The organism is Microbacterium sp. NPDC057658 (genome assembly GCF_042799975.1).
Lineage (GTDB): Bacteria > Actinomycetota > Actinomycetes > Actinomycetales > Microbacteriaceae > Microbacterium.
In genome coordinates, this window is the sequence record NZ_JBHVHT010000001.1 from 845,803 (window position 1) to 901,993 (window position 56,191).

The following is a 56,191-nucleotide window of genomic DNA, read 5'->3' on the forward strand; positions in this document are numbered from 1 at the left end:
GACGAGCGTCGCGGGGATGTCGTCGCCGACCACCTGATGGTAGGTCCCGCCGAGCGACTCGACGAGGGAGCGCTGCGCGGCGAGGGCGCCGGGGGTCTCGTCGCGCAGCCCGTCCTGGGCGGTCACGTGCACGGCGAGCAGCTCCCCGCCGGCGGACCGGGCGGCGATGCGGGCCCCGCGGCGCAGCAGCGTCTCGCCCTCCGGGCCGCCGGTGAGGGCGACGACCACGCGTTCGCGTGCCTGCCACGCTCCGGCGATGCCCTGTTCGGCGCGGTAGCTGCGGAGCGCGCTGTCGACCTCGTCGGCGAGCCACAGCAGGGCGAGCTCCCGCAGGGCGGTGAGGTTGCCGAGGCGGAAGTAGTGCGAGAGCGCGGCATCGATGCGCTCCGCGGGGTAGACGAGGCCCGCGGCGAGGCGGTCGCGGAGCGTCTGCGGCGCCAAGTCGACGACCTCGATCTCGTCGGCGGCGCGGACGACCGCGTCCGGGATGGTCTCGCGCTGGGCGATGCCGGTGATCTTCTCCACGACCGCGTTCAGCGACTCGATGTGCTGCACGTTCACGGTGGTGACGACGTCGATCCCCGCGTCCAGCAGCTCCTCGACGTCCTGCCAGCGCTTGGGGTTGCGCGAGCCGGGGGTGTTCGTGTGCGCGAACTCGTCCACGAGCGCGATCTCGGGGCCGAGGGCGAGCACCGCGTCGAGGTCGAGCTCGGAGAGGACGACCCCGCGGTGGGCGTCTTCCCGGCGCGGCACTTCGGGCAGTCCGGAGGTCAGGGCGGCCGTGGCCGCACGGCCATGGGTCTCGACGATCGCGATGACCACGTCGCGGCCCTCGTCGCGGAGCCTCCGGCCCTCGGCGAGCATCTCGAAGGTCTTCCCGACCCCCGGCGCGGCGCCGAGGAGGACGCGCAGTCGTCCGCGGCGGTTCCGGTCCGTCGCGGGGCGCGGCGGCCGCTCTGCGCTCATGCACCCTCCCGGTCGTCGAGTGCGAGATTCAGCTCCGCGACGTTGATGCGCTCCTCGCCGAGGAACCCCAGGTCCCGCCCTTGAATCCTAGACTCCACCAGTGCCCGGACCTCGTCCTCCGGCAGGTCGCGGGCGGCCGCCACCCGCGGCACCTGCAGCAGGGCGTACGCGACGCTGATGTGCGGGTCGAGACCGGAGCCGGACGCGGTCACGGCATCCGCGGGCACCGCGGACGGATCGACCCCCTCCCTCGCGGCGATCTCGGCCTTCCGTTCGGCGATGGCGGCGACGAGGTCGGGATTCTCCGGCCCGAGGTTGCTGCCGCTCGACGCTGCTCCGTCGAATCCGTCGCCCGCAGCCGAGGGGCGGGACTGGAAGTACTCGGGCAGGGCCTCGCCGTCGGCATCCGTGAAGGACTGGCCGATGAGCGCGCTGCCCCGGTCGCCGGGGAGCATCGAGCCGTTCGCCTGCGCGGGGAGGAGGAGCTGGCCGATGCCGGTGACGAGCAGCATGTACCCGACGCCGAGGACGAGGGTGAGGACGAGCATCGCGCGGACGGCGACACCGGCGGTGCGCACCGTGGTGCGGGTGGTGGACGACATGGCGTTCCTTTCGAGCCCGGTCAGAAGCCGGGGAGGAGGCTGACGAGGAGGTCGATGAGCTTGATGCCCACGAACGGGGCGATGACGCCGCCGAGGCCGTAGACCAGCAGGTTCCGCTGCAGGATCTGCGAGGCGCTCGCCGGCCGGTAGGTCACGCCGCGCAGCGCGAGCGGGATGAGGAACACGATCACGATGGCGTTGAAGATGATCGCGCTCGTGACCGCCGAGGCCGGCGAGTGCAGCTGCATGATGTTCAGCGCCGCGAGTCCGGGGAACACGCCCATGAACATCGCCGGGATGATGGCGAAGTACTTCGCGATGTCGTTCGCGAGCGAGAACGTCGTCAGCGCGCCGCGGGTGATGAGCAGCTGCTTCCCGATGCGGACGATGTCGATGAGCTTGGTCGGGTCGGAGTCGAGGTCGACCATGTTGCCGGCCTCCTTGGCGGCGGAGGTGCCCGTGTTCATCGCGACGCCGACGTCGGCCTGGGCGAGCGCGGGGGCGTCGTTCGTGCCGTCCCCGGTCATCGCGACGAGGCGCCCGCCCTCCTGCTCGCGGCGGATGAGGTCGAGCTTGTCCTCCGGGGTGGCCTCGGCGAGGTAGTCGTCGACGCTGGCCTCGGCCGCGATGGCCTTCGCGGTGAGGGGGTTGTCTCCGGTGATCATGACCGTGCGGATGCCCATGCTGCGCAGCTCGTCGAACCGCTCTCGGAGGCCGTCCTTGACGATGTCCTTGAGATGCACGACCCCGAGGATCCGATGGGTCCCTGAGCTTGTCGAAGGGCCCTGCACCGCGACGACGAGGGGCGTGCCGCCGCCCGAGGCGACGTCGTCGGTGAGGGTCGTGAGCTCGTCATCGGGGGTCTGCCCCAGCCAGGCCGCCACGGCCGAGGCGGCGCCCTTGCGGATCTGCGTGCCGTCGGCGAGGTCGAGACCGCTCATGCGCGTCTGCGCCGTGAACGGGACGACGACGGCGTCCGCCGGGGCCTCGACCCGGATCCCGCGGGCGGCGGCGAGTTCGACGATCGATGCGCCCTCCGGCGTCGGATCGGCGAGGGAGGACAGGGCGGCGGTATGCAGCAGCTCCGCGGCGTCCACTCCGGTGAGCGGCAGCACGGCGTGGGCGCGGCGGTTGCCGTGGGTGATGGTGCCGGTCTTGTCGAGGAGCAGCGTGGTGACGTCGCCCGCGGCCTCCACCGCCCGCCCCGACATCGCCAGGACGTTGCGCTGCACGAGTCGGTCCATGCCCGCGATGCCGATGGCGGAGAGGAGGGCGCCGATCGTGGTCGGGATGAGGCAGACGAGCAGGGCGATGAGGACCGGGATGCTCACCGGCGACGCCGCGTACGAGGCGATCGGATTCAGTGCGAGGACGACGACGACGAACACGATCGACAGGCTCGCGAGGAGGATGTTCAGGGCGATCTCGTTCGGGGTGCGCTGCCGGCTCGCCCCCTCGACGAGCGCGATCATGCGGTCGACGAACGTCTCGCCGGGCTTTGACGTGATACGCACGACGATCTGATCCGACAGCACCCGGGTGCCGCCGGTGACGGCACTGCGGTCGCCGCCGGACTCGCGGACCACGGGGGCGCTCTCGCCGGTGATGGCCGACTCGTCCACGGTGGCGATGCCCGCGACGATGTCGCCGTCGCCCGGGATCAGCTCGCCCGCGGAGACGATCACGAGGTCGTCGCGCTGCAGCTCCGCCGACGACACCGTCTCCGTCGGCGCTTCGACAAGCTCAGCGACCCACTCCGCGCCCCCCTGGGTCCCTGAGCCCGTCGAAGGGCCAACCACCCGTCGCGCCATCGTCTGGGTGCGGGTGTTCCGCAGGCTCGCGGCCTGGGCCTTGCCCCGTCCCTCGGCGACCGACTCCGCGACGTTCGCGAAGAACACGGTCAGCCAGAGCCAGATCGCGATGCCCCACGTGAACGCCGCCGGGACGGGGGTGCCGCCGGAGGAGGCGGGTCCGCCGAGGAAGGGCTCCGCGATCGCGAGGACGGTCGTGAACGCGGCGCCGACCCAGACGAGGAGCATCACGGGGTTGCGCACGAGCGTCGCGGGGTTGAGCTTCCGGAGCGCGCCGGGGAGCGCCTGAGCGAGCTGGGCTCCGCCGAACGAGCGTGGGGGACGGGCGGGGGCCGCGGGGGCGTCCTGCTGTTCGGGAGGGGTGGTCAGGAGGGTCATGGTCAGAGTCCTTCGGCGAGCGGTCCCAGTGCGAGCACGGGGAAGTAGGTGAGGGCCGTCACGACGACGGTCACGGTGAGGAGCAGGCCGACGAACTGCGGCCGGTGGGTGGGGAGCGTGCCGGTCGTGGCCGGCACCCGCTCCTGCGCGGCGAACGATCCCGCGAGGGCCAGCACGAGCACGATCGGGAGGAAGCGCCCGAGCAGCATCGCGACGCCCAGGGCGGTGTTGAACCACGGGGTGTTCGCGGTGAGGCCGGCGAACGCGGAGCCGTTGTTGTTCGCGGCGGAGGTGAACGCGTAGAGCACCTCGCTCATGCCGTGCATGCCGGGGTTGAGGATGCTCGTGGACTCCACGTCCTCGCGGATGCCGGGGATCGCGAAGCTCAGGGCCGTGCCGCCGAGGACGAGCACCGGGACCACCAGGATGTAGAGGCTCGCGAGAGTCATCTCCCGCGGGCCGATGCGCTTCCCGAGCCACTCCGGGGTCCGTCCGACGAGCAGCCCGCCGACGAAGACCGCGACGATCGCGAGCACGAGCATCCCGTAGAGACCGGAGCCGACGCCGCCCGGAGCGACCTCGCCGAGCATCATGTTCAGCATCGGCATCATGCCGCCGAGCGCGGTGTACGAGTCGTGCATCGAGTTCACGGCCCCGGTCGAGGTGAGGGTGCTCGCGCTGCCGAAGAGGGTCGAGCCGAGGATGCCGAAGCGCTGCTCCTTGCCCTCCATCGCAGCCCCGGCGAGTTCGGGCGCGGCGCCACGTCCCGCCAGCTCCAGGGCCGAGAGTGCGGCGAGCGAGGCGAGGAACAGGGTGCCCATGACCGCGACGATCGCGTACCCCTGCCGGTGGTCGCCGACCAGTCGGCCGAACGTGCGGGGGAGGGCGAACGGGATCACCAGGATCAGCAGCACCTCGAGGAGGTTCGTCCATCCGGTCGGGTTCTCGAAGGGGTGGGCGGAGTTGGCGTTGAAGAAGCCGCCGCCGTTGGTGCCGAGCAGCTTGATGGCCTCCTGCGACGCGACCGGACCGCCGGGGATCGTCTGCGTGCCGCCGGAGACCGTGGCGACGTCGGTGAAGCCGTTCACGTTCTGGATCACGCCGCCCGCGAGCAGGGCCACCGCGCCGATCAGGGCGATCGGGAGCAGCAGCCGCCCCAGACCGCGGGTGAGGTCGACCCAGAAGTTGCCGATCGTCGCGGAGTCACGGCGCGCGAGACCGCGGATCAGGGCGATGGCGATGGTGAGGCCGACGGCGGCGGAGACGAAGTTCTGCACCGTGAGGCCCGCGAGCTGCACCGTGTAGCCCATGGTCTGCTCGGGCGAGTACGACTGCCAGTTGGTGTTCGCGACGAAGGACGCGGCGGTGTTGAACGCGAGTCCCTCCGGCACGGCGGGCAGGCCGAGCGACGCGGGGAGGAAGGCCTGGAGCCGCTGCAGCCCGTAGACGAGCAGGAGTCCGACGAGGGAGAAGAGCAGGACGCTGCGGGCGTAGGCGCGCCAGGTCTGCTCGGAGCGGGGGTCGACGCCGATCACCCGGTAGAGCCCGCGCTCGATGCGCAGGTCGCGTCCGGAGGTGTAGACGTGCGCGATGTAGTCGCCGAGGGGGCGGTAGAGGAGCACGAGCACGACCACGACGGCCGTGATCTGGAGGACGCCGTACAGGACCGTCGCGTCCATCAGAAGCGCTCCGGGGCGACGAGCGCCACGACCAGGTAGACGACCGCGGCGACGGCGAGGACCGCGGCGAGGATCTCGAAGACGATCATGCGCGGTCCACCGCCTTGGCGATGAGGGACACGAGGGCGAACAGCGCCAGGGTCAGCGCGAGGTAGATGATGTCGAGCACGTCCTCGATCCAACTGCGCCGCCCGGCCGCATCCGCCGATCCTCACGTTTCCCCTACGCCCCGTTCCCCGGATGCATGCGGGTTGCTCACGGACGGCCTTCGAATCGCGCACCTGGTCCCCAACCCGCCGCCGATGCAGCCAGGTGCGCGATTCGAAAAGGGGGCGCCGGCCCTATGCTCACGAGGTGGGAATCAGAAGGATGCGGATCGGCGTCGGGACGGGGATCGTCGCCGGGCTCGTGATGGTCGCGCTCGTGTGCGTGCTCACCGGGTTCCTTCGGCCCACGGACGCCGGTGCGCTCGGGGAGCGGATCGCGCCGGTGCTGGGGTTCGTCGTCGCGATCACGATCGTCGCCGAGCTCGCCCGCGACGCGGCGGTGTTCGACGTCGTCTCGCAGCGCCTCGCGCGGTGGGGTCGTGGCCGCGTGGTCGTGCTGTGGGGGCTGGTGGTCGTGCTCGCCGTGGTGAGCACCGTGTTCCTCTCGCTCGACACGACCGCCGTGATCGTCACCCCTGTCGTGGTCGTGCTGGCGCAGAGCATCGGCGTCTCCCCGCTGCCGTTCGCCCTGGCCACCGTCTGGCTCGCCAACACCGGGTCGCTCGCGCTGCCGGTCTCGAACCTCACCAACCTGCTCGCCGCGCCCGCGATGGGGGAAGGCCCCGGGGCGTTCATCGCCCTGAGCTGGGCGCCCACGCTCGTGGGGATCCTGGTGCCCGTCGCGATCCTCACGGTCCTGCATCGGCGCACGGTCTTCGGTACGTACGAGACGCCCGAGCCCCGTCGACCCGCCGATCCGACGCTGTTCTGGAGCGCCACCGGCATCCTCGTCGTGCTGATGCCGGTGCTCGCGCTGACCCCCGACGTGTGGATCCCCGCCACGGTCGCGGCTCTCGCGTTGATCGCGCTGTTCGCCGTCCGTCGTCGCCACGCCCTGCGATTGTCCCTCGTCCCGTGGCAGGCGCTCGCGCTCGCCGCGTCGCTGTTCGTCCTGGTCGAGTCCGCGCACGCGCAGGGGCTGCTCGACTTCCTGACCTCACCGACCGCGAACGGCGACTCTCTCGGCGACCTGTTCCGGCTCGCCTCGCTCGGGGCTGTGAGTGCGAACGCGATCAACAACCTTCCCGCCTACCTCGTGCTCGAACCCGCGGCCGGGGACCCGGTCGCCCTGATGGCGCTGCTGATCGGTGTGAACCTCGGTCCGCTCATCACGCCGTGGGCCTCGCTGGCGACGCTCCTCTGGCACCATCGCGTGACGGCGCTCGGGGTCGAGATCCATTGGGGCCGCTTCGCGCTCTGGGGGGCCGTCGCCGCGGTGCCCACCGTCGCCCTCGCCACCCTCGTCCTCTGACCCCGTTTCGAATCGCTCACTGTGCTGCACATCCGGCCGAGATGGAGCACAGTGCGCGATTCGAACGGGGGTCAGACGCGACGTATCTCGGCGGCCAGCGCGGGGTGGACCGCGTCGAACCGGGCGGCGATGCGCTCCCGCACCTCGGGGGCCTTGTTCTGGCTGAGCTTGGCACGCGCATCGAACCGGGTGACCCGGAGCCGCAGGCCCACCGTGCCCTTCGCGGCTCGTCGGGTGCCCGCCTCGTCCTCCGCGAGGCTCCGCCCGTGCGGCTGCCCACTCTCGAAGTGGTCGGTGAGCCGGGTGAGCATGGCGTAGTTCTCCTCCGCGGTGAGGATCTCGGGTGTGCCGGAGAGGTGCGCGGTGACATGGTTCCAGGTCGGCACGAGGTCCCCCGGCGCATAGAGGCTCGAGGACACGTAGTCGTGCGGCCCCTGGATGATCACCAGGATCTCGTGTCGACCGAGTTCGTGGAGCTCGTCGTCCGGACGCCCGAAGTGGCTCACCAGCACGATGTCGTCCTCGTCCTCCTCGAGCAGCACCGGGTAGTGCGAGGCGACGAGGCCGGCGGAGGCCGGTGAGACGAACGTCGCCCACGGGTGGGCGCGGATGAGGCGCTTCACCTCGTCGGGGTCGGTCATGAGGTAGCGGGGGGTGTGACGCATGGCGCCTCCTGTCGGGTGGGGGTGGGGGTGGGAGAAGAGCTGCGGGTGCGGACGGCGAGTCCGGCGCACACGACGACGGCGAGCCCGCCGAGCACCGTGGCCACACCGACGTCCTCATGGAAGAGGAAGGCGGCCCAGGTGATGCCCATGACGGGCTGGACGAGCTGGATCTGACTCACCTGCGCCATCGGGCCGATGGCGAGGCCGCGGTACCAGGCGAAGAATCCGAGGAACATGCTGACCGCGGCCAGGTAGGCGAATGCGAGCCACGCGGTCGGGCTGGCGATGGGCGGGGCGGCGACCCCGGCGGCCACGGCCACCGCGAGCATGACGGGAGCTGCGAGCACCAGGGCCCAGGAGATCGTCTGCCAGGCGCCGAGCTCGCGCGCGAGCAGGCCGCCCTCCGCGTAGCCGACGGCCGCCGCGATCACGGCGCCGAACAGCTGGAGGTCGGCGGGGCGGAGGGCGCCGGGCGTGCCGTTCTGCACCGTCGCGAAGACGAGGGCCGCCGCGGACCCGAGAAGCGCGAACACCCAGAACGAGGGGGACGGGCGCTCGCGGGTGCGGATCACGACGGCCACGGCGGTCGCGGCGGGGAGGAGGCCGATCACGACCGCGCCGTGGCTCGCCGGTGTCGTGGTCATGGCGAACGAGGTCAGCAGCGGGAAGCCGGCGACCACACCGAGCGCGACGACCGCCAGACGGGCCCACTGGACCGGGCTCGGCGGCTGCTGACGGGTGGTGAGGAGGACGACCGCGGCGAGCACGGCGGCGACGACCGCGCGGGCGGAGCCGATGAACAGCGGCGAGAATCCGCCGCCGAGCGCGATCCGCGTGAACGGGAGTGTGAACGAGAAGGCGACAACGCCCAGCAGCCCCCAACCGGGACCGGCGGTGCGGGATAGCAGTGTTCCGTTCGGACGGATAACGCTACTGTGTTCTTTCATGAGTCAGGATAGCACCGCGCGGATCGTGGCCGGCCTGCGGGCGTGGATCGCCACCGCCGCTCCCGGCGCCCGCCTCCCCTCCAACCGCGCGCTGACGGCGGAGTACGCCGCGAGCCCCGTGACCGTGCAGAAGGCTGTGCAGCAGCTCGTCCGCCTCGGGCTCGTGGACGCGCGACCCGGCGTCGGCACGTTCGTCCGCGCCGCGCGCACGGTCCTGCCGGCGGACTACGGCTGGCAGTCCGGAGCGCTGGGGGCAGCCGCCGTACGCTTGGACGGCCTCTCCTCGGCGCAGCGCCCGACCTCGCCGGACGCGATCGGGCTGCACTCCGGGTATCCGGCTCCGGATCTCCTCCCCGAGCGGCTCGTGCGCCAGGCCCTCGTTCGCGCCTCCCGGACCGCGTCCGCCCTCACCCGCTCGCCCGCGGCCGGCGAGCCCGGGCTGCAGGAGTGGTTCGCGGCGGAGCTGGCCGCGGCGGCCCCGGCGGGGATCACGGTTCCGACCGCCCGCGACGCCGTCGTCATCTCCGGGAGCCAGAGCGGACTGAGCTCGATCTTCCGGGCGGTCGTCGGCGTCGGCCGGCCGCTGCTCATCGAGTCGCCGACCTACTGGGGCGCCCTGCTCGCGGCGGAGCAGGCGGGGGTCGTGCTCGTTCCCGTCCCCTCCGGGCCGCAGGGTCCGGATCCGGACGCCGTCGACAGGGCGCTCGCCGAGACCGGAGCCCGGGCGTTCTACGCGCAGCCCACGTTCGCGAACCCCACCGGCGCGCAGTGGCCGGCGGCGACCGGGGAGGCCGTGCTCGACGCGGTCCGTCGCCACGGCGCCTTCCTCATCGAGGACGACTGGGCGCACGACCTCGGCATCGACGCCAACCCGCGCCCCGTGGCCGCCTCCGACCACGACGGCCACGTGGTGTACCTGCGCTCGCTGACGAAGAGCGTGTCGCCGTCCCTGCGGGTGGCGGCGGTGATCGCGCGCGGTCCCGCCCGGGATCGCATCCTCGCCGATCGCGCGGCCGAGTCGATGTACGTCAGCGGCCTCCTGCAGGCCGCCGCTCTCGACGTGGTGACGCAGCCGGCCTGGCGCTCACACCTCCGCGGCTTCCGGGAGCAGCTGCGCTCGCGGCGCGACCTGCTGCTGTCGTGCCTGACCGCCCAGGCGCCGACCGCGCTGGTGGAGGCCGTGCCGGTCGGCGGGCTGAACCTCTGGCTGCGGCTGCCGGACGGCACCGACGCCGCCGCGGTCGTCCGGGAGTGCGCGGCGCGCGGCCTCGTCATCGCGCCGGGGAGCGAGTGGTTCCCCGCGGAACCCTCCGGTTCCTACGTGCGGCTCAACTACGCGAGCGCCGACCCGTCCCGCTTCCCCGAGGCCGCGACGATCCTCGGCGCGGTCCTCGCCGGAACCTGACCGCCGCCGTCAGGACTCGGACGGCGGCCCGGCGGGGCGGTGCGCCCGGCGCCCCGCCACCACGACGGGCCGCCCCGCCCGCTCCTGACCGGGCAGCGGGCGCGAGCGCCGGCCGTAGATGAGCTCGGACGAATCGAGCAGCCACGGCACCAGGGTGATCGACACGCCGTGCACGAGCATGAGCTGGTTCGCGAGGCGGCGGGCGCGCCGGTTGTGCAGGAAGTTCTCCCACCAGTGCCCCACGATGTACTGCGGCAGGTAGACCGTGACGACGGAGGAGCCGTGCTTCTCGCGGTACTGCCGGATGAACTGCGTCACGGGCTGGGCGAACGAGCGGTACGGCGACTCGACGATCACGAGCGGCACCGGCACGAGGTGGTCGGTCCACTCCTGCTGCAGGCGGGCGGCGTCGTCCTGCGACACGGCCACGTGCACGGCGAGGGTCTTGTCGTGCTTGGCGGCGATCGCGTAGTCGATGGCCTTCATCACCGGCTTCTGCAGGTGGTTCACGAGGACGATCGCGACGTCGCCGGAGGCGCCGAAGCGGGTGGTGTCGTCGATGGCGATCTCGTGCTCGACGTCCCGGTAATACCGCTTGACGCCGATCATGAGGAACGCGAGCACCGGGATGGCGAAGAACACGAGGTAGGCGCCGTGCGTGAACTTCGTGATCGTCACGATGACCAGCACGAGCACCGTGAGCGTCGCCCCGGCGGAGTTGATGAGCAGCCCCACGCGTGCGGAACGCCGGTCTGCGGCGCCGTCTCCGTTCGGCGGGACGGGTGCCCGGAGCAGCCGTCGCCAGTGCCGCACCATGCCGATCTGGCCCAGGGAGAACGAGACGAAGACGCCGATGATGTAGAGCTGGATCAGCGTCGTCAACCGGGCCTGGAACACCACGAGCACGGCGATCGCGGCGATCCCGAGGAGGATCATGCCGTTGGAGAACACGAGCCGGTCGCCGCGGGTGTTCAGCGACTTCGGGGCGTAGCCGTCGCGGGCGAGCACGGCGCCGAGCAGGGGGAAGCCGTTGAAGGCGGTGTTCGCCGCGAGGAGCAGCACGCAGGCCGTGGCCGCCTGCACGATGAAGAACGGGATGCTGCCGCCGCCGAACGTCGCCGCGGCGATCTGCGCCATGAGGCTCGGCTGCGGGGTCGTGCAGTCGAACCCGATGAGGTCGCAGGGGTTCTCGGCGTAGTGCACGCCGGCGATGAGGGCGAGGGCGGTGAGTCCGGAGAACAGGCAGATCGCGATGGTCCCCATGAGCACGAGGGTCGACTGGGCGTTGCGCACCTTCGGGGCCCGGAACGCGGGGACGCCGTTCGACACGGCCTCGACCCCGGTCAGCGCGGAGCAGCCGCTGGAGAACGCCCGGAGGATGAGCAGCAGCACGGCCGCCTGGCTGAGGCTCTCGGCCTGCACGGCGAACTCCGCGCTGGACGCGATCGGGGCGTCGCCGAGTGCCGTCCGGACGAGCCCCGTGACGATCATGATGCCGACCGAGCCGATGAACACGTACGTGGGGATCGCGAACACGAGCGACGCCTCGCGCACGCCGCGGAGGTTCACGATGATGATGAGCACGACGAAGCCGACCGCGAGCTCCACGCGGAGCGGGTCGAGCGCCGGCACCGCCGAGATGATGTTGTCCACCCCCGACGCGACCGACACGGCCACCGTGAGCACGTAGTCGACGAGGAGGGCCGCAGCCACGATCACTCCGGGGACCTCGCCGAGGTTCTTCGACGCGACCTCGTAGTCGCCGCCGCCGGAGGGGTACGCCTTGATGAGCTGCCGGTAGCTGAGCACCACCACGAGCAGCAGCACGACGACGGCCGCGGCGACGAGCGGGGTGAACGACAGGAACGTGAGGCCGCCGATGAGCAGGATCATCACGAGCTCCTGCGGGGCGTAGGCCACCGAGCTCAGCGCGTCCGAGGCGAAGATCGGCAGCGCCATGCGCTTGGGGAGGAGCTGCTCGTCGACCTGGGCGCTCGTCAGCGGGTCGCCGAGCAGGATGCGCTTGGCGCGCGGCGGCGCGTCCGGGGTCGGCCTCGTTTGTTCTGACACGTCCGGCGACACTACGCCGACCGGGGACGCCCTCACGCGATCCTCACGGAATCCCTACGGCCCGGTGGCGCTCCCTCACGGAATCCTCACGGCCTGCCGGTATCCTTGCGTCAGTGGGGGATCAGGTCGTTCTGGGGGTCATCGCCGTGGCGATCGGCCTGGCCGCGGGCGTCGTCCTCTTCGTGCCTTTCGTCGCGATCAGCTACCGCCGCCGCGGACGCCTCTCGCTCGGCCGCACGCTGCTCTGGCTCGCGGCGCTCGTCTACTTCTGGGCCATCTGGACGTACACGCTGCTGCCGCTGCCCGATCCGGACGCCATCCGCTGCGTGGGGGCGATCACCGACCCGATGTCCGTCGTGCGCGACGTGCAGAAGGCGTTCGCGGCGCCGGGCAACCCGCTCCGCCAGCCCGCCCTTCTCCAGCTCGTGTTCAACGTGCTGCTGTTCGTCCCGCTCGGGGTGTTCCTCCGCGTGCTGGGCGGCCGCGGCCTCCCGACCGCGCTCCTCGCCGGCTTCGGGCTCTCGCTGCTCGTGGAGACCACGCAGCTCACCGGCGTCTGGGGTCTGTACCCGTGCGCCTACCGCTTCTTCGACGTCGGCGACCTGATGACGAACACGACCGGAGCCGTGCTCGGCTCGGTGCTCGCTCTCGTGGTGCCCCGGTCGCTGCGCGGCCTGCAGGCGCGGGCGGATGCCGACGAGCCGCGCCCGGTCACCCGGGGTCGCCGCGCGCTGGCGATGCTGTGCGACGGACTCGCGAACGGGTTCGTCGTGCTCGCCGGGGGCGTCGCGGTGCAGCTCTGGCTCGAGTACGTCGTGCAGGACCGTCAGGCCGTTCTCGACGGCACCCTCGCCGGCACGGTGAGCACGGCGGTCGCCTGTGCGCTGTGGCTCGTGGTCATCCTCGTCACCGGCCGCTCGGTGGGAGACCTCGCCGTGCAGCTGCGCTACACCGGGTCGCCCCTGCCGGCCGCGCTCGCCCGGATGCTGCGCTGGGCGGGCGGCATCGGCGGACTCACGGCTCTCGGGATGCTCGGCGGGGTGTTCGACGCGCTCTCCTCGGTGCTGATCCTCGTCGCGGTCGTGCTGCTGTTCACCACCCGTCAGGGGCGCGGCCTCCCCGGTCTTCTCTCCGGCCAGCACCTCGAGGACGCCCGCGTCGCGCTCTCGAATCCACAGGGGTTTCCGATCACGGATCGATAACGTCGTCCTCATGAGCGTGATCCCCGTCGACGAGCACCTGATCTCCGAGGCGAAGGAGCTCCGCGACCAGCTGCAGCGCTTCCTCCGCGAGTACGAGTTCGGGATGCGCGAGGTGGAGACGAAGATCTCGATCCTCCGCGACGAGTTCACCCACGATCACGCGTACAACCCCATCGAGCACGTGAAGAGCCGGCTGAAGTCGCCGGACAGCATCGTCGAGAAGATCGCCAGGAAGGGCATCGACGACCCCGACTTCGACCGCATCCGTGCCGAGATCACCGACATCGCCGGAGTGCGGGTGACGTGCAGCTTCGTCGCGGACGTCTACCGGCTGTTCGATCTGCTGACCGCGCAGGACGACGTGACCGTCCGCACGGTGAAGGACTACATCGCGAACCCGAAGCCGAACGGGTACAAGAGCCTGCACGCCATCATCGAGGTCCCCGTCTTCCTCTCGACGGGCGCGCTGTCCGTGCCGGTCGAGGTGCAGTTCCGCACCATCGCGATGGACTTCTGGGCGAGCCTGGAGCACAAGATCTACTACAAGTTCTCCAACCAGGTGCCCGCGCACCTCGTCGACAGTCTCAGCGACGCCGCCGACGCCGCCGCCGAACTCGACACCCGCATGGAGCGGCTGCACCGCGAGGCCCATGGCGTGCCGCAGCGGCAGCTCGCGCCGCCCCCTCCGCCCGCGCCGGGGATCGTCGAGGTCTGAGCAGCCCGACCCGCGTCAGGCGAGGAACTCGCGGGCGGCGGCGGACATCGCCGTGACCCCGACCTCGATCGTCGGATGGATCTCCGGCGCGAAGAACGGCGAGTGGTTCGTGGGGATGTCCTTCTCCACGGTGCCCGCGGCGACGGCCTCGGCGAACCGGGCGGGGTCGACGCCGCCCCAGAACCAGAACACGAGCGGCACCTCGGCGTCGCGGGCGAACCAGGAGACGTCCTCGCTGCCGGTGAACATGCCGGGGTCGACGACGGCCGACTCCCCGAGCGCCCGACGCAGCGCCGCCGAGACCCGCGCCGTCGCCTCCTCGTCGTTGATCGTGGCGGGCAGGGTGTGCTGCGTGTGGATCTCGGGTTCGCGCTCCGCGCCGGAGGCCATCGCCTCGGCGCGCACGATCCGCTCGACACTGGCCAGCACCTTCTCCCGCACGCCCTCGTTCGGGTAGCGGAGGCTGAGCTCGAGCTTCGCCTCGGCCGGGATGATGTTGTTCTTGAGTCCGGCGTGGATCGAGCCGACCGTCACCACGGCCACGCCCTGCGGGTCGATCTCGCGCGAGGCGATCGTCTGCAGGCGCATCACGGTCGCGGCCGCCATCACGACCGGATCGATCGTGGCGTGCGGGCGGGAGCCGTGGCCGCCGCGGCCGTGCAGGGTGACGGTGAGACCGTCCGACGCGGCCATCTGGGTGCCGCTGCGCACGCCGATGATTCCGGCGGGCAGCGGGGTGACGTGCTGACCGAGCACCACGTCGGGCTTCGGGTAGCGGTCGAGCAGGCCGTCGTCGAGCATCGCCCTGGCGCCGGCGCCGTACTCCTCGGCGGGCTGGATGAGCACGACGAGGGTGCCCGACCACTCCGCGCGCGTGGCCACGAGCTTCTCGACGGCGCCGATCATCGCGGTGACGTGCATGTCGTGGCCGCACGCGTGCATCACCGGCACGGTGGTGCCGGCCGGGTCGACGCCCTTCGCGGTGCTCGCGTACGCCAGCCCCGTCTGCTCCTCGACCGGCAGCGCGTCCATGTCGGCGCGCACCCACACCACCGGACCCTCGCCGTTGCGAAGAACCCCGACCACGCCGGTCACCCCGACGCCTTCTTCGACCTCGAGGCCCAGGTCGCGCAGGTGCTGGGCGGCGATGCCGGCGGTGCGCGTCTCCTGGAACGAGAGCTCGGGGTGCTGATGCAGGTCGATGTAGAGCGCTTCGAGGTCGATCGTCATGGCCAGAGCCTAGCCGGGTGCGCGCCGAGACCCCGGCGTTCCGCCGAGACCCCGGCTTCGCCGCGCCGGGAGCGCGGGGTCTCGACGGGAACGCGGGGTCTCGGCAGGGTCAGTGCACGTAGGTCGGCAGTTCGGGTCCGGGACGCAGCACGGCGTTCACGATCGCCTGGATCGCGAACTCGCTCGTCTCGCCGAGTTCGATCACCTCGGGGTGCAGGAGCCACTGGAGCTGCAGGCCGTCCATCACGGCGAGGATGGCGGCCGAGGCGGCGGCGACGGTCGCGGGCTCGGTCACGCCTTCCTGGGCGCAGAGCTCGCCGAACGCCGCCGTCACCTCTCGGCGCAGGGTCGTGTAGCGCTCCTCGAAGTACTCGCGACCGGGGTGGTCGTCGGTCACCGACTCGGAGGACAGGACCGTGTAGGCCTGCACGATGCCCGGACGCTTCTCGTTGGCGAACGCCGTGCGGACGAGGTGGAGGAACAGCTCCGGTCCGTCGGGGATGTGCTTCTCGGCGAGGTCGGCCACGTCGGCCTGGTCGCGGTAGGCGAGCACCTCGAGGAGGAGCTTCTGCTTCGAGCCGAAGTGATGCAGCACGCCCGCGTGCGTGATGCCGACCTGCTCGGCGACGTCGGCGAGCGTGCCGTTCGTGGAGCCCTTGTTGCCGAAGATCTCCACGGCCGCCTTGAGGATCTGCTCGCGCTTCTCCCGCGTGGCCGGGCGCACCCGGACAGCGTGCACGTCGTCCGTCATGAACCCACCTCCCTCGTCCCGCTCTGCTTGCCAACCAACTTACTCCTCGGTAACCTCTCCACAGCTTACTTTCTCGACAGTAAGCAAGAGCAGCGGTCGGAGGCGATCCGTCGGCCGCCACGCCGCACAAGGACCCGTGCCCAAGGAGAAGCAATGAAGCTCACGAAAACCCTGATCGCCGCCAGCGCGGTCGCCGTCCTGGGCGTCTCGGCGCTCGCCGGATGCTCGGCGGGCGGTGGTTCCGGCGATGACGCCGGTTCCGCCTCCCTCACCATCGCGAAGCCCGACGGTGCGATCACCACCGAGTCGAACAACCCGTTCGTCGGCGACTCCGCGGCCTCGAAGTACGGCTATGCCAAGGTCGTGTTCGAGACCCTCGCGCTGGTGAACCAGACCGGCGACCGCGGTGTCACGCCGTGGCTCGCCGAGAGCCTCGAGTGGAACGACGACTACACGCAGCTCACGGTCGTCCCGCGCGCGGACGTCACCTGGAGCGACGGCGAGCCGTTCACGGCGGACGACATCGTCTTCTCGTTCGAGACCGCCTCGATCCCCGCCCTCGACACCGCCGGCCTCAAGTACGAGGGCGCCGAGGTCGACGGCGACACGGTCGTGCTGAGCTTCGGCGACTCCAAGTACGTCAACCAGGCCCGCGTGCTGCACGTGCCCATCGTCCCCAAGCACATCTGGGAGAAGTTCGAGGACCCGGCCACCGACCCCGTCACGGGCGACGACCTCGTCGGCACCGGCCCCTACGCGATGGCGAACTGGTCGACCGAGTCGGTCACGCTCGACGCGCGCGACGACTACTGGGGCGGCGACCTCGCCGTGCCCGAGCTGCACTACGTCTCGTACGGCGACAACACCGCCCTCACCACGGCCCTCGCGAACGGCGACGCCGACTGGGCGCAGGCGTTCATCCCGCAGATCGAGGAGCAGTTCCTCTCGGCCGACCCCGAGCACAACAAGTTCCTCGCCTCCCCGACCACCGGCTCGGCCACGCTGTTCATGAACCTGCAGCAGAAGCCGTTCGACGACCCCGCCTTCCGTCAGGCGCTCGCCTGGGTGATCGACCGCGACGCCTACGTCGACATCGCACGCGAGGGTGCCAGCGAGGCCGTCTGGTCGGTCACGGGCCTGTCGTCGATCCTCGAGGACGAGATCCAGCCCGAGTTCCAGGGCGTCGACTACAAGGTCGATGCTGAGAAGGCGCGTGACCTGCTGGAGACCGCCGGGTACACGTGGAAGGACGACGCCCTGATCGACCCCGACGGCACGCCCGTCTCGTTCACGCTCTCCGTCCCCTCCGGCTGGAGCGACTGGAACACGGCGCAGGAGCTCATCGCCGAGGACGTGAAGGACAGCATCGGCGCCGAGGTCAAGATCGACATGCCCGACTGGGGCGGCTGGGCCGACCCCCGCGACAACGGCACGTTCTCCGCGATCATCCACTGGCTGGAGGACAGCGGCACGGCGTACGGCCTGTACACCTCGACCATGGACCCGCGCTGGATCTCGCCCGAGGGCAAGGCCGGCTTCAACTTCGGCCGCTTCGATGACCCGGAGGCGACCGCCGCGCTGAACACCTACGCCAACGCCTCATCCGACGAGGAGCGCACCACCGCGATCGACACGCTGCAGACGATCTTCTCGGAGCAGGTGCCGGCCATCCCGCTGGGCGCCCACCCGCTGCTGGGCGAGTTCAACACGCGCAACTACGTCGGCTGGCCGTCGGAGACCGACACGTACGCGTCCGCCGACCCGACGCAGCCGAACATCGTGCAGATCCTCACGAAGCTGAAGCCCGCCGAGTAGGACTTCGACAGGCTCAGCCACCCACGGCGGGGCTTCGACAGGCTCAGCCACCCATCTGGGTCCCTGAGCCTGTCGAAGGGCCCGCCCCCCACGAAGGACACCCCCATGCCAGATCCCCTGCTCACCGTGCGCGACTTCTCCGTCGTGTACGACGTCGATCCGCCCGTCGAGGCGGTGAAGAACGTGACCCTCGAACTGCAGCGCGGCGAGATCCTGGGCCTCGCCGGGGAGAGCGGATGCGGCAAGACCACGCTCGCCTACGGGGTGCAGCGCCTGCTGCGTGCTCCGGCCGTCATCACCGGCGGCAGCGTGACCTTCCACGACGCGACCGGCATCGACATCGACATCAACGCGCTGGACGTCGACGCGATGCAGCGATTCCGCTGGGACAAGGTGTCGATGGTGTTCCAGGGCGCGATGAACGCCCTCAACCCCGTGGCCACGATCGGCTCCCAGTTGGAGGACGTGTTCGAGATCCACCGCCCCGACATGAACCGCAGGCAGCGGCGTGCCGAGGCCGAGGAGCTGCTCGAGATCGTCAAGGTCGGCCGTCAGCGCGTGCGCTCCTTCCCGCACGAGCTCTCCGGCGGTATGCGCCAGCGCGTCATGATCGCCATGGCCCTGGCGCTCCGTCCGCAGCTGATGGTCATGGACGAGCCGACGACCGCGCTCGACGTGCTGGTGCAGCGGGAGATCCTCAAGCAGATCTCGCAGCTGCGGCACGAGTTCGGCTTCTCGGTGATCTTCATCACCCACGACCTGCCGCTTCTGCTGGAGATCAGCGACCGGATCGCGATCATGCGCGAAGGAGAGATCATCGAGCTCGACACGGCGGAGCGCATCTGGACGCAGCCGGAGCGCGAGTACACGAAGACGCTGCTGTCGTCGTTCCCCCGGCTCACCGGGGAGAGAGGGGTGCTGGTGCGATGACCACCCTCGAGTTCCGCCATGTCACGAAGGCGTACAACGTCCGAGGCGCAGGGCAGATCAAAGCCCTCGACGACGTGAGCTTCACCCTGACGTCGGGCCAGACGATCGGCCTGGTCGGCCAGTCCGGTAGCGGCAAGTCCACGATCGCGAAGATCCTCACCCAGCTCGAGACCCCGACCAGCGGCGAGGTGCTGCTCGACGACACGCCGATCCCGCGCCGCGGCAAGGGCCTGCGAAGGTATCGCCAGCAGCTGCGGATGGTGTTCCAGGACCCGTTCGCCTCGCTCAACCCGTACCACTCCATCCGCTACCACCTGGAGCGGCCCATCCGCCTCGACGATGTGGTGCCGAAGAAGGACACCGAGAACGAGGTGCGTCGGCTCCTCGACCGGGTGCGCCTCGATGCGGACGCGGTGATCGACCGCCGCCCCCACGAGCTGTCGGGCGGTCAGCGGCAGCGCGTGGCCATCGCGCGCGCCCTGGCCTCGCGTCCCTCGCTCCTGGTCGCCGACGAGCCGGTGTCGATGCTCGACGTCTCCATCCGGCTCGGCGTGCTGAACCTGCTCGCCGACCTGCAGCGCGAAGAGGGACTTGGTGTGCTCTACATCACGCACGACCTGGCGACCGCCCGGCACTTCAGCGACGAGATCATGGTCCTCAACCAGGGGCGCGTGGTCGAGTACGGCACCGCCGACGATGTGATCCTCAATCCGCAGGATCCGTACACCCGCGAGCTGCGCGCGGCGTCTCCCGATCCGGAGAAGCACTTCGCCGCGGCGGCATCGAACGGAGGCGCGCTGTGAGCTCCGCTCTCCCCCAGCTCGACGACAACGACCTCGTCGCCCGCGATGCCCTGGAGGTCGGCACCACGGCGACCAGGGCAGAGCGCACCAGGCGGCCGGTGCCGTGGCGCTTCTTCGCCGGTCGCGCGGCGTTCTACCTGTTCACGCTGTGGGCGGCGATCACGATCAACTTCTTCCTGCCCCGCCTCATGAAGGGCGACGCGGTCAGCTCGTACCTCGCGCGCAACCGCACCGTGAGCCCCGAGGCGGCGGAGGCCCTGCGCGTGCTCCTCGGCATCGACACCGACAAGTCCATCTGGCAGCAGTACCTCGAGTACTGGGGGATGCTGCTGCGCGGCGACCTCGGCATCTCGACCCTGCACGGTCTGCGGCCGGTCGCCGAGGTGCTCGCCGCCGCCCTGCCCTGGACACTCGGGCTGGTCGGCATCGCGACCGTCATCTCCTTCGCGATCGGCACGCTGCTCGGAGCCGTCGTCGGCTGGAAGCGCGGCAGCAAGCTCGACGCGATCATCCCGGTGACGACGTTCTTCAACACGATCCCGTACTTCTGGCTGGGACTCATCGCGATCGCGATCTTCTCCTCGACCCTGAAGTGGTTCCCCTCATCGCACGCCTACGACAAGGGGCAGTCGCCGGAATGGAGCCTCGACTTCATCGGCCAGGTGATCATGCACGGCACGCTCCCGGCGCTGACCATCGTGGTCGCCTCGCTCGGCGGGTGGGTGCTCGGCATGCGCAACATGATGCTGACGGTGCTGGATGACGACTACATCACGGTCGCGCAGGCGAAGGGCATGCCCAACAAGCGGGTGCTCTGGGGCTACGCCGCCCGCAACGCGGTGCTGCCGCAGATCCAGAGCTTCGCGCTGTCGATCGGCTTCATCGTCGGCGGCACGATCGTCATGGAGATGGTGTTCAGCTATCCGGGTGTCGGCAAGCTGCTGCTCGACGCGACCAACGCCAAGGACTTCGCCCTCATGCAGGGCGTGTTCCTCGTGATCACGCTGTCGGTGCTCGTGGCCAACATCCTCGCCGATGTCGTCTACGCCTACCTCGACCCGCGCACGCGCCAGATGGAGTCCTGACATGACCGTCCCCACCACCGCAGCGAACACAGCGCCGGACGGATCGGCCGTCGTCTCCGGCATGCCCGAGACCGCCACGTTGCGCACCCCGCCGACCGGGACGCCGCCCCGCAAGACCTTCTGGTCGCAGCTCGCGCAGGCGTTCGCGATGTTCCGCAACCCCAAGTCGATCGCCGGCCTCCTCATCCTCGGGGCGTTCGTGCTCATCGCGATCTTCGCCCCGTGGATCGCCCCGTACGGACCGACCCAGAAGGACCGCACGGCGCTCCGGCAGCCACCCTCCTGGGAGCACTGGCTGGGCACGACGCACATGGGCGAAGACGTGCTGAGCCAGATCATCTACGGCACCCGCGGGGTGATCGTCGTCGGCTTCCTCGCGGCGTTCATCGCCACGATCATCGCGATCACGATCGGTGTGATCGCCGGCTACGTGCGCGGCTGGAAGAGCGAGTCGCTGTCGGCGCTGACCAACGTGTTCCTGGTGATCCCCGGCATCCCGCTGATCATCATCATCGCCTCGCAGTTCGAGAACCCACCGCTGATCGTGATCGCCGCGGTGCTCGGGATCACCGGGTGGGCGTGGGGCGCCCGGGTGCTGCGCGCGCAGACCATGTCGCTGCGCAACCGCGACTTCATCCAGGCCGCCCGCGCGAACGGCGAGCCGCTGCGCCGCATCATCACGGTCGAGATGCTCCCGAACCTCATGGCGCTCATCGCCTCGAGCTTCGTCGGCACCGTGACCGCGGCCATCCTCGGCCTCACGACCCTGGCCTTCATCGGCGTGATCCCGGTCAGCAACCTGAACTGGGGGACGATCCTGTTCTGGGCGCAGCAGAACGGCGCCTTCCCGCGGCTGTGGTGGTGGTACGTGCCGGCAGGGCTCTGCATCGCGATCATCGGCGTCGCGCTCTCGCTCATCAACTTCGGCATCGACGAGTACGTCAACCCGCGACTGCGGTCGGCCGGTGAGCGGGCCAGGGCGATGAAGAAGAAGGGGCTGAATGTGAACGACGCCGTCACGGCCGTCCGCCGCGTGCCCCTGCCGGAGAAGAGCCCCGATCCCGTATCGTCGGCGACCTCGCCGGGCGCTTCCGGCGCCACCGACTCCTCGAACACCGCGACACCGCACACGAACCAGAACACGAAGTGATGACCTCTCAGACTCTGACCACGCAACTCCCGTATCAGGACCCCGCCCTCTCGATCCCCGAACGCGTGGCCGACCTCCTCAGCCGGATGACGGTGGAGGAGAAGGTCGGGCAGATGCTCCAGCTCGACGCCCGCGACGACATCGACGACCACGTGCTCCGGCGGCACGCGGGATCGATCCTGCACGCCTCGGACGAGCGTCTGCGGCGGGCTGCCGCCCTGGTCGCGCAGACACGGCTCGGCATCCCGCTGCTCGTGGGCGAGGACTGCATCCACGGCCACTCGTTCTGGCCAGGAGGGACGATCTACCCCACGCAGCTCGGCATGGCAGCCTCCTGGGATCCGGCACTCGTCGAGCGCGTGGCGCGGGCGACGGCAGAGGAGGTCGCCGTGACCGGCATCCACTGGACGTTCTCGCCGGTGCTGTGCATCGCCCGCGACCTGCGCTGGGGGCGGGTGGGGGAGACGTTCGGGGAGGACCCGTTCCTCATCGGGGAGCTCGCTTCGGCCATGGTGCGCGGCTATCAGGGTGACGGGCTCGACGACCCCACGGCCATCCTCGCGACGGCCAAGCACTTCGCCGGCTACTCCGAGACGCAGGGCGGACGCGACGCCAGCGAGGCGGACATCTCCCCACGCAAGCTGCGCTCCTGGTTCCTGCCGCCCTTCGAGCGGGTCGCCCGCGAGGGCTGCCGGACGTTCATGCTCGGGTACCAGACGACCGACGGGGTGCCGATCACGCTGAACGAGTGGCTGCTCAGCGACGTGCTCCGCGGCGAGTGGGGTTACACCGGCACCCTCATCACGGACTGGGACAACGTGGGCCGGATGGTGTGGGAGCAGCGGGTGCAGCCCGACCTCACCCATGCCGCGGCCGCCGCGGTGCGCGCCGGGAACGACATGGTGATGACCACGCCCGGGTTCTTCGAGGGGGCGCTGGACGCGGTCGCCCGGGGGCTGCTGCCGGAGGACGCCTTCGACGACGCGGTCTCCCGCATCCTCACGCTGAAGTTCGAACTCGGGCTCTTCGAGGACCCCCGGCTGCCCCGCGACGACGTGTCCGCCGTGGTCGGCAGCGCCGCGCACGCGGAGCTCAACCTCGAGATCGCGCGCCGTTCGCTCGTGCTCCTGGAGAACGACGGCGTGCTGCCGCTGGATGCCGCGGCGCCGCTGCGGGTGGCGGTGACCGGGCCGCTCGCGGACGACGCGCAGACGCAGCTCGGCGACTGGGCCGGCGGCTCGGGTCAGGCGGGCTGGCTCGACGGACAGCCCCGCGAGATGATCACGACCGTGCTCGACGGCCTCCGTGCGGTGGACGCGTGGACGGTCACGCATGCACGCGGCGCCGACATCCTCACGCTCGCCGACGACCCCCGCGGCACGCACTTCCCGGACAACCAGCCGCGTCCTCCCGTGGTGCAGCCGTGCCCGCCGGATCCTGCGCTCATCGCGGAGGCGGTGGCCGCTGCCGAGGCCGCCGACGTCGTGGTCGCGGTGGTCGGCGATCGCATCGAGCTCGTGGGCGAGGGGCGGTCCACGGCCACGCTGGAGCTCATCGGCGGCCAGAATGCGCTGCTCGACGCGCTCATCGACACCGGGAAGCCCGTCGTCGTGGTGCTCCTCGCGTCCAAGCCGCTCGTGCTCCCGCCGTCGGTGCAGCGGGCGGCGGCGGTGGTCTGGGCCGCGAATCCGGGTATGCAGGGCGGATGGGCGCTCGCCGACATCGTCACGGGTGCCGTGGAACCCTCGGGGCGGCTGCCCATCTCGTTCGCGCGGCACGTCGGGCAGCAGCCGACCTACTACAACCAGATCCGTGGTCAGCACGGCGACCGCTACGCCGACCTGACCCAGGCGCCCGCGTGGGCCTTCGGCGAGGGCCGGTCGTACACGACCGTGGCGTACGCGGAGCTGGAGCTGGAGCAGACGGGGCTGCGCCTCGGCGACACCGTGGTGGGGCACGTGACCGTGACGAACACGGGGGACCGGCCCGTCCGCGAGACCGTGCAGGCGTACGTGCGGGACGAGGTGACGAGCGTGAGCTGGACCGACCGCGAGCTCAAGGCCTTCCGGCAGGTCGACCTCGCGCCGGGGGAGAGTGCGCGCGTGCGGATCGAGGTCCCCGTCGCGGACTGCACGATCGTGACCGCCGCCGGCGTCCGGACCGTGGAGGCCGGCGCCTTCACGCTCCTCGTCGGCCCCAGCTCCCGCGAGGAGCACCTCCTCCCCGCCCCCTTCGAGATCTCCCCGTCCTGATTCCACGGCCTCGATTTGACCTCAAGTGCGCTTGAGGTTTTACGGTGGAGGGCGTGAGTGGGACAGAGAAGAAGTCGCGATGACGTATGTGATCGCACTGCCGTGCGTCGACCTCAAGGACAAGGCGTGCATCGACGAGTGCCCCGTTGACTGCATCTACGAGGGCGAACGGTCGCTCTACATCCACCCCGACGAGTGCGTGGACTGCGGAGCGTGCGAGCCGGTGTGCCCGGTCGAGGCGATCTACTACGAGGACGACCTGCCCGACGAGTGGCAGGACTACTACAAGGCCAACGTCGAGTTCTTCGACGAGATCGGCTCGCCCGGCGGCGCCGCCCGCACCGGACTCATCCGGCACGACCACCCGCTCATCGCCGCGCTCCCGCCGCAGGAGGTGCACGAGTGACGCCGCGCATCGCCATCGTCGGCGCGGGACCCGCGGGCATCTACGCCGCCGACCTCCTCCGGGCGCAGGTGCCGGAGGCGGCCATCGACCTGCACGAGAAGCTCCCCGCTCCGTACGGGCTCGTCCGCTACGGCGTCGCCCCCGACCATCCACGCATCCGCAAGATCATCGACGCGCTGCACGACGTGCTCCTCCAGCCCGGCATCCGGCTGCGCGCCAACGTCGAGGTCGGCGTCGATGTGACGGTCGACGAGCTCCGCCGGGCGTACGACGGCGTCGTCATCGCGACCGGAGCCGACCGCGACGTGACGTTCGACGTGCCGGGAGCCGACCTTCCCGGATCGTTCGGCGCCGCGGATTTCGTGGCCTGGTACGACGCGCACCCCGACGTCGCGCGGGGCTGGGGCCTGGAGGCGGAGGCCGTGGCCGTGCTCGGGGCGGGCAACGTCGCCCTCGACGTCACGCGCATCCTCGCGAAGCACGCCGCGGCGCTGGAGTCGACCGACACCCCCGACCACATCCTCGACGCGCTCGCCGCGAGCCGGGTCCGCGACGTGCACCTCTTCGCCCGACGTGGCCCCGCCGATGTGCGCTTCTCAGCCCTGGAGCTGCGCGAGCTCGGGGAGCAGCACGATGTGGAGGTGATCGTCGATCCCGCCGACCTCGAGCTCGACGACCATGCCGCCCGCATGCTGGAGCAGTTCTCGCAGCGCCGCATCATCGTGCGGACTCTCACGGAATGGGCGCAGCGCCCGTCCGCCGGGGCTTCCCGGCGCATCCACCTGCACTTCCGGCATCGCCCCGTCCGTGTCCTGGGCACGGACCGTGTGGAGGGCATCGAGTTCGAGCGCACGGCCTCCGACCCGCTCGGCCGCATGGTCGGCACCGGCGAACTCGTGCGGTACGAGGTCGGCGCCGTGTGCCGGGCGATCGGCTACCTCTCCTCGCCCGTGCCCGGTGTGCCGTTCGACGCGGCACGGGGCATCGTTCCGAACGCGGAGGGGCGGGTGCTCGATGCCGACGGCACGCCCGTCGCCGGCCTCTACGCGACCGGCTGGATCAAGCGCGGACCGATCGGCCTCATCGGCTCCACGAAGTCCGACGCCGCGCAGACCGTGCAGCATCTCGTGGAGGACCTCGCCGCGACGCCGTCCGCCCGCATCGACCGTGACCCGCCCCTGGACCTCCCCGACGTGGTGGACTGGGAGGGTTGGTTGCGCATCGACGAGGCCGAGCGCCGCGCCGGAGCCGTCCGCGGCCGGGAGCGCACGAAGCTCGTCGACCGCGCGGCCATGCGCGCCCACGCGACCCCCACCCCCATCCCTCTCGAGGAGAGCACCCGATGACCCCCGACCCGCACACCACCCCGCACCCCGCCGCTCCGGTGCCCACGCCGGTCGGGGAGGGGCTCAAGGCGGCGTTCCGCACCCACCCTGCCGGTGTCGCCATCATCACGGCGCAGGGTCCGGACGGCCCCGTCGGCCTCACGGCGTCGAGCGTGTCGTCGGTCGCGGTCGATCCGGCGGCGATCGTGTTCTCGGTGACCAGGGCGACCGGGAGCGCCGGGGCCATCCTCGGCGCCGACACCTTCGTCGTGCACCTCATCGACGACGAGCACTCCGCGCTCGCCCAGAGCTTCGCGGTGAGCGGCTCAGAGCGCTTCACGCCCGAGCAGGGCTGGACGACGCTGCCGACCGGCGAGCCGCACCTGGCGGAGGCCCGTGTCGCCCTGCGCTGCCGGGCGATCCAGACCGTGCCCGTCGGTTCGTCGACCGTGGTGATCGCCGAGGTGCTCGAGGTGCTCACCGGCCGCCCGGCCCGCCCGCTCGTCTACATCGACCGCCGATTCCACGCCCTGTCCCACGACACCGCCCTCTGACCCCGTCACGAAAGGAACCCTCATGTCCACTCCGTACACGCTCCCCGAGCTGCCCTACGACTACTCGGCACTGGAGCCCCACATCTCCGGCAAGATCATGGAGCTGCACCACTCCAAGCACCACCAGGCCTACGTGACCGGCGCGAACACGGCGCTGGAGCAGCTCGCGGCGGCCCGCGACAGCGGCGACCTCGGAGCGGTGAACAAGCTCGAGAAGGACCTCGCGTTCAACCTCGGCGGCCACATCAACCACTCCGTGTTCTGGCAGAACCTCTCGCCCGAGGGCGGCGGGGCTCCGGAGGGCGAGCTCTCGGCGGCGCTCGCGGACTCATTCGGGTCCATCGACGGTTTCCGCGCGCACTTCACCGCGACGGCCCTCGGCGTACAGGGGTCCGGCTGGGCCGTGCTCGCCTGGGACTCGGTGGGCGCTCGCCCGGTGATCTTCCAGCTCTTCGACCAGCAGGGCAACGCGCCGCTCGGCGTCATCCCGCTGCTGCAGCTCGACGTGTGGGAGCACGCCTACTACCTCGACTACCTCAACGTGCGGGCGGACTACGTCAAGGCGTTCTGGAACCTCGTGAACTGGCCCGACGTGCAGCGCCGCTTCGAGACGGCGCGCACCGCGACCGCAGGTCTCCTCGTCCCCTGACTCCTTCGCCGACCGGGTCGCGTTCAGGCGAGGGTGAGGAAGAGCTTCTCCAGGTCGGGCAGGGGGACGGCGTCGTCCTGCGCGGGGTCTTCCAGGCACGTCTTCATGGCGGAGGCGATGATCTGGAACCCGGCCTTGTCCAGCGCGGAGGTCACGGCGGCCAGCTGCGTGACGACGGCCCGGCAGTCGCCGCCGCTCTCGACCGCGGCGATCACGGCGCCGAGCTGTCCCTGCGCGCGCTTGAGACGGTTGGCGATCTTGCGCTGCGTATCGGTGTCGACGGTGGTCATGGTCCCTCCCTGAAGGCCGGCTGTGCGCTCCACTATACCCCCGGGGGTATAGTGTCTGGATACCCACGGGGGTATCGAGTGAGGAGAGAACACATGTGTCGAGCAGTCCGTTGCCGTACCTGCGGGAAGACCACCTGGGCGGGGTGCGGCCAGCACGTCGACGCCGTCCGCCGCACCGTGCCGGCGTCGGACTGGTGCACGGGCCACCCGAAGGACGAGGCCAAGGGCGGTCTCCTGTCCCGGCTGTTCGGGCGATGAGCGCGCCGCTCCGCGTCGTCATCGTCGGTGGCGTCGCCGGCGGCATGTCGGCGGCGACCCGGCTTCGGCGGCTCGAGGAGTCCGCGGACATCGTCGTCTTCGAGCGCGGGCCCGAGGTCTCCTACGCCAACTGCGGCCTGCCCTACTACGTGGGCGGCGTGATCGAGGAGCGCGACGCCCTCCTGCTGCAGACCCCGGAGTCGCTGCACCGCCGCTTCCGACTCGACGTCCGCGTCCGTCACGACGTCGTCGGCATCGACACCGCGCGCAAGACGGTCGAGGTCGTCGATCTCGACAGCGGCCACCGCAGCACCCACCCGTACGACCGCCTCGTGCTCGCCACCGGTGCCCGGCCTCGCGGCGACGAGCCGACCGGGGCCCTCCCCGCGCGGAGCCTGCGGACCGTGGCGGATGCCGATGCGATCGCCGCGGCCCTCCGCCCCGGCCTGCCGGTGGTCGTCGTGGGCGGCGGGTACACGGGACTCGAGGCCGTGGAGAACCTCGTCGCCCGGGGGGCCGCGGTCACCCTGGTGCAACGCGGTGCCCAGCTGCTCGCCCCGCTGGATCCGGAGATGGCCGCCCCTCTGGCGGCCGAGGTCCGGCGCCGCGGGGTTGACGTGCGACTCGGCGTCGAGGTCGTGGCCACGGCCGCGGATTCCGTGACCCTGAGCGACGGTGCCACCCTCCCCGCGGAGTTCCTCGTCGATGCCTCCGGGGTCGTGCCCGAGGTCGGACTCGCCCGCGCCGCCGGGATCCGTCTTGGCGAGACCGGCGGCATCGCGGTCGACGAGGCGTGCCGCACCAGTGCCCCGGACGTCTTCGCGGTCGGCGACGGCGTCGAGAAGACCGACCTCATCGGCGGCGGTGCGGCGCTGGTGACCATGGCCGGTCTCGCCAATCGCCACGGCCGCATGGTGGGCGACGTCATCGCGGGTCGGGAGGAGTCGGCGCGCCCCGCCCTCGGCACCGGCATCGTGCAGATGTTCGGCCTCGCCGCCGCGAAGACCGGATGGAGCGAGAAGCAGCTCCGTGCCGGGGGCCGCGGGTTCTTCGCCGTACACGTGCATCCGGCGTCGCATGCCGGCTACTACCCGGGCGCGGAGACCCTGTCGATGAAGCTCCTCGCCGACCCCGCCACCGACCGCATCCTCGGGGCGCAGATCGTGGGTCGTGACGGCGTGGACAAGCGGATCGACGTCATCGCGACGGCGCTGCAGGCGGGCGTCACCGCCTCCGGTCTCGCGCACCTGGAGCTCGCGTACGCTCCGCAGTTCGGCTCCGCGAAGGATGCCGTGAACATCCTCGGCTATGTGGCCGAGAACACCCGCAACGGCACCACGCCGACTGTCCAGTGGCACGAGCTCGACGACGCCCTGCAGGCGGGATCGACCCTCATCGACGTCCGCTCCGTGGCCGAGCATACGAACGGCGCCATCCCCGGCGCCAGGAACATCCCGCTGGACGAGCTGCGCGACCGTCTCGACGAACTGCCGGACGGGCCCCTCGTGGTGCACTGCCAGGTCGGCCTGCGGGGGCACATCGCCACCCGGCTGCTGCGGCAGCACGGGCGCGAGGTGCGCAATCTCGACGGCGGTTACCGGACCTGGCAGGACGCGACCGCAGAGTGCTGAGCTCGACGCGTTCACAACTCAGGAGAACCGGCGCACCTACGCCCGTCAGGGACGGAACCGCGGTCTCCGCGCGCCGTACTCCTGAGTTGTGAACGCCGCCCGGCTCAGACGAGTCGCGCGGTCGTGCCTCGGACGTTGAGCTCGTACGGCAGGGCGGCGGGCGGCCGTACGGCGTCGGGGTCGGTGAGCTTCGCGAGGACCGCGTCGGCCGCCCGTTCGCCCTGCCCGAGCGGGAATTGGTCGACCGTGGTGAGGCGGAAGAACTCGCCGAGCTCATGGCCGTCGATGCCCACGATGGATAGGTCGCCCGGCACCGCGAAGCCGAGGTCGCGGGCGGCGAGGAGCGCCCCGATCGCCATCTCGTCCGAGGCGGCGAACACCGCGGTGGGGCGAGGCCCCGGGCGCCCGAGGAGCTGCTTCGCGGCGCGGTAGCCGCCCTCGACCGTGAAGTCGGCCGGCTCCAGGAACGCGGGGTTCAGGGGGACGCCGGCCTTCGCCAGCGCCCTCTCGAAGCCGAGCCGGCGGTTCGTGGGGATGTGGAAGTCGATGTCGAACTCGGGGTTCGCGCCGATGTGCGCGATCTCCGTGTGCCCGAGTCCGAGCAGGTGCTCCGTCGCGAGCTGGGCCACGGCGACGTCGTCGACCGTGAGGGTGTCGAGCTTCGGGTTCGGGCCCCCGATCGCGATCACGGGGAGCCCGAGGTCGAGGAGCTGCTGGGTCTCGTCCTCGTCCAGCTCGATGGACACCGCGATCACGGCGTCCACGCGCTGGCGGCGCAGGAACGTGTCGAAGACGTGGCGGCGCACGTCCCTGTCGGCGGTGATGTTGTAGAGCGTGATGTCGTAGCCGGCGCGCATGAGCGCGGCGGACACCCCCGACAGCACGGTGCTGAAGAACCAGCGGTCGAGGAACGGCACGACGACCCCGATGTTGCGCGTGCGCCCCGACGCGAGGCTCGAGGCGCGGGAGGACACGACGTACCCGAGGGAGGCGGCAGCCGCCTGCACGCGCTCGCGCGCCGACTCGGACACGTGCCCGCGGCCGCTCAGCGCGCGGGAGACCGTCGCGGTAGAGACGCCGGCGAGCCGGGCGACCTCGTCGATGCTCGCCATCGTCTGTCCTTCGGATCGGAGACGCCCGTGACACGCCCCGGGTGGAGCGCGTCACGGGCGCAGCGGGTGTCAGGCCTTGGTGTACCAGACGGCGGTGTCGACGGGGACCTCGGGGCCGTCGAACGGCTGGCTGCGGAGCAGGACGACCGCGCCCTCCGGGAGGTCGAGCGGAGCCGTGCCGAGGTTCGCCAGCACGTGCACCTCGCCGCGACGGAAGGCGACGGCATCGGGACCGGCGTCCTCCCACACCAGCGACCCGGTGCCGAATCCGAACTCGCGACGGCCGGCGAGAAGGCGCTTGTACAGGGCCAGGGTCGACGCCGGGTCGACCTCCTCGACGTCCCGGGCGTAGGCCGCCCAGTCCGCGGGCTGCGGGAGCCACGAGAGGCCGGTGTCGTTGAAGCCGAAGGCGGGAGCCTCCGCCTCCCACGGCAGCGGCACGCGGCAGCCGTCGCGGCCGTAGCGCTCGCCGTTCGTGCGGAACCAGGTCGGATCCTGGCGGTACTCGTCCGGGATCTCCATGGCCTCGGGCAGGCCGAGCTCCTCGCCCTGGTACAGGTAGGCCGAGCCGGGGAGCGCGAGCATCAGCGTGGTGGCCGCGCGGGCGCGGGCGAGGCCGATGGCGGTGTCGGGCTTGTCCGGGGTGTTCGGGCCGATGCCCTCGCCCTGCGGGTTGTCGATCGTGAGGGCGAGGCGCGTGGCGTGCCGGACGACGTCGTGGTTGGACAGCACCCAGGTGCTCGGGGCGCCGACCGCGCCGAACGCGTCCAGCGACTCGCGGATCACGTCGCCGAGCGCCTTCGCGTCCCACGCCGTCATCAGGTACGGGAAGTTGAAGGTCTGGTGCATCTCGTCCGGACGCACCCAGAGGGCGGTCTCCTTCAGCGTCGGCATCCAGGCCTCGCCGCACAGGGCGCGGTCGCCGTCGTACTCGGCGAGCACCTTGTGCCAGTCGCGGTAGATCTCGTGCACGCCGTCCTGGCCCCAGTACGGCACGTTCGACTCGCCGCCGCCCATGGAGTCGGCGTCGGTCGGCGGCGTGTAATCCGGCAGGCCCTCGGTCTTGATCATGCCGTGGGCCACGTCGACACGGAAGCCGTCGACGCCGCGGTCGAGCCAGAAGCGCAGGATCGAGCGGAACTCCTCCTGCACCTCCTCGTTGTTCCAGTCGAAGTCCGGCTGCGTCGCGTCGAAGATGTGCAGATACCACTGGCCGGGCGTGCCGTCGGCCTCCGTCACGCGCTGCCACATGCCGCCGCCGAACACCGACTCCCAGTTGTTCGGAGGCAGCTCGCCGTTCTCGCCGCGGCCGTCGCGGAAGATGTAGCGCGCGCGCTCCGGGCTGCCCGGCGCCGCCTTGAGCGCCTCCTGGAACCAGGGGTGCTGGTCGGAGGAGTGGTTGGGCACGAGGTCGACGATCACCCGGATGCCGCGGGCGTGGGCGGATGCCAGCATCTCGTCGAAGTCGGCCAGCGTGCCGAACAACGGGTCGACGTCGCGGTAGTCGGCCACGTCGTAGCCGGCGTCGCGCTGCGGGCTCGTCATGAAAGGGCTGAGCCAGATCGCGTCGACGCCGAGCTCCTGCAGGGCGTCGAGGCGGCTCGTGATGCCCGGCAGGTCGCCGATGCCGTCGCCCGACGCGTCCGCGAAGGAGCGGGGGTAGATCTGGTAGATGACGGCGCTGCGCCACCACTCGGAACCGGGGGCTGCGATCTGTTCGAGCTGTGCCATGCGATCAGGCTACTGCAAACGCTTACAGTCCCGCCACCACAGGTATCGAAACGGTTCGGAGGCCTCTCTCCCCCCATCCGCCGACCCACCCCTTTCCGTCCGACCCACCCCCTTGCGAACGGGCGGAAGGGGCCGGGAGGAACGGAAGGGGGTGGGTCGACGGGGGATGAGGGGATGAGGGTCAGGGCGTCGGCATGCCGCCGTTGACGTTCAGGGTCTCGCCGAGCACGTAGCTCGACTCCGGGGAGGCGAGGAAGACGTAGGCGGGAGCGAGCTCGGCGGGCTGACCCATCCGGCCGAGCGGAGTGTCCTGGCCGAACTGCGCGATCTTCTCCTGCGGCTGCCCGTCACTCGGCTGCAGCGGGGTCCAGATCGGTCCCGGAGCCACGGCGTTCACGCGGATGCCCTTCGGCGCGAGCTGCTGGGCGAGGCCCTTCGTGAACGCATTGATGGTCGACTTCGTCGAGGCGTAGTCGACGAGGATGTCCGACGGCGAGTAGGCCTGGATAGAGGTCGTGTTGATGATCGTCGAGCCGGCGGGGAGGTGTGGGAGGGCGGCCTTCGTGATCCAGAACATCGCGTACACATTGGTCTTGAACGTGTCGTCGAACTGCTCGTCCGTCACATCGGTGAGGGACTCCTGGAAGACCTGCTTGCCGCCGTTGTTGACGAGGATGTCGAGCCCGCCGAGCGCCGCGACGGCCTCGGCCACCAGGGTGCGGCAGTACTCCGGGTCGCGCAGGTCGCCGGGGATCGTGGCGACGGTGGCTCCCGCCTCGCGGAGGATGCCGGCGATGCGGCTCGCGTCCTCCTCCTCTTCCGGGAGGTAGGAGATCGCGACGTCGGCGCCCTCGCGGGCGAACGCGATCGCGGTGGCCGCGCCGATGCCCGAGTCGCCGCCGGTGATGAGTGCCTTGCGCCCGGTCAGCCGTCCGGTGCCGCGGTACGACTCCTCGCCGAGGTCGGCCTTCGGAGTGAGGTCGGCGTCGAGACCGGGCTCGCGCATGTGCTGCTTCTGCGGCTGGATGCCGGCGTAGAGCTCAACCGGGTTGGTGAAGGTGTACTGGTCGCGGGACATGGGGTGTCCTTTCCGGGAGGTCGGGGACGGGAGGACCATCGTGCGCGCCGTGCCCCGGACGCGGCAAACGCCTTGCATGCATCCGGTCGCTTTGGTACACGCGCATGTGGCCGAAAGACACTTCCCCCGGTGCCTCCTGTCATGACAGGGTTGCGAGCATCCCCCCTGTCGCTCGCGGCATGTCCCCCGGGGGTCCTGCCGTCGAGAGGTCGTGATGTCCGCTTCCGCCCGCCGATCCGCGCCCTGGGCGGTCGTCGCCGCGCTCGTCGTCGGTGCCGTGCTCGTCGGCGCCGCCCCCGCCGTGTCCGACGCGTTCGGTGCCCGCGCGCAGCCCCCGGCGGACCCGGTGAACGACCCCGCGGCTTCGGTCGCGCTCGCGTACGAGTTCCTCGACGCGCGGGTCGACGAGTTCTGCGACGGCGAGGGCCGCTGCCTGCCCCGCAGCTACGAGGGCGGGTTCTTCACCACGCCGTCGTGGGACTTCACGCCCTCCTTCGTGTACGACGACGCCCTCGTCGTGATCGCCTACACCGCCCGCGGTCTGCCGGACGACCTGCGCCGCGCCCGAGCCGTCGCCGACACCCTCCTCTTCGTGCAGGAGAACGACCCCGTCGGCGACGGCCGCGTCCGCACCTCGTACGAGCCGCACGGCATCCGTCAGGGCCGGATGGAGATCACCGGGCCCGGCACCTTCACCGGCAACCAGGCCTGGGTGGGCATGGCGCTCACCCGCCTCTTCCATGCCACCGGGGAGACACGGTATCTCGACGGCGCGGTGCGCATCGCGGAGTGGATCCAGGACAACACCGCCGACATGACGCGGGCACCCTACGGCTACACCGGCGGGCAGACCGATGCCGGGGTGCCGCTGGAGTGGAAGTCCACCGAGCACAACAGCGACATCGCCGGCTTCTTCACGCAGCTCGGCCAGCTCACGGGCGACGGGGTGTGGGCGGAGCGGGCGGCGGTGGCGGCCGGATTCGTCGCGGCGATGCAGAGCGTCGACGGGCACGTGGACACCGGGACGCTGCTCGACGGCACCACGGTCAACACCCGTCCCGTCCCGCTCGACGCCCAGACGTGGAGCCTGCTGGGCACCGGGGACGCCCGATACGGCTCGGCCGTCGACTGGACGCTCGCGCACCTCGTAGCCCAGGACGGCCCGTACCGGGGCCCGTCGATCAGCGACGCGGACGTGTCGAAGGTCTGGTTCGAGGGCAGCGGGCACCTCGCGCTCGCGCTGCAGGAGCGGGGGGCCGCCGGCGACCAGGATCGCGCGGAGGAGCTGCTGGCCGACATCCGGCTGGTGCAGCGCGACGCGGCGAACGGCGACGGCAAGGGCATCGTGGCGACCTCGACGGACGGACTCGACTCCGGCTTCGGCGACCTCTACTACGCGAGCCTGCACACCGGCACGACGGCCTGGTACCTGCTCGCGGCCGTGGGCGACAACCCGTTCCGCCTCCCCTGACCCGCCTGTCGACCCGGCCTTCTGCGGTCGACCCGGCCCCTTCCGCGCGCCCGCAACGGGGTGGGACGCGCGCAGAGGGGTGGGTCGAGGGAGGTATCAGGCGGCGACGCGGGCGACGGCGGCGATCGCGCTCGTGAAGAAGTCGAGGCCGTCCACGCCGCTGCGCATCGCGACAGCGGTGTCCGGACCGAAACCGGGCTCGGTGGCGTGCTCGGGGTGCGGCATCAGGCCCACGACATTGCCGGCCTCGTTCGTCAGCCCCGCGATGTCGCGCAGCGAGCCGTTCGGGTTCACGCCGGCGTAGCGGAACGCCACGAGACCCTCGCCCTCGATGCGGTCGAGCGTCTGCTCGTCGGCGATGTAGCCGCCGTCCGCGTTCTTCAGCGGGATGACGATCTCCTGGCCGGTGCGGAAGGCGTTGGTCCAGGCGGTGTCGGCGTTCTCGACCGTGAGCTTCTGGTCGCGGCGCACGAAGTGCTGGTGGTTGTTGCGGATCAGGCCGCCGGGCAGCAGGTGCGCCTCGACGAGCATCTGGAAGCCGTTGCAGATGCCGAGGACGGGCATGCCCTTCGCGGCGGCGTCCTTGACCTCGCTCATGATGGGCGAGAGGGCGGCGATGGCTCCGGCGCGGAGATAGTCGCCGTAGCTGAACCCGCCGGGGAGGACGAGGGCGTCGACGCCCTCGAGGTCGTGCGAGCCGTGCCACAGGGCGACCGGCTCGGCTCCGGCGATGCGGACGGCGCGCTGCGCGTCGACGTCGTCCAGCGAGCCGGGGAAGGTGACGACGCCGATGCGGACGGTCACTCCGCCACCTCGACGCCCACGACGTCTTCGATCACGGCGTTCGAGAGCACCTCGTCGGCGATACGGCGGGCCTCGGCGAGGACCTCGTCGGTGACCTCGCCCTCGACGGTGAGCTCGAAGCGCTTGCCGATGCGGACGTCGGTGAAGCCCTCGACGCCCAGGCGGGCGAAGGCGCCGGAGACGGCCTTCCCCTGCGGGTCGAGCAGTTCGGGCTTGGGCATGACGTCGACGACGATGGTGGGCATGACGGCTCCAAGAGTCGCGGGCGGACGGGCGGGTTCAGTCTACCGCTCGCCGATGCTCCGCTGAGACCCCGGCTTCCCGCCCAGACCCCGCCCTGCGCGCGCCGCTACGCCGGGGCGTCGGCGAGAACCCGGGGTCTCGGGTCAGGAGTGGAAGACAGTGTGGAGGTCGCCGATCGTGTCGCGGCCGCCGAGGCCGTCGATCTCGAAGAGCACCGAGATGCCGGCGACGTGGCTGCCGAGACGCTCCACGAGCTGCCGACCGGCGGCCAGCGTCCCTCCGGTGGCGAGCACGTCGTCGATGAGGAGGACGCGGGATCCGGCGGGCAGGTCGTCGTGCATCTCGATGGTCGCCGTGCCGTACTCGAGGGCGTAGTCGACGGACGCTGCGGGGCGGGGGAGCTTGCCGGCCTTGCGGATCGGGATCAGCCCGACTCCCGCGGCGATGGCGGCGGCACCCGCGAGGATGAAGCCCCGCGCCTCGATGCCGGCCACCACGTCGAACTGTCCCGCGAAGGGCTCGATGATCGCCTCGGTCGTCACGCGGAGGGCCTCGGCGTCGGCGAGGAGCGGCGTGATGTCGCGGAAGATGATGCCGGGCTCCGGGTAGTCCGGGATGCTGCGGATCAGGGATTCGGCGCGGGCGAGGGCAGGGGAGAGGGTGGCTTCGGGCACCGGACAAGGGTACGCCGGTTGCGCGGGAGGGACCTGCAGGCGGCGCTCTTGACATCGTGGGAGCGCTCCCATAGAGTTCACGACAACCTTGTGGGAGCGCTCCCACAAGCCCCCACGCACCACCACCCGCACGAACCCACAAAGGAGTGAACCGTGAACTCACGTGCCCGCACCCGGATCCTGGCGACAGCCGCCGCGGCATCCGTCTCCGCTCTCGCCCTGGCCGGCTGCTCCGGCAGCACCGGCGGCGACGGCGACACCGGCGGCAGCGCCGACGAGAAGGTCACACTGACCGTCACCACCTTCGGCACCTTCGGCTACGACGACCTCTACAAGGAGTACGAGAAGGCGCACCCGAACGTGACGATCGAGGCGACCAACATCGACACCGGCGGCAATGCCCGCACCGACGCCTTCACCAAGATCGCCGCCGGCTCCGGACTCAGCGACATCGTCGCGATCGAGGAGGGCTGGCTCGGCGCCATCATGGACGTCTCGGACACCTTCGTCGACCTGCGCGACTACGGCATCGAGGACCGCAAGGACGACTGGGTCGACTGGAAGTACGGCCAGGCGACCGACGCCGAGGGCCGCGTCATCGGCTACGGCACCGACATCGGCCCGAGCGGCATCTGCTACAACGGCGCCGCGTTCGAGGCCGCCGGCCTGCCCAGCGACCGCGAGTCGGTCGCCGAGTTGTTGAACGGCGACTGGGAGAACTACTTCCAGGTCGGCGCCGACTACACGGCCAAGACCGGCAAGGCCTGGTACGACCACTCCGGCTTCGTCTGGAACGCCATGGTGAACCAGCTCGACGAGGGCTACTACACCGCCGACGGCGAGCTGAACGTCGAGGGCAACGACGAGCTCCAGGAGCGCTTCGAGCTCCTCGGCGCCGCGACCGAGGGCGGCCAGTCCGCGGCGCAGACCGCATGGGACTGGAACGGCGGCAAGTCGTTCGTCGACGGCACCTTCGCCACCTTCGTCTGCCCCGGCTGGATGCTCGGCGTCGTGCAGGGCCAGGTCGAGGCCGGCGGCGGAGACGCGTCGACGGGCTGGGACTTCGCCGACGTCTTCCCCGGCGGCGCGGCCAACTGGGGCGGCGCGTTCCTCTCCATCCCGGAGTCGTCGGAGCACAAGGAGGCCGCGGCCGAGCTCGCCGACTGGCTGACGCAGCCCGAGCAGCAGGTGAAGCAGTCCGCCGCCGCGGGCAACTTCCCGTCGACCATCGAAGCGCAGGAGTCCCTCGCCGAGGAGGCCACGCCCAACGAGTTCTTCAACGACGCGCCGACCGGTGCCATCCTCGCCGAACGTGCCAAGGGCGTCGTCGCGCAGTTCAAGGGCGCCGATGACTCGGTGATCCAGGAGAACGTCTTCGGCCCGGCGCTCAGCGCGCTCGACCGCGGCGAGACCGACACGCAGGGCGCCTGGGACCAGGCGATCGGCCTCCTGAACGACCTCGTCGGCTGATCATCTCGCTTCGACAGGCTCAGCGACCCACGGTGGTTGCTCAGCGACCCACGGTGGTTGCTCAGCGCCCCGACGGATGGGTGGCTGAGCCTGTCGAAGCCCGGCTAAGGACACGCCCATGACCCTCACCGCCCCGCCGGCGGAGCCGCAGGCCGCCGCCCCCGCCGCGGCGGACGCTCCGCCGCGACGCTCCTGGCGAACCCGCGTCTCCCGTTTCGACCACCGCGCCTCGCCCTACTTCTACATCTCCCCGTTCTTCCTCCTTTTCGGGCTCATCGGCCTCTTCCCGCTGCTGTACACGGTGTGGGTCGCGGTCCACGAGTGGGACCTGCTGAAGGGCGAGGGACCGTTCGTCGGCTTCGGCAACTTCGCGGCGATCCTCGACGACGGCATGTTCTGGAACTCCATCCGGAACACGCTGAGCATCTTCCTGCTCTCCGCCATCCCGCAGCTCGCCGTCGCTCTGGTGATCGCCTACCTGCTGGACCGCGGACTGCGGACGCCGACGTTCTGGCGGATGAGCGTCCTCATCCCGTTCGTGGTCACCCCGGTCGCCGTGGCGATCATCTTCTCCAGCATCTTCAACGAGGCGGACGGTCTGGCCAACAACCTCCTCAACCTCGTCGGCATCGCCGATCAGCAGTGGAAGCACGACACGGTCCTGTCGCACATCGCGATCGCCGTCATGGTGAACTTCCGCTGGACCGGCTACAACGCCCTCATCCTCCTCGCCGCGATGCAGGCCGTGCCGCGCGACCTCTACGAATCGGCCGCACTCGACGGTGCCGGGGCGGTGCGGCGGTTCTTCGCCATCACGATCCCCACCATCCGTCCCACGCTGATCTTCGTCATCATCACGGCGACCATCGGCGGCCTGCAGATCTTCGCCGAACCGCGGCTGTTCGACGTCTCCACCGCGGGCGGCATCGGCGGCAGCGACCGACAGTTCCAGACCACGGTGCTGTTCCTCTGGGAGCTGGCGTTCTTCCGCCGCAACCTCGGTGAGGCCTCGGCCGTCGCGATCCTGCTCTTCCTGCTGATCGTCGCGATCGGCCTCATCAACTTCCTGATCTCCCGGCGCATCGCCACCGGAGACGCCCCGAAGAACCGCGCGGCCCGACGCCGCATCCGCCCGACCGGGAAGGAGGAGGCGCGATGACCGCCACCCAGGCCCTCAGCGTGCCGGAGCGCATCCGCCGTCGGCGCGGCACCGCGAGCGGGAGCGCCGGCCTCGGCAGCCGCCCGGGCTTCCTCACCTACGGGCTCCTCGCGGCTTTCGTCATCGGCGGCGCCTACCCGCTGTGGTGGTCGTTCGTCGTCGCGAGCGGGACGAACGCGACCCGCGGTGAGACCCTGCCCCTCATCCCCGGCGGCAACTTCCTCGCGAACGCGGCGAAGGTGTTCGATGCGATCCCGTTCTGGCTCGCCCTCGGCAACTCCTTCCTCATCTCGACGATCATCACGATCTCCGTCGTCACGTTCTCGACGCTCGCCGGCTACGCGTTCGCGAAGCTCCGCTTCCGCGGGCGGGACGGCCTCATGGTGTTCGTGATCGCGACCATGGCCATCCCCACGCAGCTCGGCATCATCCCGCTGTTCATGCTGATGCGCGAACTCGGCTGGACGGGGACGATCGGTGCGGTGATCGTGCCGACCCTCGTCACGGCGTTCGGGGTGTTCTTCATGCGGCAGTACCTCGTGGACGTGATCCCGGACGAGCTCATCGAGGCCGCCAGGGTCGACGGCGCGAACCAGTTCCGCACCTTCCTCACCGTCGGGGTGCCCGCGGCGCGGCCGGCCATGGCGATCCTCGGACTGTTCACGTTCATGACCGCCTGGACCGACTACCTCTGGCCCCTGATCGTGCTCTCCCCCCAGAACCCGACGCTGCAGACGGCGCTCAGCCAGCTGCAGTCCGGCTATTACATCGACTACTCGATCGTGCTCACCGGCGCGGTGCTCGCGACCCTTCCGCTCCTCGTGCTCTTCGTGATCGCGGGGCGGCAGCTGGTCAGTGGCATCATGGCGGGCGCGGTGAAAGGATGACCCCTATGACGCGTGCCTTCCCCTCGGACTTCCTCTTCGGCGCGGCGACCGCGGCCTACCAGATCGAGGGCGCCGCCTTCGAGGACGGACGGACGGCCTCCATCTGGGACGCCTTCTGCCGGGTGCCGGGGGCCGTGGTCGGCGGCGACGACGGGGATGTGGCGTGCGACCACTACCACCGGTATCCGCAGGACGTGGCGCTGATGAAGGAGCTCGGCCTCCAGACGTACCGCTTCTCCACCTCGTGGTCGCGCGTGCGCCCCGACGGCGGCGCGGTCAACCAGGCGGGGGTCGACTTCTACAGCCGCCTCGTCGACGAGCTCCTCGCGGCCGACATCCTGCCCTGGCTCACGCTGTACCACTGGGACATGCCGCAGGCCCTGCAGGAGGTCGGCGGCTGGACGAACCGCGACTCCGTCGAGCGCTTCCTGGAGTACGCGGGCACCATGCACGACGCCCTCGGCGACCGCGTGAACGTGTGGACGACCCTGAACGAGCCGTGGTGCTCGTCCTTCCTCTCCTACACCGGGGGCGAGCACGCGCCAGGGCACACGAGCGTCGCCGAGGGGCTGCTGGCCTCGCACCACCTGCTCCTCGCGCACGGTGCGACGGTGCGGGAGCTCCGCGGCCGCGACGCCTCCCTCAACCTCGGCATCACGCTGAACCACACGGTGGCCGACCCCGCCGACCCGCAGAACCCCGCGGATGTCGACGCGGCCCGGCGGCTGGACGGCCAGTTCAACCGGTGGTTCCTCGACCCCATCTACCGCGGTGCCTACCCCGCCGACACCGTGGAGGACATCCGCGCGGTGGACCCCGAGGCCGTGGCGCGGTTCGAGGCCGCGGTGCACGAGGGCGACCTCGACACGATCGCCCAGCGCATCGACACGCAGGGCGTGAACTACTACCACGGCGACCTCGTTTCCGGTACGGGGCCCGACGACGCGGCGGTGTCCAGCGGCCCGGAGACGGCGCACGTGACGCGGAGCCCGTATCCCTCGCACGAGGGCATCCACGCGGTCGAGCGCGGACTGCCGCGGACCGCCCAGGGCTGGGAGGTCCAGCCGGAGGGACTCACGCGACTCCTGCAGCGGCTCTGGACCGAGTACGCCGAGCCCGCGGGTGTGGTGCTCTCGGTGACGGAGAACGGCGCGGCCTACGACGACACCGTCGTGGGGGAGGACAGGGAGACGCGGGTGCCCGACGCCGACCGCACCGCGTTCCTGCGCGCGCACCTCGACGCCGTGCTGGACGCCAGGGACAGCGGCGTGGACGTCCGCGGCTACTTCTACTGGTCCCTGTTCGACAACTTCGAGTGGGCCTGGGGCTACGACAAGCGCTTCGGGATCGTCCGCGTGGACTACGACACCCAGGAGCGGACGGTCAAGGACTCCGGCCGCGAGTACGCCCGGATCATCGCCGCCCGGTCCCTCTGACCCGTTCGAATCGCCCGATTGGTCCCATCTGCGGCCGAAATGGGACCAATCGGGCGACTCGAAGCGGGGATTTTCACGGCCTGGCTCCGGGTGGATGAGAATGGGGCGATGGAAGAGAGCAAGCGATGATGTCGCCCCGCGCGACCATCGAGGAGGTCGCAGCGGCCGCCGGCGTGTCCCGGTCGACCGTGTCGCGCGTCGTCAACGGGTCGACCGCGGTCAGCCCGGAAGCGCTCGCCGCCGTGCGCGCCGCGATCGACGAGCTCAACTACGTTCCCAACCGCGCCGCGCGCTCGCTCGCCTCCCGGCAGACGCACGCGATCGCCCTCATCGTCCCCGAGGACACGACCCGCTTCTTCGGCGACCCGTTCTTCGCGGCGATCGTGGCCGGCATCACCGGCGCGCTCCGCAGCTCCGACTACCTCCTGAACCTGCTGATCGCGAGCGACGACCCCGGCGACAAGATGACGAGCTTCGTGCGCAACGGCGGCGTCGACGGCGCGCTCATCGTGTCGCACCACACGAGTGACGCGTTCGTCGACCGGATCGCCGACGCGGTCCCCGTCGTCTACGGCGGCCGTCCGGTGCGCCGGGCCGAAGGCGACTACGTGGTCGACGTCGACAACGTCGCCGGGGCACGGGCGGCCACGCAGCGCCTCGTCGACATCGGACGCACCCGCATCGCCACGATCTCCGGTCCGCTCACGATGCCGTCGTCGACCGACCGCGTGCAGGGGTTCCGCGCCGCGCTGGCCGCCGCGGGGCTGACCCCCTTCGCGGAGGAGGAGGGCGACTACAGCGAGGCGAGCGGAGCCGATGCCGCCCGCCGTCTGCTCGCGGAAGGGCGGCCGGACGCGATCTTCGTCGCCAGCGACCTCATGGCCCGCGGGGCGCTCATGGCCCTCCGCGCCGCCGGGGTGCGGGTGCCGGAGGACATCGCGCTCGTCGGCTTCGACGACTCCTCGGTGGCCCTCAGCACCGACCCGCCCCTGACGACCATGCGCCAGCCCATGTACGCCCAGGGCGAGGCGATGACGCAGGTGCTGCTCTCCCGGCTTGCCGGCGAGGATCCGCCTCGGACGACCATCCTGCCGACCGAGCTCGTCGTCCGGGGCTCCGCCTGAGCCGCACCGACCGCGGACACGGGTGAGGCCCGGTCGCGGAACGACCGGGCCTCGGTGGTGCCGGAACGGGTCCGACGAGGGCGTCAGTTCCCGTAGAGCGAGACGACGCCGCTGCGGTCGACGCTGGTCATCGACAGATCGGCCGAGCTGCCGTTGCACTGCGGGTAGTGCATGATCGACGACGAGTCGTACGGCGTGAGCGGACGCCAGTTGTTGTCCTCGAAGCAGGTGCCCGCCTCCGGGCGGGTGTGCTCGTGGCGGAAGCCGAGGACGTGGCCGAGCTCATGGCCGAGCACGTTGGTCGGGGTCCACGCTCCGGCGCTCCAGATCGAGTCGTCGATGAGGACGTTCTGCTGCCGGGCCGGCGTGCTGGGGAAGAAGGCGCGGGCGATGTACTGCGTCGTGGCCACCGGCTCGACGGAGAAGACGACGGCGTTGTTCCGCGTGGTGCAGTTGGCGTCGGCGCTGCTCACGTAGCGGAAGTCGATCTTCGAGGACGCGGACTCCCAGAGTGCGGCGCCGCCCTCCATCGCTCGGACGACGTCGGCGTGACGGCTGCCGAACTTCGTGCTCACGCAGTAGGTGAGGTTGGCGACCTGGGAGGCGGACCACTTGTCGTCGATGTTGTTAACCGTGTTGACGATGAGGCCGTCGGTGCGGGTCTCCGGGCCGATCAGCCGGTCGTAGAACGCGCGCAGCTCCTTCTTGTTCGAGATCACCTCATCGCCGTTGACGACGTAGGCGCCGTCGATGTCCCGATAGGTCGACGCCGCGAACTCCTGGTACGAGGGCGCGGAGTCGTCGGGGGACGCGGCCGTGGCGGGGATGACCGCGCTGAGGCTGAGCGCGGCCGCCGCGGTGGCGGCGAGCGCGAGTTTTCTGGTGAATCGCATGGAAGATCCTCTTCGATCTGAGCGGTGCCGCGCGCCCGGTGAGCGAGCGGACTCCGGCCGGAACGGTGAGCATCGCTGCCACCGAGGGGCCGAAGCCCGCTCACGCTAACCGCGCGATTTCGACGGGGTCAAGGCGCGACACGGCCCGTCGCCCGCTTTCTGCACTCAGGTCAGGAATCGGCCGCATCCGTCGCCGTCGAAGGTGCCGCCGTGGCTCGGCCGGACGTCGGCACCGGCGGTCGACGCCCGGGCCTGGTCGTCGGTCCCTCGTCGTAGGCCGGAGGTCGAGGATGACCACGGACGCGTCTCCGCCACCCCCTCCATCGGCGGAAGACGCGTCCGTGGCCCGCTGCGGCGAACCCCCGCGCCGCGAGTGCTCGCACCCTCCATAGGTTGAACGAGCATTCAGTGATTAATCTATCCCGAGACGGCCCGTGAGGGAATTCCGCCGGACGACCCGGGAGGTGGACACCGCATGGCGCGATCGGATGCGCAGAACCGTGCGGCGCGGGAGCGCGCACGCGAGAACATCCTCCAGGCGGCGATCGAGGTCTTCAGCGAGCGCGGCGTCGCCGGGGCGGGCATCGCCGAGATCACGCGTCGCGCCGGCGTCGCCCAGGGGTTGGTGAACTACCACTTCGGCGGCAAGGACCAGCTCGTCGCCGCGGTGATCGACCGGTGGTTCGAGACGGTGCTGGGGTTCGCGCAGGTCGAGGGCACGCCCGACGAGATGCTCGCCGCGATCATCGACGGGGCGATCGGCGCGACGGCCTTCGCGATGCCTCTGCAGCGCGCGGTGCTCGCCATGCAGCAGCAGCCGCTGACGCATCGGCTGTTCGCGGAGTCGGAGCAGCGCTATGCGGACGGCGCGACGGCCGCCGAGGATGCCGTGCGCGCGGTGTTCCGTGCCCGAGGCGCCGAGGATCCGGCGCTGGAGGAGGTCATGCTCCGCAGCACCCTGGAGGGGGTGTTCGTGAAGTACTGCGTCTTCGGCGACACGTATCCGCTCGAGGACGCGCGGCGCTGGCTGCACCGCCGGTACGGTCTGCCCGAGCCGACCGCCGCGCTGCCTGGGCTGCCGACGCCGCACGAGGGCGAACCCCGGCCGCGGGCCACGGCGGCGCTGCGGACCGACGCGTCCTGAGCCGCGGACCCGGATCAGTCGAGGTGCATCCGCGCGAACGCGCCGAGCACGACCCGCTCCGACTGCACGAGGTACCGCTCCAACTCGGCGGCCCCGGCCTCGGCGCCCCGGGTCAGGAACGTGTCGAGGACGGCGCGGTTCTTCCGGACGAACGGCTCGTGCAGCGCGCGGGGGTCGTCGATCTTCAGGAACGCGAGGCGCAGCTCCGCCGCGACGTTCCGGTAGGTGCGGGCGAGACGCGGGCTGTCGGCGAGATCGACGAGCGCGACGTGGAACGCCATGTTCGCGCTGCCGACCGCGCGCCAGGCGGACGCGTCGTCGGCCGAGACGCCGGCGACGGCGGCCTCGGCCGCGGCGACCGCGTCGGTCATGCGCTGGACGGCCGGATGCTCGGGCTCGGACTGCCGCAGAGCCGTGCACTCGATGACGCGGCGGGCGCGGTAGATGTCGATGACGTCGGCGATCGTGGGAGAGGCCACGGAGACGCCGCGGTGCGGGATGTGCGCGACGAGCCCCTGTTCCGCGAGCACCCGGAACGCCTCGCGCAGGGTGTTGCGCGACACGTCGAAGCTCTCAGCGAGCGACGACTCCGACAGCCGGGAGCCCGGGGCGACGTCGCCGTCGATGATGCGCTGACGGAGCACGTCGGCGAGCGGGCCCTGCTGGTTCATGCCTTCATCGTAGGCGCGGTCGGTGCGGGAGATCGTGCCGATGATCACACGAAAGCAACCGCGCTGTAGCACGACGGAAACATGATTGTTGAACAATCAGGTTCTGTCCGTTCTACACTGGGGGTCACTCGACACCCACCAACGACGATGGGACCCCCCTATGTCCGAGCAGTCCGCCCCCGCTCTCACCCCCGAGGACGAAGCCCGTGCCGCCCACGCGAAGAAGCGCGCCGGCCGCAGTGCCGTCATCGGCGCCATCTTCCTCATGGCGACGAGCGCCATCGGCCCCGGCTTCATCACCCAGACCGCGACGTTCACCGCCCAGATGGGAGCCGCGTTCGCGTTCGCCATCCTCGTGTCGATCCTCGTCGACATCGCGGTGCAGCTGAACATCTGGCGCATGATCACCTCGTCCGGCAAGCGGGCCGGCGAGCTCGCCAACAGCGCCATCCCCTTCTCCGGCCACGTCATCGCCGTCCTCGTCGTCATCGGCGGGCTCGCGTTCAACATCGGCAACATCGCCGGCGGCGGCCTGGGCCTGAACGCCCTCCTCGGCATCGATCCGAAGCTCGGCGGCGCGCTCACGGCGGCCCTCGCGATCATCATCTTCCTCGTGAAGAAGGCCGGCAAGGTGATGGACGTCGTCCTCATCATCCTCGGCGTCGGCATGATCGTGATGACCCTCGTCGTCGCCCTCATCGCCCAGCCGCCCATCGGCGACGCCCTGCGCCAGACCTTCGTGCCCGACCAGCTCAACTTCGCCACCATCACGACGATCGTCGGCGGCACGGTCGGCGGCTACATCACCTACTCCGGCGCTCACCGCTACCTCGACTCCGGCCACGTGGGCCCGCAGTACGCGAAGCCCGTCATGCGCGCCGCCGCCAACGGCATCCTCGTGACCGGCATCATGCGCTACGTGCTCTTCCTCGCGATCCTCGGCGTGGTGGCCTCCGGCGTGGCGCTCGACCTCTCCTCGCAGGCCGCCAACCCGGCAGGGCAGGCATTCGGTGCGGTGCTCGGCGACGCCGGTCTGCGGATCTTCGGCGCGATCTTCTGGGCCGCCGCGATCAGCTCGGTCATCGGCGCCGCGTACACCTCGGCGACCTTCCTCTCGACCTTCACCGCCAAGCTCCGCGGGGGCTGGCCGCTGCAGCTCGCCACCGTCGCGTTCATCGTCGTGTCGCTGGCGGTCTACCTGGCGATCGGCACGGCCCCGGCCGCGATCCTCGTCTTCGTCGGCGGTTTCAACGGCCTGATCCTCCCCATCGGGCTGACGGTGTTCATGTACATCGGCTGGTTCCGCCGCGACCTGCTCGGCGACCGGAAGTACCCGATGTGGCTGCTCATCGCGGGCACCGTCGTGACCGCCCTCACCTGGTACATGGGCGCCGTCTCGATCGGCCCCATCTTCGCCTTCCTCGGAATCGGAGCGTGACATGGCGACCATCGACCTGAACTCGGACCTCGGCGAGAATGTCCCCGACCGGATCGTCAGCGACGACGCGAGCATGCTCGAGATCGTCACGAGCGCGAACGTGTCGTGCGGGTTCCACGCGGGCAGCCCGGAGGGGATCCGCGAGACCCTGGCCGCGGCCGTCGCCGGCGGCGTCGTGATCGGCGCCCACCCCGGGTACCGCGACTACGAGAACTTCGGGCGCACGAAGGTCGACATCGACTCGGCCACGCTGCAGGCGCACGTGGAGTACCAGCTCGGTGCGCTCCTCGGGCTCACCGCCGCGGTCGGTGGGCGGGTCTCCTACGTCAAGCCGCACGGGGCGCTCTACAACACCATCGCCCGCGACGAGCGGCAGTCGAAGGACGTCGTGGCGGCCATCAAGGCGATCGACCCCTCGCTCGTGCTGCTCGGCCTCGCCGGCGGCGTCGTGCTCGACGTCGCCGAACGAGCAGGACTCGCGGTCGCCGCGGAGGCCTTCGCCGATCGCGCCTACCAGCCGGACGGTCAGCTCGTCTCCCGCACCGAGGAGGGGGCCGTGCTGCACGACCCCACCGCGGTGGCCGAGCGGATGGTGCGCCTGGCCGCGGACGGCGTGATCCGGGCGATCGACGGCACCGACGTGGCCGTGTCCGCGCAGTCGATCTGCGTGCACGGCGACAGCCCGGGCTCGGTCGCGATGGCGGCGGAGACGAAGCGCCTGCTGCAGGCGGAGGGCATCACGATCGCCCCGTTCGCCGGAGTCTGACATGGCCGTGCTCGCGACTCCCGCCCAGCTCGCCGACGCCCGGGCCGCCCGTGCGGCGCACCGCGTCGGCCACTCCGCGCCGACCAGCGGCGTCGCCCCGGGGCTGACCCAGGCGAACCTCATCGCGGTGCCCGCGGACTGGGCCTTCGAGACCCTCCTCTACGCGCAGCGCAACCCGAAGCCCTGCCCCGTCCTCGAGGTGATCGAGCAGGGGGAGGTGGAGTCGCGGCTCGCGCCGGGCAGCGACATCCGCACCGACATCGGGCGGTACCGCATCTGGCGGGACGGCGAGCTCGTGGAGGAGGTGTCCGACGCGACGGCGGCGTGGGACGAGCATCCCGACCTCGTCGCCTTCCTCATCGGCTGCAGCTTCACGTTCGAGACGGGGCTCGTCGAGGCCGGGATCCCGATCCGCCATCAGGAGCTCGGGCGCAACGTGCCGATGTACCGCACGGCGGTGGACTGCTCCCCGGCCGGACGGCTGCGCGGCGAGATGGTGGTCTCCATGCGTCCGATCCCCGCGGACCGCGTGGCCGATGCCGTGCAGATCTCCGGGCGCACCCCGGCGGTGCACGGTGCGCCCGTGCACATCGGCGACCCGGCGTCGCTCGGTATCGCCGATGTGATGGCGCCGGACTTCGGGGACGCCCCCGAGATCCGCCCCGGCGAGATCCCCGTGTTCTGGGCGTGCGGCGTGACCCCGCAGGCGGCGATCATGGCGTCGAAGCCGCCGTTCGCCGTCACCCACGCCCCGGGCTACATGTTCATCACCGATGTGCCGGATGCGGAGTACCGGGTCTGATGCGCATCCTCACGGCCTCCGACAGCGCGCTGCTCGTCGAGGCGGACGACCTCGAGCAGGCCATGCGGCTGAATCTCGCATGGAGCGACGTGCCCGGTGTCCTGGAGCGCATCCCCGGTGCCCGCACCGTGCTCGTGCGCTTCGACCCGCACCGCACCTCGGCCGCCGCGCTCGCCGAGGCGCTCGCCGCGACCGAGGTCGACGCTGCGGCGCTGCCCGACGCGGGCGAGGTCACCATCCCGGTCCGCTACGACGGGGAGGATCTGGACGAGGCGGCCGCGCTCCTCGACGTCTCGGCGGAGGAACTGGTGGCCCGTCACCTCGCCGCCGACTGGCGCGTGGCCTTCTCCGGCTTCGCTCCCGGCTTCGGCTATGCCGTGAGCGGCGACCCTCTCTTCGACGTGCCGCGGCGGTCGTCGCCCCGCACCCGGGTGCCCGCCGGTTCCGTCGCCCTCGCCGGGGCGTTCAGCGGCGTGTATCCGCGGGAGAGCCCCGGCGGCTGGCAGCTCATCGGCCGGACCGCCCTGGAGATGTGGGACATCGATCGCGACCCGCCGGCTCTGCTCGCGCCGGGCCGCCGCGTGCGCTTCGTGCGTGCGGAGCGGGAGTCGGTCGCGGCGTCGCCGGCATCGGCCGACGCGACGCGGGTCGCCCGTCGCGGGGACGGTCCGGCGGTCGAGGTCGTGCGACCGTCGCTGCAGCTCCTCGTGCAGGACGCGGGACGCCCCGGTTTCGCGGCGCTGGGCGTCTCGGCCTCCGGCGTCGCCGATCGTGTCGCGATGCACGCGGCGAACCGGGCCGTGGGCAATACGCCGGCGGCGGCTGTGCTGGAGAGCGTCGGCGGGGCCGTGCTGCGCTTCCACGGCGCAGGTGTGGCCGCCGTCACCGGGGCCACGGGTTCGCTCACGCTCACCGACGCCGACGGCATCGAGCGCACGCTCCTCCCCGGCGTGCCGTTCGCGACCGTCGACGGCGACGAGCTCACGCTGGGCCATCCCGAGCGCGGTCTCCGGTCCGTGATCGCCGTCCGCGGCGGCTTCGCTCCGGCTGCGGCGCTCGACAGCCGCGCGACCGACACGCTCGCCGGGCTGGGTCCCGCGCCGTTGGCCGCCGGCGATCTCCTTCCGATCGGGGCTGCCGCCGTGGCCGCCGTGGAGCCGGATCCGGTGCCGCGCGCCCTTCCCGCAGCCGGGGAGCTGGCCACGCTGGAGATCACGCTCGGGCCCCGCGACGACTGGTTCACCGCTGCCGGCCTCGACGCGCTCACCGGGCAGGAGTGGACGGTCACGCCGCGCTCCGACCGCGTGGGCATCCGCCTGCACGGCGACGTGCCCCTGGAACGCGCGGTCGGCGGCGAGCTGCCGAGCGAAGGCGCCGTGACCGGGGCCATCCAGGTGCCGCCGGACGGCCAGCCCGTGCTCTTCCTCCCCGATCATCCGCTCACCGGCGGCTATCCCATCATCGGTGCCCTCACCGACCGCAGCCTCGACCTCGCCGCTCAGCTCCCGCCGGGCGTGCGGGTGCGCTTCACCGTCAAGGAGACCTCATGACCTCTGTGCTGATCGCCAACCGCGGCGAGATCGCGGTCCGCGTGATCCGCGCGTGCGCCGAGGCCGGCTACACGTCGGTCGCCGTCTACGCCGATCAGGACGCGGATGCCCTGCACGTGCGGCTCGCGGACGAGGCGATCGGCCTGGGCGGCGACACCGCGGCGACGACGTATCTGTCCGTCGAGGCGCTGATCGACGCGGCCCGCCGCAGCGGCGCCGACGCCGTGCACCCCGGCTACGGATTCCTCTCCGAGAGCGCCGCGTTCGCGCGCGCCGTCGAGGACGCCGGTCTCGTCTGGATCGGACCCTCGCCGGAGAGCATCGACGCACTGGGCGACAAGATGACCGCGCGCCGGATCGCGCAGCGCGTGGGGGCTCCGCTCGCCGCGGGCACGGATCAGCCGCTGTCCGGGCCGCAGGAGGCGGTGGCGTTCGCCGAGGAGCACGGTCTGCCCATCGCGATCAAGGCCGCATTCGGCGGCGGAGGCCGAGGGCTCAAGGTCGTCCGCGAGCTGTCGGAGGTCGCCGACGCGTTCGACGCGGCCACCCGCGAGGCGACCGCCGCGTTCGGCCGCGGGGAGTGCTTCGTGGAGCGCTTCCTGGAGAGTCCGCGGCACATCGAGGTGCAGGTGCTCGGCGACGGGCGCGGCGGCGTGGTCGTCGTGGGCGACCGCGACTGCTCGATGCAGCGCCGCAACCAGAAGCTCATCGAGGAGGCTCCTGCGCCCGGTCTCACGGCGGCGCAGCGGACGGCGTTCCACGACGCGGCACGGGCGATCTGTGCCGAGGTGCAGTACCGCGGCGCCGGCACGGTCGAGTTCCTCCTCGCCGCGGACGGCACGATCTCGTTCCTCGAGGTGAACACCCGGCTGCAGGTCGAGCACCCCGTGACCGAGGAGGTGACCGGGACCGACCTCGTCCGCGAGCAGTTCCGCATCGCGTTCGGCGAGGGGCCGTCCTTCACCGAGACCCCGGCGCCGACCGGGCATGCGTTCGAGTTCCGCATCAACGCCGAAGACCCCGGCCGCGGGTTCCTGCCCAGCCCCGGACGGGTGGACGGCCTGCGCATCCCCGGGGGACCCGGCGTGCGGTGGGACAGCGGCATCGAGGCCGGAGACACCGTGCAGCCCGCGTTCGACTCGATGATCGCGAAGCTCATCGTGCACGCGGACACCCGGGACGCGGCTCTCGTCCGTGCGCGTCGGGCCCTGCGGGAGCTCGCCGTCGAGGGTCCGGCGACCGTGATCCCGTTCGACCTCCGTGCCATCGACGACCCCGCGTTCGCGACCGCGACCTTCGCCGTGCACACCCAGTGGATCGAGACCGTGCTGCTCCCGGTGCTGGAGGCACAGCCGCGCCCCGCGGTCGCCCCGGTCTCCGGGCTGCAGCGGTTCCCGGTGGAGATCGACGGCCGCCGCGTGATGCTCGGTCTGCCCGCGGAGCTGCTGGCGGGTATCGGCCGTCCGGGAGAGGTCGCGGCACCCGTGCCCTCGGCGGACCCCTCCGAGCTCCGGGCCCCCGCGCCGGGCACGCTCGTCCGCTGGCTCGTCGACGACGGGGCCACGGTGGCCGAGGGGGACCCGGTGGCCGTGCTCGACGCGATGAAGATGGAGACCACGGTCACCGCGCACCGCGCCGGCACCCTCACCCCGCGCGCCGACGCCGGCGCGACCCTCTCTGCCGACGCCCTCCTCGCCACGATCGCCTGACCCCGCCCGCCCGCCCGCCCCGTCCCGCCCCCGCCCGGCCCCTCCTAGTGCGCAGTGCAAAAACGCCCCTCCCACATCCCTCAGACGCCCCTTTCCGATCCCGCACGCTCTGACCCCGGCAGCGCCCCGCGTGAGAGTGCGATTAAGTCCCTCCCACCCGCCGGGCACGCCCGTTTCTGATCCCGCCCCCTTTGGCCCGCGATGGTCCTCGCGTGCGAGTGCGGTTACGCCCATCCCACCCGCCGGGGAGGAGCCTTTCGACCTCGCACCGTGGGGGCCGGACCCGCGCGCACCGCGCGGGCCGGATGTTCCTGTCTGGAGAGTGCAAAACCGGCCCTCCCGCAGCCCGGCACGGTCCCATTTCGATCCCGCACGCGACGCGGCCGACCAAGGCCGAGCGAGTGCGAAAACGCCCCCTCCTCGTGAGAGGAAGGGGCGTTTTCCATCCGGGACGTGAACGCCTCGGGCTCGCGCACCCCTCCGGCACCGGGTGCGAGTGCGAAAACGGGCCTCCGCGGAGTGCGGGAGGGGTGAAAACCGTCCCTCACGCTTCAGGGGCCGGGGGACCTACGCGGGGTCGCCGCCGAGGGGGCCGACGGACTCGAGGGGCTTCGGGTCGTCGGCACCGGTCTTCCGCGCCCGGGCGATGAGGTTGCCCAGGTGGTAGATGAGCAGCGCCGCGACCGTCCCCAGCACGATCCCGCCGAAGGCGAAGTCGCCGAGCTGCATCGTGAACCCGGCGATGCCGATCACGAGGGACACCGCGGCGGTGTACTGGTTGACCGGACGAGAGAAGTCGACGCGGCTGTCGACCCAGATCTTGATGCCGATGATGCCGATGAGGCCGTAGAGCGCCGTCGTCGCACCGCCGAGCACGCCCGCGGGGATCGAGTTGAACACCTCGCCGACCTTGGGGGAGAACGCCAGGAGGATCGCGAACAGACCCGCCACCCAGTACACGGCGGTGGAGTACACGCGGGTCGCGGCCATGACGCCGATGTTCTCGCCGTAGGTCGTGGTGCCCGAGCCGCCGAAGCCGCCGGCGATGGTCGTGGCGACACCGTCGGCGATGAGGGCGCGACCGGTGTGGCGGTTGATCGCGGGGTCTTCGGTCATGGTCGCGACGCCGCGCACGTGACCGACGTTCTCCGCGATGAGCACGAGCACGACGGGCAGGAACATCGCGATGGTCGACCAGGTCCCCGGCTCGACGAAGTCCGGGAACTGGAAGTGTGGGAGGCCGATCCAGGGGGCGTCCGCGATGAGCTCCGCCGGGGTCTTGTCGCCACGGAGCGGGTTGGGCACCTCGAACGAGCCGTTGAACGCGGCCCAGATGAAGCCGACGGCGACGCCGAGGAAGATCGAGATGCGGCCGAGGAAGCCCCGGAAGAGCACCGCGAAGAGGATGATCGCGACGAGGGTGATCGTGGCGGTCACGGGGTCGAGCGCGAAATTGCTCCAGGCGGTGGGGGCGAGGTTGAAGCCGATGAGCGCGACGATGGCGCCGGCGACGACCGGGGGCATCAGGGCATCGACCCAGCGGAGGCCGACGAACTGCACGACGAGACCGACGACCGCGAGGAGCACGCCCACCGCGACCACGCCCGCGAGGGCCGAGCCGGTGCCGCCCGCCGCGACGGCCGCGGTGATGGGGGCGATGAAGGCGAACGAGGAGCCGAGGTAGCTCGGCAGCTGGTTCTTCGTGATGAGGAGGAAGAGCAGCGTGCCGATGCCGCTGAAGAGCAGCGTGGTCGACACGGGGAAGCCGGTGAGCGTCGGCACGAGGAACGTGGCGCCGAACATGGCGACGACGTGCTGGGCGCCGATGGCGATGGTCGCGGGCCAGGACAGACGTTCCTCGGGGGTGACGACGGCGCCGGGCTCGACGGTGCGGCCGTTTCCGTGCAGCTTCCACAAAGCCATGTGGGCTCCTCAGGGTTCGGGATCGGGGGCGGAGTGCTGGAGCAACACTACCGATTCCTGAGTTTTCCCTGTGCGCCCGGAGGCGGCGGGGAGCGCGGCGTCAGGCGCCGAGGCGGTCGATGAGCTCGCGGTAGCGGGCGGCCGTCCGGGCCACGACCTCCTCGGGCAGCACGGGGGGCTCGCCCTGCTTGTCCCAGTTCGCCGCGAGCCAGTCGCGCACGATCTGCTTGTCGAAGCTCGCCATCCGCTCCGCCGGGGTCGACCCCGTGCGCCAAGCCTCGGCGTCCCAGTACCGGGAGGAGTCGCTCGTGAGGACCTCGTCGGCGAGGCGGAGGGTGCCGTCGGCGTCGGTCCCGAACTCGAACTTCGTGTCGGCGAGGATGAGGCCCTTCTCCTCGGCGATGGCCGCGGCACGACGGTAGATCGCGAGCGAGGCGTCGCGGAGCTCGGCCGCCCGGTCCGCCCCGACGAGCTCGACGACGCGGTCGAACGTGATGTTCTCATCGTGTTCGCCCATCGGCGCCTTGTAGGCCGGGGTGAACAGCGGCTCGGGCAGGCGGTCGCCGTTCTGCAGCCCTTCCGGCAGGGCGATGCCGCACACGGTGCCGTGCTCCTGGTACTCGGCCCAGCCGGAGCCGGTGATGTACCCGCGCACGACGCACTCGATCGGCAGCATCTCGAGCGACTGGGCGAGCATGGCTCGATCGGCCACCTCCTCCGGCAGGTCGCCGTCCGTGAGGTGGTTCGGCACGTCGAGCTGGGCGAACCACCAGCGGCTGAGGCGCGTCAGCAGGGCGCCCTTGTCGGTGATGCCAGGGGAGAGCACGACGTCGAAGGCGCTCACCCGGTCGGACGCGACGACGAGGATGCGGGTGTCGGCCGGGTCCTCCGAGGCGTAGAGGTCGCGGACCTTTCCGGAGTAGAGGTGTCGCCACCCGGGGATGGCCTGCGCGTTTCCTGCGGACGGTGTGCTCACCCGCCCATTATCCCCGTGATGCGTGTTCTTCCGCGCCGAGACCCCGCGTTCGCGTCGAGACCCCGGGGTGTGCGCGTCGGAACCCCGGGGTCTCGCCGGAAAACCGGGGTCTCAACGGAGGAGGGGCGGGTGTATAGTCCATGTGGACTATACGACGGGGTGACAGAGCAGGGGACGGGGGAGTGTGGGTGGGGAAGAGCAGGGATGTGGTGGCGGGACTCACGCCGCTCGGGGTGATGGTGCTCGCGCTGCTCCGCGAGAGCGACATGCACCCGTACGAGATGGTGCGCCTGCTCCGCGCGCGTCACGACGACCGGCTCATCACCGTCACCAACGGCACGCTGTACCACACGGTCGCCCGGCTCCAGCGGGCCGGTCTGCTCGACGAGGTCGGCACGGATCGCGAGGGCAACCGACCGGAGCGGACGACCTACACCCTCACCGACGCCGGCCGGGAGGCGGTGGTCGCGTGGGTGCGTCGTGCCCTCCCGCGCATCGACCGCGAGACCGACGCCCGCGTCGCGCTCGCCGAGTCGCACAACCTCGACCGCGACGACGCCGTCGCGCTGCTGCAGGAGCGACGGGAGGCCCTCGTCGCCTCGTACGCGCTGCACCACGACGGCCTCGCCGCCGCCCGCACCAAAGGGGTCCCGCCGCAGGTCCTCGTCGAGATCGAACGGCAGGAGGCGCTGCTCGACGCCGAGCTCCGCTGGCTCGACACCCTCCTCACCCGCCTCGACGGCGACGAGCTCCGCTGGGGCCCCGACGCCTTCGACGACACCGACCGCTACCGCGCCCAGCGAAAGGCTGCACAGCAATGACCGATTCCCGCCAGACCTCGGGGCCCGAGACGGGGCCCTTCGCCGCCGGTCACGCGCCGAAGAGTCCGTGGCCCGCGCTCTGGGCCCTCGTCATCGGGTTCTTCATGATCCTCGTCGACACCACGATCGTGTCCGTCGCGAACCCGGCGATCAAGGCCGCCCTCGACCCCGACACGAACAACCTCGACAACGTCGTGTGGGTCACCAGCGCCTACCTGCTCGCCTACGCCGTGCCGCTGCTCATCACCGGACGACTCGGCGACCGCTTCGGCCCGAAGAACATCTACCTCATCGGACTCGCGGTCTTCACCCTCGCCTCGCTCTGGTGCGGACTGTCGACGACGCTCGAGGGCCTTATCGCGGCCCGCGCGGTGCAGGGGCTCGGCGCCGCGTTCATGACGCCGCAGACCATGGCCGTCATCACCCGCACCTTCCCGCCGAACCGCCGCGGCGCGGCGATGGGCCTGTGGGGTGCCACGGCCGGCGTCGCCACGCTCGTCGGCCCCCTCGCGGGCGGTCTGCTCGTCGACGGCTTCGGGTGGGAGTGGATCTTCTTCGTCAACCTCCCCGTCGGCGTCGTCGCCTTCGTGCTCGCCTGGATCCTCGTGCCGAAGCTGAAGACCCACCCGCACCGGTTCGACCTCGTCGGCGTCGTGCTCAGCGCGGTCGCGCTCTTCCTCATCGTCTTCGGACTGCAGGAGGGCGAGAAGTACGACTGGGGAACCATCGCGGGACCGATCTCGGTCTGGGGTCTCATCATCGCCGGCGTCGTGGTGCTCGCGCTCTTCATCGTGCAGCAGGCGCGTACCCGCAGCGAACCTCTCGTGCCCCTCGCCCTCTTCCGCGACCGGAACTTCTCCGGCGCGAACGTGGCGATCGCGGCGGTCGGCTTCACGGTCACGAGCATGTCGCTGCCGATGATGTTCTTCCTGCAGACCGCGCGCGGCCTCACCCCGACCGAGGCCGCGATGCTGCTCATCCCGATGGCCGTGCTGTCGGGCGTGCTCGCCCCGGTCGCCGGCAAGATCCTGGACCGCGTCGACCCGCGCATCATCCTCGTCCCCGGTCTGCTCTGCGTCGCAGGCGCCCTGGTCTGGTACTCGGCCCTGACCACGATGGACACCCCGATCCTGATGTTCCTGCTGCCGTCCGCGCTCATGGGCATCGGCAATGCGGGCATGTGGGGGCCGCTGGCGACCACGGCCACGCGCAAGCTGCCGCC

General features: G+C 71.1%; 50 protein-coding genes (2 of these 50 running past the window's edge). 29 read left to right on the top strand and 21 right to left on the bottom strand.

Annotated elements, in window-relative coordinates:
• The 5 genes in view from ACFU8V_RS04060 to ACFU8V_RS04080 are tightly spaced (at most 20 nt apart) and all read right to left on the bottom strand, a layout consistent with a single transcriptional unit that may run on beyond the window.
• A protein-coding gene (locus ACFU8V_RS04060; protein WP_378869196.1) for an ATP-binding protein crosses the window boundary here: on the bottom strand, positions 1-966 show its 5' end (the start). 1,596 nt of this gene lie to the left of the window's left edge; only the first 966 of its 2,562 coding nucleotides appear in the window; it begins with the start codon at positions 964-966; the stop codon falls past the left edge of the window.
• Complete coding sequence (gene kdpC, locus ACFU8V_RS04065) at positions 963-1,568, bottom strand: potassium-transporting ATPase subunit KdpC (RefSeq protein WP_062766113.1); 606 nt, start codon at positions 1,566-1,568, stop codon at positions 963-965. Before kdpC ends, ACFU8V_RS04060 begins: the two co-directional genes overlap by 4 nt.
• A gap of 20 nt (positions 1,569-1,588) precedes the next feature.
• Positions 1,589-3,757 carry a potassium-transporting ATPase subunit KdpB gene (gene kdpB, locus ACFU8V_RS04070; protein ID WP_378869200.1) on the bottom strand — a complete coding sequence of 723 codons (2,169 nt, stop codon included), beginning with the start codon at positions 3,755-3,757 and terminating at the stop codon, positions 1,589-1,591.
• 2 nt (positions 3,758-3,759) lie between these two features.
• Positions 3,760-5,436, bottom strand: coding sequence for a potassium-transporting ATPase subunit KdpA (gene kdpA / locus ACFU8V_RS04075; RefSeq protein ID WP_378869203.1), 1,677 nt, complete (start codon positions 5,434-5,436; stop codon positions 3,760-3,762).
• Positions 5,436-5,525, bottom strand: a complete 90-nt coding sequence (locus ACFU8V_RS04080; protein ID WP_036292752.1) for a potassium-transporting ATPase subunit F — start codon at positions 5,523-5,525, stop codon at positions 5,436-5,438. Before ACFU8V_RS04080 ends, kdpA begins: the two co-directional genes overlap by 1 nt.
• Before the next feature lie 280 nt (positions 5,526-5,805).
• Between ACFU8V_RS04080 and ACFU8V_RS04085 the strand changes: the two genes are divergently transcribed.
• Positions 5,806-6,954 (top strand): SLC13 family permease, encoded by a 1,149-nt coding sequence (locus tag ACFU8V_RS04085; RefSeq protein ID WP_378871786.1) that lies wholly within the window; start codon positions 5,806-5,808, stop codon positions 6,952-6,954.
• A gap of 71 nt (positions 6,955-7,025) precedes the next feature.
• Here ACFU8V_RS04085 and ACFU8V_RS04090 read toward each other — a convergent pair whose 3' ends face one another.
• Positions 7,026-7,619 carry an FMN-binding negative transcriptional regulator gene (locus ACFU8V_RS04090; RefSeq protein WP_378869207.1) on the bottom strand — a complete coding sequence of 198 codons (594 nt, stop codon included), beginning with the start codon at positions 7,617-7,619 and terminating at the stop codon, positions 7,026-7,028.
• Entirely contained in the window at positions 7,592-8,566 is a 975-nt protein-coding gene (locus ACFU8V_RS04095; protein ID WP_378869210.1) for a DMT family transporter, read from the bottom strand. Before ACFU8V_RS04095 ends, ACFU8V_RS04090 begins: the two co-directional genes overlap by 28 nt.
• Here ACFU8V_RS04095 and ACFU8V_RS04100 point away from each other — a divergent pair.
• Positions 8,565-9,971, top strand: a complete 1,407-nt coding sequence (locus tag ACFU8V_RS04100; protein WP_378869213.1) for a PLP-dependent aminotransferase family protein — start codon at positions 8,565-8,567, stop codon at positions 9,969-9,971. The two genes, ACFU8V_RS04095 and ACFU8V_RS04100, sit on opposite strands and share 2 nt — an antisense overlap.
• A 9-nt stretch (positions 9,972-9,980) precedes the next feature.
• Here the strand turns inward: ACFU8V_RS04100 and ACFU8V_RS04105 are convergent, their stop codons facing one another.
• Positions 9,981-11,930, bottom strand: a complete 1,950-nt coding sequence (locus ACFU8V_RS04105; RefSeq protein WP_378871789.1) for an APC family permease — start codon at positions 11,928-11,930, stop codon at positions 9,981-9,983.
• Between the two features lie 224 nt (positions 11,931-12,154).
• Between ACFU8V_RS04105 and ACFU8V_RS04110 the strand changes: the two genes are divergently transcribed.
• Together ACFU8V_RS04110 and ACFU8V_RS04115 are read left to right on the top strand one after the other, a co-directional pair.
• A complete protein-coding gene (locus ACFU8V_RS04110) occupies positions 12,155-13,243 on the top strand; it encodes a VanZ family protein (protein ID WP_378869216.1) in 1,089 nt (362 codons plus the stop codon).
• A 10-nt stretch (positions 13,244-13,253) separates the two neighbouring features.
• Complete coding sequence (locus tag ACFU8V_RS04115; RefSeq protein WP_025104005.1) at positions 13,254-13,958, top strand: GTP pyrophosphokinase family protein; 705 nt, start codon at positions 13,254-13,256, stop codon at positions 13,956-13,958.
• Positions 13,959-13,973: 15 nt separating this feature from the next.
• On the opposite strand, the gene ACFU8V_RS04120 is transcribed toward ACFU8V_RS04115, so the two are convergent.
• On the bottom strand, positions 13,974-15,188 hold the full coding sequence (locus ACFU8V_RS04120) for an amidohydrolase (RefSeq protein ID WP_366216209.1): 1,215 nt from the start codon (positions 15,186-15,188) through the stop codon (positions 13,974-13,976).
• Positions 15,189-15,297: 109 nt separating this feature from the next.
• On the bottom strand, positions 15,298-15,939 hold the full coding sequence (locus tag ACFU8V_RS04125; RefSeq protein WP_303708989.1) for a TetR/AcrR family transcriptional regulator: 642 nt from the start codon (positions 15,937-15,939) through the stop codon (positions 15,298-15,300).
• A 153-nt stretch (positions 15,940-16,092) separates the two neighbouring features.
• On the opposite strand from ACFU8V_RS04125, the gene ACFU8V_RS04130 reads away from it, so the two are divergent.
• The 10 genes from ACFU8V_RS04130 to ACFU8V_RS04175 all read left to right on the top strand — a co-directional run bounded on the left by ACFU8V_RS04130 (position 16,093) and on the right by ACFU8V_RS04175 (position 26,908).
• The gene (locus ACFU8V_RS04130; RefSeq protein WP_378869221.1) at positions 16,093-17,754 is read left to right on the top strand and encodes an ABC transporter substrate-binding protein; all 1,662 of its coding nucleotides are present in this window, start codon (positions 16,093-16,095) and stop codon (positions 17,752-17,754) included.
• A 105-nt stretch (positions 17,755-17,859) separates the two neighbouring features.
• Positions 17,860-18,684 (top strand): ABC transporter ATP-binding protein, encoded by an 825-nt coding sequence (locus tag ACFU8V_RS04135; protein ID WP_378869224.1) that lies wholly within the window; start codon positions 17,860-17,862, stop codon positions 18,682-18,684.
• On the top strand, positions 18,681-19,487 hold the full coding sequence (locus ACFU8V_RS04140; protein ID WP_378869227.1) for an ABC transporter ATP-binding protein: 807 nt from the start codon (positions 18,681-18,683) through the stop codon (positions 19,485-19,487). Before ACFU8V_RS04135 ends, ACFU8V_RS04140 begins: the two co-directional genes overlap by 4 nt.
• Positions 19,484-20,572, top strand: a complete 1,089-nt coding sequence (locus ACFU8V_RS04145; protein ID WP_071327826.1) for an ABC transporter permease — start codon at positions 19,484-19,486, stop codon at positions 20,570-20,572. Before ACFU8V_RS04140 ends, ACFU8V_RS04145 begins: the two co-directional genes overlap by 4 nt.
• A gap of 1 nt (position 20,573) precedes the next feature.
• Positions 20,574-21,722: an ABC transporter permease gene (locus tag ACFU8V_RS04150; RefSeq protein WP_303708992.1), complete on the top strand. Its 1,149-nt coding sequence runs from the start codon at positions 20,574-20,576 to the stop codon at positions 21,720-21,722.
• Positions 21,722-23,974, top strand: coding sequence for a glycoside hydrolase family 3 N-terminal domain-containing protein (locus ACFU8V_RS04155; RefSeq protein ID WP_366216204.1), 2,253 nt, complete (start codon positions 21,722-21,724; stop codon positions 23,972-23,974). The genes ACFU8V_RS04150 and ACFU8V_RS04155 overlap by 1 nt, the downstream gene beginning before the upstream one ends.
• Positions 23,975-24,053: 79 nt before the next feature.
• Entirely contained in the window at positions 24,054-24,380 is a 327-nt protein-coding gene (gene fdxA, locus ACFU8V_RS04160; RefSeq protein WP_025103996.1) for a ferredoxin, read from the top strand.
• The gene (locus tag ACFU8V_RS04165; RefSeq protein WP_378869233.1) at positions 24,377-25,726 is read left to right on the top strand and encodes an FAD-dependent oxidoreductase; all 1,350 of its coding nucleotides are present in this window, start codon (positions 24,377-24,379) and stop codon (positions 25,724-25,726) included. Before fdxA ends, ACFU8V_RS04165 begins: the two co-directional genes overlap by 4 nt.
• Positions 25,723-26,259, top strand: a complete 537-nt coding sequence (locus ACFU8V_RS04170; protein ID WP_025103994.1) for a flavin reductase family protein — start codon at positions 25,723-25,725, stop codon at positions 26,257-26,259. Before ACFU8V_RS04165 ends, ACFU8V_RS04170 begins: the two co-directional genes overlap by 4 nt.
• Before the next feature lie 22 nt (positions 26,260-26,281).
• Positions 26,282-26,908, top strand: a complete 627-nt coding sequence (locus ACFU8V_RS04175; RefSeq protein ID WP_025103993.1) for a superoxide dismutase — start codon at positions 26,282-26,284, stop codon at positions 26,906-26,908.
• A gap of 23 nt (positions 26,909-26,931) precedes the next feature.
• Here the strand turns inward: ACFU8V_RS04175 and ACFU8V_RS04180 are convergent, their stop codons facing one another.
• Positions 26,932-27,198: a metal-sensitive transcriptional regulator gene (locus ACFU8V_RS04180; RefSeq protein ID WP_025103992.1), complete on the bottom strand. Its 267-nt coding sequence runs from the start codon at positions 27,196-27,198 to the stop codon at positions 26,932-26,934.
• A gap of 254 nt (positions 27,199-27,452) precedes the next feature.
• On the opposite strand from ACFU8V_RS04180, the gene ACFU8V_RS04185 reads away from it, so the two are divergent.
• Positions 27,453-29,087 (top strand): FAD-dependent oxidoreductase, encoded by a 1,635-nt coding sequence (locus tag ACFU8V_RS04185; protein ID WP_378869238.1) that lies wholly within the window; start codon positions 27,453-27,455, stop codon positions 29,085-29,087.
• A 104-nt stretch (positions 29,088-29,191) separates the two neighbouring features.
• Here the strand turns inward: ACFU8V_RS04185 and ACFU8V_RS04190 are convergent, their stop codons facing one another.
• The 3 genes from ACFU8V_RS04190 to ACFU8V_RS04200 all read right to left on the bottom strand — a co-directional run bounded on the left by ACFU8V_RS04190 (position 29,192) and on the right by ACFU8V_RS04200 (position 33,008).
• Positions 29,192-30,199: a LacI family DNA-binding transcriptional regulator gene (locus tag ACFU8V_RS04190; RefSeq protein WP_378869241.1), complete on the bottom strand. Its 1,008-nt coding sequence runs from the start codon at positions 30,197-30,199 to the stop codon at positions 29,192-29,194.
• A 69-nt stretch (positions 30,200-30,268) separates the two neighbouring features.
• On the bottom strand, positions 30,269-31,930 hold the full coding sequence (locus ACFU8V_RS04195; protein WP_144881464.1) for a glycoside hydrolase family 13 protein: 1,662 nt from the start codon (positions 31,928-31,930) through the stop codon (positions 30,269-30,271).
• A 181-nt stretch (positions 31,931-32,111) separates the two neighbouring features.
• Positions 32,112-33,008 (bottom strand): SDR family oxidoreductase, encoded by an 897-nt coding sequence (locus tag ACFU8V_RS04200; protein WP_366216199.1) that lies wholly within the window; start codon positions 33,006-33,008, stop codon positions 32,112-32,114.
• 214 nt (positions 33,009-33,222) lie between these two features.
• On the opposite strand from ACFU8V_RS04200, the gene ACFU8V_RS04205 reads away from it, so the two are divergent.
• The gene (locus ACFU8V_RS04205; RefSeq protein ID WP_315108157.1) at positions 33,223-34,479 is read left to right on the top strand and encodes a hypothetical protein; all 1,257 of its coding nucleotides are present in this window, start codon (positions 33,223-33,225) and stop codon (positions 34,477-34,479) included.
• A 96-nt stretch (positions 34,480-34,575) separates the two neighbouring features.
• On the opposite strand, the gene purQ is transcribed toward ACFU8V_RS04205, so the two are convergent.
• The 3 genes from purQ to ACFU8V_RS04220 all read right to left on the bottom strand — a co-directional run bounded on the left by purQ (position 34,576) and on the right by ACFU8V_RS04220 (position 36,200).
• Positions 34,576-35,283: a phosphoribosylformylglycinamidine synthase subunit PurQ gene (purQ, locus tag ACFU8V_RS04210; protein ID WP_025103986.1), complete on the bottom strand. Its 708-nt coding sequence runs from the start codon at positions 35,281-35,283 to the stop codon at positions 34,576-34,578.
• Positions 35,280-35,528: a phosphoribosylformylglycinamidine synthase subunit PurS gene (gene purS, locus ACFU8V_RS04215; protein WP_025103985.1), complete on the bottom strand. Its 249-nt coding sequence runs from the start codon at positions 35,526-35,528 to the stop codon at positions 35,280-35,282. Before purS ends, purQ begins: the two co-directional genes overlap by 4 nt.
• 141 nt (positions 35,529-35,669) lie before the next feature.
• Positions 35,670-36,200, bottom strand: coding sequence for an adenine phosphoribosyltransferase (locus ACFU8V_RS04220; RefSeq protein WP_025103984.1), 531 nt, complete (start codon positions 36,198-36,200; stop codon positions 35,670-35,672).
• Between the two features lie 153 nt (positions 36,201-36,353).
• On the opposite strand from ACFU8V_RS04220, the gene ACFU8V_RS04225 reads away from it, so the two are divergent.
• The 5 genes from ACFU8V_RS04225 to ACFU8V_RS04245 all read left to right on the top strand — a co-directional run bounded on the left by ACFU8V_RS04225 (position 36,354) and on the right by ACFU8V_RS04245 (position 42,276).
• Positions 36,354-37,670, top strand: coding sequence for an ABC transporter substrate-binding protein (locus tag ACFU8V_RS04225; protein ID WP_378869248.1), 1,317 nt, complete (start codon positions 36,354-36,356; stop codon positions 37,668-37,670).
• Between the two features lie 118 nt (positions 37,671-37,788).
• Positions 37,789-38,829: a carbohydrate ABC transporter permease gene (locus ACFU8V_RS04230; RefSeq protein ID WP_249520556.1), complete on the top strand. Its 1,041-nt coding sequence runs from the start codon at positions 37,789-37,791 to the stop codon at positions 38,827-38,829.
• A complete protein-coding gene (locus ACFU8V_RS04235; RefSeq protein ID WP_025103981.1) occupies positions 38,826-39,716 on the top strand; it encodes a carbohydrate ABC transporter permease in 891 nt (296 codons plus the stop codon). The genes ACFU8V_RS04230 and ACFU8V_RS04235 overlap by 4 nt, the downstream gene beginning before the upstream one ends.
• Positions 39,717-39,721: 5 nt before the next feature.
• On the top strand, positions 39,722-41,152 hold the full coding sequence (locus ACFU8V_RS04240) for a GH1 family beta-glucosidase (RefSeq protein ID WP_249520557.1): 1,431 nt from the start codon (positions 39,722-39,724) through the stop codon (positions 41,150-41,152).
• Between the two features lie 128 nt (positions 41,153-41,280).
• Positions 41,281-42,276, top strand: a complete 996-nt coding sequence (locus ACFU8V_RS04245; protein WP_025103979.1) for a LacI family DNA-binding transcriptional regulator — start codon at positions 41,281-41,283, stop codon at positions 42,274-42,276.
• 83 nt (positions 42,277-42,359) lie between these two features.
• On the opposite strand, the gene ACFU8V_RS04250 is transcribed toward ACFU8V_RS04245, so the two are convergent.
• A complete protein-coding gene (locus ACFU8V_RS04250) occupies positions 42,360-43,169 on the bottom strand; it encodes a M57 family metalloprotease (protein ID WP_085604743.1) in 810 nt (269 codons plus the stop codon).
• Between the two features lie 475 nt (positions 43,170-43,644).
• On the opposite strand from ACFU8V_RS04250, the gene ACFU8V_RS04255 reads away from it, so the two are divergent.
• Positions 43,645-44,313 carry a TetR/AcrR family transcriptional regulator gene (locus tag ACFU8V_RS04255; protein ID WP_085604746.1) on the top strand — a complete coding sequence of 223 codons (669 nt, stop codon included), beginning with the start codon at positions 43,645-43,647 and terminating at the stop codon, positions 44,311-44,313.
• Between the two features lie 14 nt (positions 44,314-44,327).
• Here ACFU8V_RS04255 and ACFU8V_RS04260 read toward each other — a convergent pair whose 3' ends face one another.
• Positions 44,328-44,984, bottom strand: a complete 657-nt coding sequence (locus ACFU8V_RS04260; RefSeq protein ID WP_025103976.1) for a GntR family transcriptional regulator — start codon at positions 44,982-44,984, stop codon at positions 44,328-44,330.
• Between the two features lie 160 nt (positions 44,985-45,144).
• Between ACFU8V_RS04260 and ACFU8V_RS04265 the strand changes: the two genes are divergently transcribed.
• The 5 genes from ACFU8V_RS04265 to ACFU8V_RS04285 are packed head-to-tail and all read left to right on the top strand — an operon-like array spanning position 45,145 to position 51,249.
• The gene (locus ACFU8V_RS04265; protein WP_025103975.1) at positions 45,145-46,422 is read left to right on the top strand and encodes an NRAMP family divalent metal transporter; all 1,278 of its coding nucleotides are present in this window, start codon (positions 45,145-45,147) and stop codon (positions 46,420-46,422) included.
• A 1-nt stretch (position 46,423) separates the two neighbouring features.
• On the top strand, positions 46,424-47,188 hold the full coding sequence (locus tag ACFU8V_RS04270) for a LamB/YcsF family protein (RefSeq protein WP_025103974.1): 765 nt from the start codon (positions 46,424-46,426) through the stop codon (positions 47,186-47,188).
• Between the two features lies 1 nt (position 47,189).
• Positions 47,190-47,990, top strand: a complete 801-nt coding sequence (locus tag ACFU8V_RS04275) for a putative hydro-lyase (protein WP_085604749.1) — start codon at positions 47,190-47,192, stop codon at positions 47,988-47,990.
• Positions 47,990-49,540 carry an urea amidolyase family protein gene (locus tag ACFU8V_RS04280; RefSeq protein WP_025103972.1) on the top strand — a complete coding sequence of 517 codons (1,551 nt, stop codon included), beginning with the start codon at positions 47,990-47,992 and terminating at the stop codon, positions 49,538-49,540. The genes ACFU8V_RS04275 and ACFU8V_RS04280 overlap by 1 nt, the downstream gene beginning before the upstream one ends.
• Positions 49,537-51,249 (top strand): acetyl/propionyl/methylcrotonyl-CoA carboxylase subunit alpha, encoded by a 1,713-nt coding sequence (locus ACFU8V_RS04285; RefSeq protein WP_378869257.1) that lies wholly within the window; start codon positions 49,537-49,539, stop codon positions 51,247-51,249. The genes ACFU8V_RS04280 and ACFU8V_RS04285 overlap by 4 nt, the downstream gene beginning before the upstream one ends.
• A 567-nt stretch (positions 51,250-51,816) precedes the next feature.
• Here the strand turns inward: ACFU8V_RS04285 and ACFU8V_RS04290 are convergent.
• Both ACFU8V_RS04290 and ACFU8V_RS04295 read right to left on the bottom strand, forming a co-directional pair.
• The gene (locus tag ACFU8V_RS04290) at positions 51,817-53,172 is read right to left on the bottom strand and encodes a uracil-xanthine permease family protein (protein WP_378869260.1); all 1,356 of its coding nucleotides are present in this window, start codon (positions 53,170-53,172) and stop codon (positions 51,817-51,819) included.
• Between the two features lie 100 nt (positions 53,173-53,272).
• The gene (locus ACFU8V_RS04295; RefSeq protein ID WP_025105721.1) at positions 53,273-54,148 is read right to left on the bottom strand and encodes a phosphoribosylaminoimidazolesuccinocarboxamide synthase; all 876 of its coding nucleotides are present in this window, start codon (positions 54,146-54,148) and stop codon (positions 53,273-53,275) included.
• Between the two features lie 188 nt (positions 54,149-54,336).
• Here ACFU8V_RS04295 and ACFU8V_RS04300 point away from each other — a divergent pair, with 188 nt between their 5' ends.
• Both ACFU8V_RS04300 and ACFU8V_RS04305 read left to right on the top strand, forming a co-directional pair.
• Positions 54,337-54,969: a PadR family transcriptional regulator gene (locus ACFU8V_RS04300; protein WP_308195654.1), complete on the top strand. Its 633-nt coding sequence runs from the start codon at positions 54,337-54,339 to the stop codon at positions 54,967-54,969.
• Positions 54,966-56,191 carry the 5' portion of a DHA2 family efflux MFS transporter permease subunit gene (locus ACFU8V_RS04305; protein ID WP_062766128.1) on the top strand. It continues 307 nt past the right edge of the window, so 1,226 of the gene's 1,533 nt are visible here — the first part of the coding sequence; the start codon lies at positions 54,966-54,968; the stop codon falls past the right edge of the window. Before ACFU8V_RS04300 ends, ACFU8V_RS04305 begins: the two co-directional genes overlap by 4 nt.

What these genes read in the sequence shown, in the direction of transcription:
- ACFU8V_RS04125 (WP_303708989.1), bottom strand. Translation starts at nt 15,939, where the DNA reads ATGACGGACGACGTGCACGCTGTCCGGGTGCGCCCGGCCACGCGGGAG.
- kdpB (WP_378869200.1), bottom strand. Translation starts at nt 3,757, where the DNA reads ATGACCCTCCTGACCACCCCTCCCGAACAGCAGGACGCCCCCGCGGCC.
- ACFU8V_RS04105 (WP_378871789.1), bottom strand. Translation starts at nt 11,930, where the DNA reads ATGGCGCTGCCGATCTTCGCCTCGGACGCGCTGAGCTCGGTGGCCTAC.
- ACFU8V_RS04290 (WP_378869260.1), bottom strand. Translation starts at nt 53,172, where the DNA reads ATGGCTTTGTGGAAGCTGCACGGAAACGGCCGCACCGTCGAGCCCGGC.
- ACFU8V_RS04255 (WP_085604746.1), top strand. Translation starts at nt 43,645, where the DNA reads ATGGCGCGATCGGATGCGCAGAACCGTGCGGCGCGGGAGCGCGCACGC.
- ACFU8V_RS04170 (WP_025103994.1), top strand. Translation starts at nt 25,723, where the DNA reads ATGACCCCCGACCCGCACACCACCCCGCACCCCGCCGCTCCGGTGCCC.
- ACFU8V_RS04205 (WP_315108157.1), top strand. Translation starts at nt 33,223, where the DNA reads ATGTCCGCTTCCGCCCGCCGATCCGCGCCCTGGGCGGTCGTCGCCGCG.
- ACFU8V_RS04185 (WP_378869238.1), top strand. Translation starts at nt 27,453, where the DNA reads ATGAGCGCGCCGCTCCGCGTCGTCATCGTCGGTGGCGTCGCCGGCGGC.
- ACFU8V_RS04090 (WP_378869207.1), bottom strand. Translation starts at nt 7,619, where the DNA reads ATGCGTCACACCCCCCGCTACCTCATGACCGACCCCGACGAGGTGAAG.
- ACFU8V_RS04280 (WP_025103972.1), top strand. Translation starts at nt 47,990, where the DNA reads ATGCGCATCCTCACGGCCTCCGACAGCGCGCTGCTCGTCGAGGCGGAC.
- ACFU8V_RS04130 (WP_378869221.1), top strand. Translation starts at nt 16,093, where the DNA reads ATGAAGCTCACGAAAACCCTGATCGCCGCCAGCGCGGTCGCCGTCCTG.
- ACFU8V_RS04240 (WP_249520557.1), top strand. Translation starts at nt 39,722, where the DNA reads ATGACGCGTGCCTTCCCCTCGGACTTCCTCTTCGGCGCGGCGACCGCG.
- ACFU8V_RS04230 (WP_249520556.1), top strand. Translation starts at nt 37,789, where the DNA reads ATGACCCTCACCGCCCCGCCGGCGGAGCCGCAGGCCGCCGCCCCCGCC.
- ACFU8V_RS04115 (WP_025104005.1), top strand. Translation starts at nt 13,254, where the DNA reads ATGAGCGTGATCCCCGTCGACGAGCACCTGATCTCCGAGGCGAAGGAG.
- ACFU8V_RS04260 (WP_025103976.1), bottom strand. Translation starts at nt 44,984, where the DNA reads ATGAACCAGCAGGGCCCGCTCGCCGACGTGCTCCGTCAGCGCATCATC.
- purS (WP_025103985.1), bottom strand. Translation starts at nt 35,528, where the DNA reads ATGCCCACCATCGTCGTCGACGTCATGCCCAAGCCCGAACTGCTCGAC.
- ACFU8V_RS04175 (WP_025103993.1), top strand. Translation starts at nt 26,282, where the DNA reads ATGTCCACTCCGTACACGCTCCCCGAGCTGCCCTACGACTACTCGGCA.
- ACFU8V_RS04120 (WP_366216209.1), bottom strand. Translation starts at nt 15,188, where the DNA reads ATGACGATCGACCTCGAAGCGCTCTACATCGACCTGCATCAGCACCCC.
- ACFU8V_RS04200 (WP_366216199.1), bottom strand. Translation starts at nt 33,008, where the DNA reads ATGTCCCGCGACCAGTACACCTTCACCAACCCGGTTGAGCTCTACGCC.
- ACFU8V_RS04085 (WP_378871786.1), top strand. Translation starts at nt 5,806, where the DNA reads ATGCGGATCGGCGTCGGGACGGGGATCGTCGCCGGGCTCGTGATGGTC.
- ACFU8V_RS04265 (WP_025103975.1), top strand. Translation starts at nt 45,145, where the DNA reads ATGTCCGAGCAGTCCGCCCCCGCTCTCACCCCCGAGGACGAAGCCCGT.
- ACFU8V_RS04275 (WP_085604749.1), top strand. Translation starts at nt 47,190, where the DNA reads ATGGCCGTGCTCGCGACTCCCGCCCAGCTCGCCGACGCCCGGGCCGCC.
- ACFU8V_RS04155 (WP_366216204.1), top strand. Translation starts at nt 21,722, where the DNA reads ATGACCTCTCAGACTCTGACCACGCAACTCCCGTATCAGGACCCCGCC.
- kdpC (WP_062766113.1), bottom strand. Translation starts at nt 1,568, where the DNA reads ATGTCGTCCACCACCCGCACCACGGTGCGCACCGCCGGTGTCGCCGTC.
- ACFU8V_RS04135 (WP_378869224.1), top strand. Translation starts at nt 17,860, where the DNA reads ATGCCAGATCCCCTGCTCACCGTGCGCGACTTCTCCGTCGTGTACGAC.
- kdpA (WP_378869203.1), bottom strand. Translation starts at nt 5,436, where the DNA reads ATGGACGCGACGGTCCTGTACGGCGTCCTCCAGATCACGGCCGTCGTG.
- ACFU8V_RS04080 (WP_036292752.1), bottom strand. Translation starts at nt 5,525, where the DNA reads ATGATCGTCTTCGAGATCCTCGCCGCGGTCCTCGCCGTCGCCGCGGTC.
- ACFU8V_RS04180 (WP_025103992.1), bottom strand. Translation starts at nt 27,198, where the DNA reads ATGACCACCGTCGACACCGATACGCAGCGCAAGATCGCCAACCGTCTC.
- ACFU8V_RS04095 (WP_378869210.1), bottom strand. Translation starts at nt 8,566, where the DNA reads ATGAAAGAACACAGTAGCGTTATCCGTCCGAACGGAACACTGCTATCC.
- ACFU8V_RS04140 (WP_378869227.1), top strand. Translation starts at nt 18,681, where the DNA reads ATGACCACCCTCGAGTTCCGCCATGTCACGAAGGCGTACAACGTCCGA.
- ACFU8V_RS04190 (WP_378869241.1), bottom strand. Translation starts at nt 30,199, where the DNA reads ATGGCGAGCATCGACGAGGTCGCCCGGCTCGCCGGCGTCTCTACCGCG.
- ACFU8V_RS04195 (WP_144881464.1), bottom strand. Translation starts at nt 31,930, where the DNA reads ATGGCACAGCTCGAACAGATCGCAGCCCCCGGTTCCGAGTGGTGGCGC.
- ACFU8V_RS04250 (WP_085604743.1), bottom strand. Translation starts at nt 43,169, where the DNA reads ATGCGATTCACCAGAAAACTCGCGCTCGCCGCCACCGCGGCGGCCGCG.
- ACFU8V_RS04285 (WP_378869257.1), top strand. Translation starts at nt 49,537, where the DNA reads ATGACCTCTGTGCTGATCGCCAACCGCGGCGAGATCGCGGTCCGCGTG.
- ACFU8V_RS04245 (WP_025103979.1), top strand. Translation starts at nt 41,281, where the DNA reads ATGTCGCCCCGCGCGACCATCGAGGAGGTCGCAGCGGCCGCCGGCGTG.
- ACFU8V_RS04270 (WP_025103974.1), top strand. Translation starts at nt 46,424, where the DNA reads ATGGCGACCATCGACCTGAACTCGGACCTCGGCGAGAATGTCCCCGAC.
- fdxA (WP_025103996.1), top strand. Translation starts at nt 24,054, where the DNA reads ATGACGTATGTGATCGCACTGCCGTGCGTCGACCTCAAGGACAAGGCG.
- ACFU8V_RS04100 (WP_378869213.1), top strand. Translation starts at nt 8,565, where the DNA reads ATGAGTCAGGATAGCACCGCGCGGATCGTGGCCGGCCTGCGGGCGTGG.
- ACFU8V_RS04150 (WP_303708992.1), top strand. Translation starts at nt 20,574, where the DNA reads ATGACCGTCCCCACCACCGCAGCGAACACAGCGCCGGACGGATCGGCC.
- ACFU8V_RS04235 (WP_025103981.1), top strand. Translation starts at nt 38,826, where the DNA reads ATGACCGCCACCCAGGCCCTCAGCGTGCCGGAGCGCATCCGCCGTCGG.